Consider the following 53918-nt stretch of genomic DNA (forward strand, 5'->3'; position numbering starts at 1 on the left):
CGGCTCATCGACAACCTCGAAATCGACACCCCGCTCGCGACATGACCTACAGCGTCAAGGAAATCTTCTACACGCTGCAGGGCGAAGGCGGACAGGCCGGCATGCCGGCCGTGTTCTGCCGCTTCGCCGGCTGCAACCTCTGGACCGGCCGCGAGGAAGACCGCGACACGGCCGTCTGCCGTTTCTGCGACACCGACTTCGTCGGCACCGACGGCACATTGGGCGGCAAGTTCAAGAACGCCGACCAGCTCGCCGACACCATCGCCGCGCAATGGCCCGCCGGCGACACCGCGCACCGGCTGGTCGTGCTCACGGGCGGCGAGCCGCTGCTGCAGGTCGATGCGGCGCTGGTCGACGCACTGCACGCGCGGCACTTTCGCATCGCGGTCGAGAGCAACGGCACGGTCGCTGCGCCCACGGGCATCGACTGGCTGTGCATCAGCCCCAAGGCCGGCGCGCCCTGGGTGCAGCAGCGCGGCCAGGAGCTGAAGCTGGTGTGGCCGCAGGTCGGCATCGACCTCGATGCGATGGCACGCACGGGCGAATTCACGCACCGCTTCCTGCAGCCGATGGACGGGCCCGACCGCGTGGCGAACACCGAGCTGTGCATCGCCGAATGCATGAAGCAGCCGGTGTGGCGCCTGAGCGTGCAGACCCACAAGATCACGGGCATCCGCTGACGCGCGGCCCCTTTTTTAGTTTCGAGTTTCTTTTTTGACGATGCGCTTCACCATCAGCCAACGCTTCTTCTTCGACGCCGCCCACACGCTCAAACGCGAGATCGAGGTCGAAGGCAGCCGCCGCATTCACGGCCACACCTACCACGCGGAGGTGTGGCTGGCGGGCGAGCGCGACCCGGTGACGGGCATGGTGATCGACCTGGGCCTGCTGCGCCGCCGGCTCGAGGACGTGCGCGAGCAGCTCGACCACCACCTGCTGGACGACGTGCCGGGGCTGCATCCGCCGACGCTGGAGAACCTGTGCGTGTTCATCGCCGACGCGCTGCCCGACCTGCGGCCGTCGCTGGCGCGCGTGCGCGTGTGGCGCGAGGCGCTGGGCGACAGCTGTACGGTGGAGTTCTAAACGCCGGTCAGGCCGCGCCGATGCCGGCCACCAGGCTGCCCGGCGCCTGGCCGTTCTTCAGCCCGGCGGTGAACGCCAGCATGCGGTCGATCGGCACGCGCGCGCGCACGCCCAGCGCCGGATCGACGTGGATCTCGCCCGCGCCGGTCTCCAGCGCGTTCGCCAGTTCCACGAGCCCGTTCATCGCCATCCACGGGCAGTGCGCGCAGCTCTTGCAGGTGCCGCCGTTGCCCGCCGTGGGCGCTTCGATGAAGGTCTTGCCGGGGTTCAGCGTGCGCAGCTTGTGCAGCATGCCGGTGTCGGTTGCGACGATGAACTCGGTCGCGTCGAAGCGCTGCGCCGCGTTCAGGATCGCCGAGGTGGAGCCCACCGCGTGCGCCAGCGCGATCACGTCCGAGGGCGACTCGGGGTGCACCAGCACCTTGGCCTTCGGGTGCTCCTTCATGAGCAGCTCGAGTTCGAGCGCCTTGAATTCGTCGTGCACGATGCAGGCGCCGTTCCAGCTGACCATGTCGGCACCGGTCTGGCGACGGATGTAGTCGCCCAGGTGGCGGTCGGGGCCCCAGAGGATCTTCTGGCCGGCCGCATGCAGCGCGTTCACCACGTCGAGCGCGCAGCTGGAGGTGACGAGCCAGTCGGCGCGCGCCTTCACGGCCGCGCTGGTGTTGGCGTACACGACCACGGTGCGGTCGGGATGCTCGTCGCAGAAGGCGCTGAAGGCGTCGACCGGGCAGCCCAGGTCGAGCGAGCAGTTCGCGTCCAGGTCGGGCATCAGCACGCGCTTCTCGGGCGAGAGGATCTTCGAGGTCTCGCCCATGAAGCGCACGCCCGACACCACCAGCGTGGTGGCGGCATGGTCGCGGCCGAAGCGCGCCATCTCGAGCGAATCGCTCACGATGCCGCCGGTTTCCTCGGCCAAATCTTGCAGGTCGGGATGCACGTAGAAGTGCGACACCATCACCGCGTTGCGCTCGCGCAGCAGGCGGCGGATGCGGTCCTTCAGCGCGACGCGCTCATCGGGCGAAGGCTCGGGGGGCACGCGGGCCCAGGCGTGGCGCGTGTCGCAGACCGCGCCTTGCGCGGGCTGTTCGTAGTCGACATCGATGACGGAAGCGGTCGTCATGGCGGTTCAGTGGGTCAGGAAGCGCATCGAGTAGTCGATGGCCTTCACGTCCTTGGTCAACGCGCCGATCGAGATCCGGTCGACACCGGTCTCGGCCAGGGCGCGCAGGCCGTCGAGCGTGACGCCGCCGGAGATCTCGAGCACGGCCTTGCGGCCCTCACCCACGGCGTCGTTCAGGCGCACGGCCTCGCGCAGCGTGGGCAGGTCCATGTTGTCGAGCAGCACCATGCGGGCGCCGGCGTCCAGCGCTTCCTGCAGCTGGGCCAGGGTCTCGACCTCGACCTCGACAAAGGCGGCCTGCGCGGCCACGGGCGCCACCGCGCGCAGGGCGGCGGCCACGCCACCGGCCGCGGCGATGTGGTTTTCCTTGATGAGTACCGCGTCGTACAGGCCGATGCGGTGGTTCAACCCGCCGCCGGTGCGCACGGCGTACTTCTGCGCCAGGCGCAGGCCCGGCAGGGTCTTGCGGGTGTCGACGATGCGGGCACGGGTGCCCTTCACGGCGTCGGCGTACAGCGCGGTCTTGGTGGCGACCGCACTCAGCAGCTGCAGGAAGTTGAGCGCGGTGCGCTCGGCCGTCAGCAGCGCGCGGGCGCCACCCTGGATTTCGAGCACGGGCTGGTCGGCGGCGCAGCGCTGGCCCTCGCCGCACAGCCAGGTGATGCGCGCCTGCGGATCGAGCCGCCGCACGGTGGCCTCGACCCAGGGCGCGCCGCACACCACGGCGGTTTCGCGCGCGAGCACGCGGGCATGGGCGGGGCGGGAAGCATCGACCAGCGAGGCGGTCAGGTCGCCGTCGGCGACGTCTTCCTGCAGGGCGCGGGCGACGTCGGACTCGGCCAGCGCGGCGACGGCCGACGCCGAGAAATCAAAGCGAGGGCTCATGTCTCTGGAATCTCTAATCTTCTTCAGGAGGAATGGCGCGAGGCCGGGCCGGCGGGCGGCTGCACCGACTCGGGCACCGGATCGCGCCCGGTCAGCGCCGCGACGGCGTCGCGCGGGCTCACCTGGCCGTCGAGCAGCGCGACCACGCCTTCGGCGATGGGCATCTCGATGCCCAGGCCGCGCGCGCGCTGCACCACGGTGCGGGCGCAGTACACGCCCTCGGCCACGTGGCCCAGCGAATCGACGGCCTGCGCCAGCGTGCGGCCCTGGGCCAGCAGCAGCCCGACCTTGCGGTTGCGCGACAGGTCGCCGGTGGCGGTCAGCACGAGGTCGCCCAGGCCCGACAGGCCCATGAAGGTGTCGGCGCGAGCGCCGAGCGCCAGGCCGAAGCGGGTCATTTCAGCCAGGCCGCGGGTGATCAGCGCCGCGCGGGCGTTGAGCCCGAGCGCGAGGCCGTCGCACAGCCCGGTGGCGATGGCGAGCACGTTCTTCACGGCGCCGCCGACTTCGACGCCGACGATGTCGTCGTTGGCGTACACGCGCAGGGCCGGGCCGTGGAAGGCGTCGACCAGCGCATCGCGCACGCCGGCGTGCGGGCTGGCGGCCACCAGCGCGGTCGGGCGCCCTTCGGCGACCTCCTGCGCAAAGCTGGGGCCACTGAGCACGCCCGCCTTCAGTTCGGGAGCGACCTGGGCCCAGATCTCGTGGGCGAGCAGGCCGTAGGCGGTGGGAGAGGCATCGAGCGCGGGTTCGACGCCCTTGCACAGCCACGCCACCTGGGCGGTGGTGCCGCGCAGGGCGATCAGCTGTTCGCGCAGGGCGGCCATGGGCGTGGCCACGATGACGAGGTCGGCCCCGGCCTGCGCCTGGGCGATGTCGCCCGCGCGCACGGCCAGCGAGGCCGGCAGGGCCAGCCCGGGAAGGTAGCGGGTGTTTTCACGCGCGGCCGACATGGCGTCGGCCTGGGCGGCGTCGCGCGCCCAGAGGGTGACCTCGTGGCGGGCCGCCGCGTTGACTGCGACGGCCGTGCCCCAGGCACCGGCGCCATGAACGCAGATCTTCATCGTGCGCTGGCGGCGTCGTGCGGCCGGTTTACTGGGCCAGGGTGGGGGCAGCCTGGCCGGCGGCCTGGGCTTGCTGCTGCTCGTACATGGCCTGGAAGTTGATTTCGGCCAGGTGCACGGGCGGGAAGCCGCCGCGCTGGATCACGTCGGCGACGTTGCCGCGCAGGTACGGGTAGACGATCTGCGGGCAGGCGATGCCCAGGATCGGGCCCATCTGGTCTTCCGGCAGGTTGCGGATCTCGAAGATGCCGGCTTGCTTGGCTTCGACCAGGAACACGGTGCGGTCTTCGATCTTGGTCTGCACGGTGGCCGACACGGTGATCTCGAAGATGCCGTCGGCCACGGGCTGGGCGTCCACGCCGAGCTGGATGTCGACGGTGGGCTGCGTCTGCTCCAGCAGGATCGCGGGCGAGTTGGGTTGTTCGAGCGACAGGTCCTTGAGGTAGACGCGCTGGATCTGGAACACGGGATCTTGGGCTTGCTGGTCGGCCATGGCTGAACTTTCGAGGATCAAAACAATGCCCGCCGGGGAGAGGGTCCCGCAGCGGGCTGCAGATGAGGGAACAAACGATTATCGCCCGACGGCCCGCGCACTTTCGTGACGCCCGGCCGCGCGGGGCTTCAGGCGCCTTGCAGCAGCGGGACCAGGCCGCCGCGGCTGTCCAGGGCCATGAGGTCGTCGCAGCCGCCCACGTGGGTGTCGCCGATGAAGATCTGCGGCACCGTGCGGCGCTGGGTGATCTCCATCATGGTGGTGCGGGCTTGCGGGTCGGTGTCGATGCGGATCTCTTCGATCTGCTCGACGCCCTTGGCCTTGAGGATCTGCTTTGCACGCGTGCAGTACGGGCAGACGGCGGTGGTGTACATCTTGACGGCTTGCATGCGCTCTACCTTGGGAAGAATCAGGCTTTTTCAACCGGCAGGTTAGCCTCTTTCCAGGCCTTGAGCCCGCCAGCGACGGCTTGGGCCTGCTCGTAGCCGAGCTTCTTGGCCGTGGCCACGGCGCGCTGGGCGCGGGCGCCGGTGGCGCACACCAGCAGCAGCGGCACGTTCTTGTTCTTGACCGTGCTGGCCAGCTTCTCGTCCAGCAGGTTCAGGGGCACGTTCTTGGCGCCGATCATGTGGCCGGTCGCAAATTCTTCGGGTTCGCGCACGTCGACCAGCACCGCGCGTTCGCGGTTGATGAGCTGCACGGCGCCCTGGGCCGTCAGGGTGCCACCGCCCGCACCCCGGAGCATCGGCCAGGCCAGCATGCCGCCCGAGGTGAGCGCCATCAGGATCAGCATCCAGTTCGCGGTGACGAATTCGATCAATTTCACGGGGGTTCCTTGGATGGCAAACCCGGGATTTTAGAATGCTGGTTTTCCCACGCGCTGCCAAAGGCCTCCGACATGCACAAACTGGTACTGATCCGCCACGGCGAATCGACCTGGAACCTCGAAAACCGCTTCACCGGCTGGACCGACGTCGACCTGACCGAAACCGGCGTCGAGCAGGCCAAGCAGGCCGGCCGGCTGCTCAAGGCCGAGGGCTACGACTTCGACGTGGCCTACACCAGCGTGCTCAAGCGCGCCACCCGCACCCTCTGGCACACGCTCGACGAGCTCGACCGCACCTGGCTTCCCGTGGTGCACTCCTGGCGCCTCAACGAACGCCACTACGGCGGTCTCCAGGGCCTGAACAAGGCCGAAACCGCCAAGAAGTACGGCGACGAGCAGGTGCTGGTCTGGCGCCGCAGCTACAGCACCCCGCCGCCGCCGCTGGAAGCGGACGACCCGCGCAGCGAGCGCTCCGACGTGCGCTACGCCAAGCTCTCGCCCGAGCAGATCCCGCTGACCGAATGCCTGAAGGACACGGTGGCGCGCGTGCTGCCGTTCTGGAACGAGTCGATGGCCCCGGCCATCCGCACCGGCCGCCGCCTGGTCGTGGCCGCGCACGGCAACTCGATCCGCGCGCTGGTGAAGTACCTGGACGGCATCTCGGACGACGCCATCGTCGGCCTGAACATCCCGAACGGCATCCCGCTCGTGTACGAGCTGGACGACGACCTCAAGCCCCTGCGCCACTACTACCTGGGCGATGCCGCGGCCGCCGAAAAGGCCGCCGCCGCGGTGGCTTCGCAGGGCAAGGGCTGAAGACGTAAGCAAAAGAAGAAAACCCCGCCTGCCGGTTCCTCCGTGGAACCCCGGCAGGCAATTTGCTTCCAAGCTGTGTATATTGGTTCGACAGCCGTCGACATACAGGACATTTCACTCATGATGGGCCAGAAACTGAAGATCACCGGCTGGGTCGCCGCCGGCGCCGTTGCTGGCGTCCTGACCACCGTCTCGCTGCAGACGGTCGCGCGGGGTTCGCTCGCGCCGCTCCCGCTCGAGGAGTTGCAGCAACTCGCGGCCGTCTTCGGGATGGTCAAGAGCGACTATGTCGAAGCGGTCGACGAGAAGAAACTCATCTCGGACGCCATCTCGGGCATGGTCGCCGGGCTCGATCCGCACTCGCAGTACTTCGACAAGAAGTCCTTCAAGGAATTCCGCGAGGGCACCACGGGCCGCTTCGTCGGCGTGGGCATCGAGATCTCGCAGGAAGACGGCCTCATCAAGGTCGTCTCGCCCATCGAGGGCTCGCCGGCCTTCCGTGCCGGCCTCAAACCCAATGACCTGATCACCAAGATCGACGACACGGCCGTGCGCGGCCTGTCGCTGAACGAAGCCGTCAAGCGCATGCGCGGCGAGGCCAACACCAAGGTGCTGCTGACCATCTTCCGCAAGGACGAGAGCCGCACCTTCCCGGTCACGATCACGCGCGAGGAAATCCGTACCCAGTCGGTGCGCGGCAAGATGATCGAGCCGGGCTACGGCTGGATCCGCCTGTCGCAGTTCCAGGAACGCACGGTCGACGACTTCGTCAAGAAGATCGAGGAGCTCTACAAGGAAGACCCGAACCTCAAGGGCCTGGTGCTCGACCTGCGCAACGATCCGGGCGGCCTGCTCGACGCGGCCGTGGCGGTGTCGGCGGCCTTCCTGCCCGAGAACGTCACGGTGGTCACCACCGACGGCCAGCTGGCCGAAAGCAAGTCGATCTACAAGGCGGCGCCCGAGTACTACCAGCGCCGTTCGGGCAGCGACCCGCTGCGCAACCTGCCGGCCGCGCTCAAGAACGTGCCGCTGGTGGTGCTGGTGAACGAAGGCTCGGCCTCGGCCAGCGAGATCGTGGCCGGCGCGCTGCAGGACCACAAGCGCGCCACCATCATGGGCAGCCAGACCTTCGGCAAGGGCTCGGTGCAGACCGTGCGCCCGCTCGGCCCGGACACCGGCCTGAAGATCACCACCGCGCGCTACTACACCCCCAGCGGCACCTCGATCCAGGCCAAGGGCATCGTGCCCAACGTGCTGGTCGACGAAAGCGCCGAGGGCAGCCCCTTCGCCGCCCTGCGCATGCGCGAGGCCGACCTCGAGAAGCACCTGGCCAGCGGCCAGGGCCCCGAGGTCAAGGACCCCGAGCGTGAAAAGGCCCGCGACGAAGCCCGCAAGCGCCTCGAGGAAGAAGCCAAGAAGCCGCCGCAGGACCGCAAGGTGCCCGAGTTCGGCACCGACAAGGACTTCCCGCTGGTGCAGGCGCTCAACCGCCTGAAGGGCCAGCCGGTGCTCGTCAGCAAGACGCAGGTCATCGTCGACAACAAGGACGAGAAGAAGGAAAACTGATCCCGGCGAGCGGGCCGCACGCACCGTGCGGTTCGCGCCACCGGCGTTTTCCCCTCCCCCGCACAGGCCCAGGCAGGCGCGCATGGACGATCACGACCTGCTGCGCTATTCGCGGCACATCCTTCTCGAAGAATTCGGCATCGACGGCCAGGCGCGCGTCAGTGCCGGGCGGGTGCTCGTCATCGGCGCCGGCGGGCTGGGCTCGCCGGTGGCGCTGTACCTCGCAGCAGCGGGGGTCGGCCACATCGTGCTGGTCGACGACGACGAGGTCGATCTCACCAACCTGCAGCGGCAGGTCGCCCACACGCAGGCGCGGGTCGGCCAGCCGAAGGTCGCATCCGCCGCGCAGGCCATGCGCGACATCAACCCCGACATCGCCATCGAGACCCACGCCGTGCGCGCCGACGAGGCGCTGCTGTCGCGGCTCGTGGCTGAGGCCGACGTGGTGGTCGACTGCTGCGACAACTTCGCCACCCGGCAGGCCGTGAACCGCGCCTGCGTGGCGCACGCCAAGCCGCTGGTGGCGGGCGCGGCGATCCGCTTCGACGGCCAGCTGAGCGTGTACGACACGCGCGACGCCGCCTGCCCCTGCTACGCCTGCCTGTTCCCGCCCGAGGCCAGCTTCGAGGAAACGCGCTGCGCGGTGCTCGGCGTGTTCGGCCCGGTGGTCGGCACCATCGGCACGCTGCAGGCCAGCGAGGCGCTCAAGCTGCTGGCCGGCATCGGCCCGTCGCTGGCGGGCAAGCTGCTGATGTTCGACGGTCGCAGCACCGGCTTCGACACGCTGCGCGTCTCGCGCGACCCGCACTGCAGCGTCTGCGCGCAGCGGCCCCAGGCCGGCGCCTGAGCGCCCGCCTGCCCTCTTCTTTCTTTCGTTAAGGCTGGCGAGCCCCCTTGGCCCGCGCGGCACCGCGCGCGGCGGCCCCGGCCGTGGGCCGGTTCGCCAGTGCCAGCACGCCCGTGCAGTCGGCGTTCTCGCCGGGGCCGGTCTCGATGGTCGCGGCCAGCGCCAGCAGCGGGTTGATGGCGCCCAGCGCCAGCGCCGCCAGACCGCGGCCGGCCAGTGGCCCGATCTCGACGCCGCCCTTGGGCGCACCGAAGGTGCCGCTCACGACCAATGGCGTGCGCAGCGACAGGAAGCTCGCGCTCTTGGGCTCGGGCCGGATCACGAAGTCCAGCGTCTCTGTCGCGAGGTTGGCCTGGCCGGTGGCGGTGAAGACGGCGTTGGTGGTGTCCAGCACCAGCGTGCGCCCGTTCATCACGCCCTTGTTCACGTCGAAGGCCAGCGCCGCGCAGCGCAGCTCGACGTCGCGGTCGCCGCGCAGCAGGAACTTCAGGATGTCGCCGCCCACCAGCGTCGCGAACACGGGCATCAGGTTGCCGAACTGGCCGCGGCCCGACAGCACCGCCATGTCGCCCGACGCGCCGCCGAGCCAGCCGGCCACCGAATTGCCCGCGCCCGACAGGTTGATGCGCCCGTCGAGCCGGCCGACGCTGTTGCCCGAGTTCTCCAGCTTGGGAATGAGCCGGGCCAGCCGCAGGCCGCGCACGTCGAGCGAGGCGCGGATGTCGGCCGGCGTCTTGGTGGCGTCGATGCGGATCGCGCCCACGAGCTTGCCGTTGGCCACGCCCAGGTCCAGCGGGTCGAGCGACAGCACGCCGTCGGTCAGCCGGATCTTGACGCTGCCGCGGTCCAGCGGCACCTCGCGCACGTTGCGGATGCGCTCGGCCGTGTAGGCCACGTCGGCGTTCATGGCGTGCAGCCGCCCGAAGTCGAACGGCGTGGTCGGCAGCACCTTGCCGCCGGGCGGGCGCTTGGGCTGGGCCGAGGCGACGGGCGCCACGCCCTCCACCGCGTTGGCCGAACGCGCCGTGGGCGGCAGGCCGATCAGCGGGCCGAGGTCGTCCATGTCCATGACACGCGAGCGCAGCGTGCCCGACAGGCGCGGCACCTTGCCGGCCTGGTCGAAGGCCATATCGCCGCCGATGTCCGACAGGCCCAGCCGGCCGTTGAGCCCCGCCGCCTCCCAGAGCTTGCCGCGCTTGCGCAGCCCGCCGCTCAGCGCATAGGGCGGGGTCTGCGGCAGCACGATGCCCAGCAGCGGGTACAGCGCGCTCAGCGTCTGGCCCTTGATCTGGAACGTGGCGTCGATGCCGTCGAAGCCCGCGAGCTGGGCCACCGTGCCATTGGCCTTGAGCCGGGTCTGGCCGGCGGCGGCGTTGATCTCCAGCGGGAACGGCGGCGCACCCGCGGCGTTGATCTGCAGCACGTTGCCGGTGCGCCCGTCGGCCGTGAGCGGCTGGCCCTTGTAGCGGCCCTTGATGCGGTAGTGCAGCGGCAGCTCGCCGCGGTTGCTGTCGTAGTCCAGATCGGCGTGCACGTCGACGCCCAGGTGCTGGGCCAGAAAGTCGACGGCGCCCTTGTCGACCTGGATCAGGCCGATGGTGGGCACGGTGCCGGCGTCGGAGGTGTCCTTGCCGAAGGCCCAGGTGCGGCGCCCATCGGATTCCATCTGCAGGCCGACGGTGGGCGCGGTCAGCGCCAGGCTCGGAATGACCACCCGCTTGTCGATCAGCGGCCACAGGCGGATCTCGAAGCTCGCGCGCTCGGCCTTCACCAGGTAAGGGTCGCGCGCCCAGTCGGGGTTGGCGAACTCGATGCCGTCGAAGTGGATGGTGGCGGCCTTCCAGCCCAGGTCCACGTCGAGCCGGCGGGTGATCTCGAACTTGCGCCCGGTCTTCTCGCTCACGAAGCGGTTGAGCGGCTCGCGCAGCGTGTCCCACGGAAAGAAGGCCACGAGGAGCGCGAACGCGGTCAGCAGGACGGCGACCAGCAGCACGAAGGCCGCCAGCAGCTTCTGCCAGCGCGGCCGGGTGCGAAGGGATTGGGTTGCCATGGTCGATTCTTACCCGGATGCGCACCCGAAGCGGGTCGGCGGCGGGCCGCAGACCCCGTGCGGCTTGGCCTACGGGCAGGCACGAGGCGGCGTGGAGACAGCCGCCTGCACATGCGTCAGAACCCGCCTACAACGCGCGGCCCTTGAACCCTGCATGATCCGCTGCGGGAAAGCCTCAATGTCCATGGGCAGGCTCTCTCCTCCGCAGGGCGCTTGGACACGAGCACCTGCCCACCTCAGAGGAAGCGCGGTTCGGCATGGATTCCAGATTGCAGACCTACGTTGTCGAAGACAACCCCACGATCCGTGAAAACCTCATCGGCACTCTGGAAGAGCTCACCTGCACCACGGTCGTGGGCTTTGCGGAAACCGAGCAGCACGCGCGCGACTGGCTGCGCGACCATGCCGACGAGTGGCACCTGGCCATCGTCGATCTCTTTCTCAAACAGGGAAGTGGCCTGGGCATCCTGCAGGCCTGCCAGTCGCGCAAGCCCGGCCAGAAGGTGGTGGTGCTCAGCAACTATGCGACGCCCGACATCCGGCGCCGCTGCGCCGAGTTCGGGGTCGACGCGGTGTTCGACAAGTCGAACGAGATCGACGCACTGGTCGACTTCTGCATCCGCCAGGCCGCCGCGCTGCGGTCCGCGCCCGGCGATGCCTAGGCGCAGCTCAATCGATGAGCTTGTTCTTCAGCGCGTAGTAGGTCAGGTCGCTGTTGGAGGACAGGTTCATCTTCTCCATCAGCCGCGTGCGGTAGGTGCTCACCGTCTTCACCGACAGCGACAGCGTCTTGGCGATGTCGCCGGCGGTCTCGCCCTTGGCCAGCTTCAGGAACACCTGGAACTCGCGCTCCGAGAGCTGCTCGTGCGGCGCGGCGTCGTCCTTGCGGTCGAGCTGGCGGGCCAGCAGTTCGGCCACGGCGGGCGTGATGTAGCGCCGGCCCAGCGAAATGGTGCGAATGGCGTTCACGATCTCGATCGGATCGCATTCCTTGTTGAGGTAGCCGCTGGCGCCCTGACGGATCAGGTTCATCGCGTAGTGCTCCTCGGGGTAGCCGCTGAGGATCAGGATGCCCACGTCCGGCGCCTTGGCGCGGATCATGGCAAGGGCATCGATACCACTTTGTCCCGGCATGGAGAGATCCATCACCAGCACGTCCAGTTCGGTGGTGCGTACCAGCTCGATGGCTTCACGGCCGCTCGCTGCCTCGCCCGCCACGCGCAGGTCCACGTGCTCGGAGAAGAACTGCCGGAGGCCCGATCGCACGATGGCGTGGTCGTCCACAATTCCAATTTTGATCATCTGTTACTTTCGTCGTTGTGCCGCAGCTTTGGAAGCCGCAGCATGCCGGTCCCTGATTGTTATCAATTATTCACGAAGTTGCATTGAATGCGACCCTAAGGGTGTCATGCACTGGTTAGCCCCCCAAAAAATGGCCGTGAGCCTGTTGCTCGCGGCGCTGGCCGCACTGGCCCTCGTGGGCATCAACGAGGCAGGATACCGGCAATCGAGCCGCGCCCTGGCGGACATCGACGAGGCGCAGCAGATCCGCGGCACGCTCAACCAGATCCTGCAGAACATGCTGGACGCCGAAACCGGCCAGCGCGGCTTCCTGCTCACGGGTGAAGCCGCCTACCGCCAGCCCTACGACATCGCGGTCAAGCAGGTGGACGGCAACCTGGCCACGCTGCGCCAGCTGTACGCCGAACGCCCGGCCGAGCGCACCCAGCTGTCCGAGCTGTCCAAGCACGTGCTGCGCAAGATCGCCGAGATGGACATGAGCGTGCGGCTGCGCCACGAGGGCAACGAGGACGCCTGGAAGTTCGTCATGACCACCGACGTCGGGCGCGAGGAGATGGAAGCCATCCGCGCCACCGCCAACGAGCTGGTGAAGACCAGCAACGCGACGCTGCAGGCCGGCCAGCTGCAGGTGATGAAGTCGCTGCAGCTGGCACGCGTCGGCACCGGCATCGTGGCGCTCGCGGCGCTGATCGCCTTCTTCCTGTACCTGCGCCAGACGCACGCGCTGCGCTCCGTGGGCGAGCGCCAGCAGGAAGCGCTGCAACGCGAACGCAACGCGCTCGAGGACGAGGTGCGCGAGCGCACCGCCTCGCTGGCCGAGCTCGCCACCCACCTGCAGGACGTGCGCGAGACCGAGCGCGGCTACCTGGCGCGCGAACTGCACGACGAGCTGGGCTCGTTGCTCACGGCCGCCAAGCTCGACGTGGCGCGGCTGAAGTCGCGGCTGGCCGACTCGCCCGACGCCATTCAGCGGCTGCAGCATCTGACCGAGCTGCTCAACAGCGGCATCGCGCTGAAGCGCCGCATCATCGAGGACCTGCGGCCTTCGTCGCTCTCCAACCTCGGGCTGGTCGCCTCGCTGGAAATCCTGGGGCGCGAGTTCGGGGAGCGCTCGGGGCTGGAGATCGAGATGGCGCTGGAACCGGTGACCATGGACGAGTCGCGTCAGCTCACGATCTACCGCATGGTGCAGGAGAGCCTGACCAACATCGGCAAGTACGCCGAGGCCAGCGAAGCCACCATCGTGCTGAAGAACTACGCCAACCACGTGATCGTGGAGGTGGCCGACAACGGCAAGGGCTTCGACGCGCAGCGCATGCGCCCGTCGACGCACGGCCTGGCGGGCATGCGCCACCGGGTCGAGGCGGCGCGCGGCAAGCTCACCATCACCTCGGCGCCCGGCCAGGGTACGCGGCTCACCGCGATGCTGCCGGTGGTGAAGCCGGCACCGCAGGCCGGCACGCCGGCGAGCCCCGACACCCCCGCGTCGCGCGGCGCCTGACGCAGGCGCTGGCATTTCTTCACGCCCCGGGCCTGCGGCGACTCGGTCGCCTCCTACGCACCCCCGCCCCGGTCGCTGACAGGGCCGATGCGGCCCTGCCCTTAAGGTGGGTCCTGTGTCATCCGGCACCGGGCCGCGTCTTCAGCGATGCGCCCGGATGCATGGTTTCAAACCACAAAGAGGGAAGCCTCGAAGGAGTTCCGCATGCTGCACTACGCCGTGGTATTTCTGGTCATCGCACTCATCGCTGCCGTGTTCGGCTTCGGTGGCATTGCCGCCAGCGCGGTGGGGATCGCCAAGGTCCTTTTCATCATCTTTGCCGTGCTCGCCATCGCCAGCTTCCTGGCCGGCTTGCTACGACGCAAGTAGCGTAGTTACGATCCATAGGCTCCCGCATTTCATCTTCCCGGAAAGGACTCTCCCATGAACACGACCAAGACCCCTTCGCAACTCGCCGACGACGTGCGCCAGACCGCCCAGGAAGCGGCCGAAACCACCCGCGCCTACGCTCAGAACGCGGTGAATGCGGCGGGCGAAAAGGTCCGCGAACTGCGCCGCGACGCCGAACCGGGCGTCGAGCAGTTGGCCGCACGCGTGCAGCAAGCTGTGCAACGCGGCCTCGACGCCGCTTCGACCACCAGCGCCCGCGCGCACCGCCGCATCGAACAGGCCGCCGACGTGACGGGCCGCTACATCTCCGACCAGCCCGTGCGCTCGGTGCTGCTGGCCGCCGCGGCCGGCGCCGCCATCACGGCACTGATCGTGCTGGCCAGCCGCCGCAACCGCGACGACTACTGATCCGTTGCATCGCCACTGACTGACCGACCGACCCCGCCCGACCACCCTCGCACATGCTTCATCCGATCTTCTCGACGGTGCTCGGGCACCCGGAACTCATTGCCGATCACATCGCCAACTACGCAGCCCTTGTCCGGCAGGAGAGTGCCGTGGCGGGGCGCGGCCTGGTTGCCCGACTGGTCGCGGGCGTTCTGGCCGTGGCCACCGCCGTGCTCGCCCTCGGGCTGATCGGCGTGGCCGTGCTGCTCGGCGTGCTGCACGGCAGCTTCCACTGGGTGCTGGTGGCCGTGCCTGCCGTGGCGGTGGTCATCGCGGCGATCTGCACCTGGATCGCCACCCGCCCGAGCCCGAACTACGGCTTCGACGATCTGCGTGCCCAGCTGGCCGCGGACCTCGACGCGCTGCATGCCGCCGGAGCCCGCCATGAGCAGCCCTGATCCCCGCCGCCCTGCCGCACCGCAACTCACGCCGCAACAGCGGCTGGCCCTGTCGCGCCGCGCACTCGTGCGGCAACTGAACGGCGGCGAGCCGGACGCACCGGCGCCCCATCGCGCCTTGGCTGCCGGTGACACCGACGACGATCTCGAATACGCACACACCGACGCCGGCGATGCGCCGCCCGCCTCGCCGGGGCGCCGCCACAACGTCTGGAGCGCGATGGCGCGCGGCGTGGTGCAGCGCTGGTGGCGCCGCCATCCCGCGCACGCGGCGGGCCAGCTGGCCCGCCCCCTGCTCGAACACTACGCCCGCACCGAGCCCGTCAAGCTCATGGCCGCCGCGGCCGCCACGGGCTCGCTGCTGGTGCTCGTGCGGCCCTGGCGGCTGCTCTCGGCCACGGCCGTGATCGCGGCGGTGCTCAAGACCTCCGACGTGGCCGACCTGGTCAACACGCTGCTGCAGAAGCCTGCGCGCCCTCCCCGGCAAGACCCGCCCTGACGTCACGCCAACGCGTGGCATGCAGACAAGAAAAAGCCCGGTCGAACCGGGCTTTTTGCTGGGCGCGGCGCAAGGGCCGGTCAGCCCTTCACTTCGAGCTGGTTGTTCACCGACTTCACGCCCTGCACGGCCTTGGCGATCTCCTCGGCGCGCGACTTGGCGGCGGCCGTCGGGGCCGGACCCTTGAGGCTCACGGCGCCGCCCTTGGTGTCGACGTCGATCTTGATCGCGCTCAGGTCCGGGTCCTTGGCCAGGCCGGCCGAGACCGAGGCGGTGATCGCGGCGTCGTCGACCGTGGCGGTCACGGCGGCGGTGGCGTCCTTGGCGGCTTCCTTCACATCGGCGGTGGCGCCGGCCATGCCGGTCTTGGCGTCGGCCGCGGCCTGTTCGGTCTTGGCCTTGGCATCGGAGGCCGCCTGCTCGGTCTTGGCGACGGCGCTGTCGAGCTTCTCACCGGCGGTCTGGTTGCCCGGCTTGTCGCAGGCGGCCAGGGTCAGCGCGGCGCCGGCTGCGAGCACGGCGAGCCAGGTGCGCGAGGTGGCAAAGGGAGCGAGGGAACGGTTCGACGTTGTCATGGGAAATCCTCCTGCGGTCGGAATGGGTGCATGGACCGGCTTGGTCCACGCCAGTCAATCTAGTCCCCACCGCCCGCGCCCGGGTGTCGCCGCAGGCCCGAAGCGCTGTAGGACAAGCAAGCGACGGCAGGCGGCTCAGGCGCTGACGATCCAGCCTTCGAGCGGGTCCATGGCCCCCGGCAATCCATAGCCCGGCCCGGGGCTATCGGCGCGCTGGCGGGCCCAAGCGGCCTGCAGCAGGCACAGCACGGCGTCGAGTTCATCGCCCTTGGCGTCGGCGCACAGCCCGTCGCGCTGCGCGACCGTGAGTTGGAGGCGCAGGCCGAGCCGCGTGCGCCCGGATTCCAGCGCGGCCAGCAGGTCGGCGCGCGCGGCTTCGCGTTCGGGCGACTGGCGCGCGAGGTCGTCGCTCTTGTAGCTGCGCCGGCCGATCAGCTCGCGGGCCAGCAGCCCGGGATACGCCTCCAGCGCGATGCGTTCCTTGTGGGTGCCCGCGTGCAGGCCCGGCAAGGTGGCGCCGGCGGCGAGCAGGCGCGGCACGCCGGCGTGCAGCATGTAGGCGACCGGCGGGTTCACCCACTTCATCGACGGGCTCGAGCCGGCCGGCGCATCGGTCGCACGGTGCGCGAACTTGCCGCCGACCGGACGCGCCGCGCAGAAGGCGGCGAAGGTGTCGCGGATCTCGGCGCGGCTCAGGCCGGCGTAGTGGGCGATCAGCGCGTCCCACGCGGTCGGCCACTGCAGGTGCTCGACCAGTTCGCGCGGCAGGCCGAAGGGAAAGTCGAAACCGCCGACCCAGGCGGGCGTGCTGCTGTCGAGCCACTGGCCCCAGGCGTCGAGCGTGGCGAAGCGGTGCAGGCCGGTCAGCGTGACGACGTCCGGGCCGGCCAGCTCACCGACGGCCACGACGATGGGCTTGCGGGCGGTCGGTGCGCTCGAGAAATCGCAGCCGAAGAGCATCGCCCGCCTTCGGTCAACCCAGTGCGAGCGCGATCACACCGGCCGCGATGAACAGCGCGCCCAGCAGCCGCAGCATGCGATCGCCTTCGCGCAGCAGATGCCCACCGATCAGCGCGGCGAACAGCATCGACACCTCGCGCGCCGGCGCGACGTGCGAGATGGGCGCCTGCTGCACCGCGTACAGCACCAGCACGTACGAGACGGGGCTGATCACCGCCACCAGCAGCGCGTACTTCCACTGCTCACGCCACATGCGCACGGTGGTCGCGCGGTCCTGCAGCGCGGCGGGCAGCAGCAGCACGAGGCGCACGAAGTTGCTCATGTAGTCGAGCAGGATCGGCGACATGGCGAGGAACTTGACGGCGTAGCTGTCGGTGACCGTGTAGGCCGCAATGAAGGCGCCGGTCAGCACGCCGTAGCGCATGCCCTTCTGTACGCGCTCGCGCTGCACCGGGTCATGCTTCTTGTGAAAGAGGCGCGGGCCACCGGCCACCAGGAACACGCCGAGCACCACGCCGAAGATGCCGGCCACGCCGACGAGGCTGATCTTCTCGCCCAGGAACAGGATCGCCACCAGCGACGACAGCAGCGGCCCCGAGCCGCGCGCCAGCGGGTAGACCACCGTGAGGTCCGACTTGCGGTAGCCGCGCAGCAGCACGACGTAATAGAAGACGTGCAGCACGCCGCTCAGCACGATGAAGGCCCACTCCTTCGTGCCCCAGGTCGGCACGACGCTCCAGCCGAGCGTGATGCCCACGGGCGCCCACACCACGGCCATGAACACGCCGCTCTGGAACGCGAAGCGCGAATCGCCGTTCGCCTTCTTGGCGGCGATGTTCCAGCTGGCGTGAATGACCCCGGCGAGCAGGATCAGCGCAAAGGCAGAGAGCGGCACCCCGGCGGAACCGGGATCAGTGGCGGCCGACGATGGCGGCGGTGGCCATCAGTTCTTCGAGCAGCGCGAGCGAGACCTTGCCCGAGACCTTGTACGGGTCGAGTTCGGGCTTCTCGGAGTACTTCAGCAGCGTCGAGGCATTGAGCTTGGAGAGGTTGACCTGCCCCATCGTCCAGCCACCGAAGCGGCGCTCGGAGATTTCCTCGTAGTGCAGCAGCACCACGTCCTTGTGGCGCGGATCGCGCTGGATGTGGCCGTAGAGATCGCTGATGGCGTCGCGACCACCCTCGATCGCCTGCAGGAAGGTGCCGGCGCCGTAGCAGAGGATGCCGGTGATGCCGCAGGCCGGATTGTGCGTGCGCGATTTCGCGAGGATCGCCTCGATGGCCTCGGGGCTGGTATCGACGGCGCGACTGGCATAGAGAAGTCGGACCAGCATGGCTCAGCTCTTTCGTGGCAGGAGGGAGAGGAATTCGCGACGCAGGCTCGGGTCTTTCAGGAACACGCCGCGCATGACGGAGTTGATCATCTTGCTGTCCATTTCCTTCACGCCGCGCCAGGCCATGCAGAAGTGCTCGGCCTCCATGACCAGTGCGAGGCCGTCGGGCTGCGTCTTTTCCTGGATCAGGTCGGCCAGCTGCACCACGGCTTCTTCCTGGATCTGCGGACGGCCCATGACCCATTCGGCCAGGCGCGCGTACTTCGACAGGCCGATCACGTTGGTGTGCTCGTTGGGCATCACGCCGATCCACAGCTTGCCGATGATCGGGCAGAAGTGGTGCGAGCAGGCGCTGCGCACGGTGATCGGGCCGACGATCATCAGCTCGTTCAGGTGCTCGGCATTGGGAAACTCGGTGAGCGGAGGTGCCGGCACATAGCGGCCGCGGAACACCTCGTTGAGGTACATCTTGGCCACGCGGCGCGAGGTGTTGTCGGTGTTGTGGTCGTTCTCGACGTCGATGACCAGGCTCTCGAGCACGCCCTTCATCTTGACCTCGACCTCGTCGAGCAGCGACTCCAGCTCGCCCGGCTGGATGAACTCGGCGATGTTGTCGTTGGCGTTGAAACGCTTGCGCGCTGCATTCAGTCGCTCGCGGATCTTGACGGAGACGGGCGTGCCCTCGTCATCGTCTTTTCGATCGGGAAGCGGTTCGACGTCGGTTTTCCTCAGCATCCGCAGATGGTATCAGTGAACCCTTTTTCAGCACCGCCAGAGGGGAAACACCGCGGAACCGGCTTTGCCGGGCCGCTGGTGTTGCCCCCGGCAGGGGGTTGGAGAAGCGACACGCAGTACGCGAAGCCTGGGGGCGAGCTCAGGCCAGCGCGAAGTCGGCTACCAGCGGAAGGTGGTCGGACATGCGGGCCCAGATGGGACCCCGCGGCACATTGCAGGCCAGCGGTTCGAGCTGGCGGCCGTAGACGAAATCGAGCTGCGTCACGGGCAGGCGCGACGGGTACGTGAGCGTGCGTGGGCCGCGCAGGTCGCTGGTGTCGCGCAGGCCCATGGCGTTCATGGCGTAGCGCATGCGCGCGCCCCAGTCGTTGAAGTCGCCGGCCACCACCACGGCCTCGTCGGCCGGCACCTCGCGCTCGATGAACTCGCGCAGCCGGGCCACCTGCCGCACGCGGCTGCCCTTGATGAGCCCCAGGTGCACCACGATGGCGTGCACCCGGCGCCCTTCGACGTCGATCACGGCATGCAGCAGGCCGCGCTGTTCGAAGCGGTGGTCGGAGATGTCCTGGTGGCCGGTGCGGATCACCGGCCAGCGCGTGAGCAGCGCGTTGCCGTGCTCGCCGTGGCGCGTGACGGCGTTGGTCTCGTAGACGGCCGTGTAGCCCTCGGGCGCCAGAAAGTCGGCCTGCGGCAGTTCGGGCCAGCGCGGAAAACGGGCGGCGGCCTGGCGGTTCATCTTGCGCACTTCCTGCAGGCAGACGATGTCGGCATCGAGCTGCTCGATGGCATGGCCCAGGTTGTGGATTTCGAGCCGACGCGCCGGCCCGATCCCCTGCACCCCCTTGTGGATGTTGTAGGTCGCGACCCGGAGGTTCTGCGTTGCTGCTGCTGCGGCGGCCGGTGGGTTCATCGCGCAAATTCTGGCAGCAACAGAATGGCTTCGGCGTTCGACGGGGAAAAGCAGGCGTCGGCCGCCTCGTGGTACGGCAGCCATTGCCAGTCGGTGTGCTCGCGCGGATCGAGCACGGGGGTCAGGCGTTCGGGCACGCACAGGCCGAACAGGTGCTCGGTGTTGTGGGTGACGCCGGGTTCGTAGCGCGCGCGCCAACCCGGGTAGATCTCGTAGACGTTGCGCAGCTGCCAGTTGACCAGTTGCGACGCCAGCGGCGTGCCTTCACTGCAATCGATGCCGGTCTCCTCGGCCACTTCGCGTGCGGCGGTGAGCGCGAGCGGCTCGTCGACTGCGTCCTTGCTTCCAGTGACCGACTGCCAGAAGTCGGACTCGGCATCCGCACGCCGGATGAGCAGCACATCGAGTGCCGGCGTGTGGATCACGACCAGCACCGACTCCGGGATCTTCCAGGGCCGGGTGCCGGTCGTCATGGCTGCATCAGGCCGCCTGCGGCGTGTTGCGCAGCTTGATGTGCAGTTCGCGCAGCTGCTTCTCGTCGACCGGGCTCGGCGCCTGCGTCAGCAGGTCTTGCGCGCGCTGGGTCTTGGGGAAGGCGATCACGTCGCGGATCGACTCGGCGCCGGTCATGAGCATGACGAGGCGGTCCAGGCCGATGGCGATGCCGCCGTGCGGCGGGGCGCCGTACTGCAGCGCGTCCAGCAGGAAGCCGAACTTGAGCTGCGCGTCCTCGGCGCTGATCTTCAGCGCGCGGAACACCTTGCTCTGCACTTCCTCGCGGTGGATACGCACCGAACCGCCGCCCATCTCGATGCCGTTGAGCACCATGTCGTAGGCCTTGGCGATGCACTTCTCGGGCGCGGTGTCCATGAGGTCTTCATGGCCGTCCTTCGGTGCGGTGAACGGGTGGTGCACGGCGCTCCAGCGCTGGCCTTCCTCGTCGAACTCGAACATCGGGAAGTCGACCACCCACAGCGGGGCCCAGCGGTCGTCGAATAGGCCCGCCTTCTTGCCGAAGGCGCTGTGGCCGATCTTCACGCGCAGCGCGCCGATGGCGTCGTTGACGACCTTTTCCTTGTCGGCGCCGAAGAACAGGATGTCGCCGTTGCGGGCACCTGTGCGGGCGATGATCTCGGCCAGCGTGGCGTCGTCAAGGTTCTTGACGATCGGGCTTTGCAGGCCGTCGCGGCCGGCGGCGGCGTCGTTGACCTTGATGTAGGCCAGGCCCTTGGCGCCGTAGATCTTCACGAACTCCTGGTACGCGTCGATCTCGCCGCGCGACAGGCCGCCCTCGGCACCGCCGCCGGGCACGCGCAGTGCGACGACGCGGCCGCCGGCCATGGTGGCGGCGTTGGAGAACACCTTGAACTCGACGCGCTTCATCAGCTCGGTGAGTTCGGTGAATTCGAGCTTCACGCGCAGGTCGGGCTTGTCCGAGCCGTACTTGAACATCGCGTCGGCGTAGCTCATGGTCGGGAACACCGGCAGGTCGATGTCCGCGGCGTTGCGGAACACGTTGCGGATCATGCCTTCGAACATCTCGCGGATTTCCTCTTCGGCGAGGAACGAGGTCTCGATGTCGATCTGCGTGAATTCAGGCTGGCGGTCGGCGCGCAGGTCTTCGTCGCGGAAGCACTTCACGATCTGGTAGTAGCGGTCGTAGCCGGCCACCATCAACAGCTGCTTGAACAGCTGGGGCGACTGCGGCAGCGCGAAGAAGCTGCCGTCGTGCACGCGGCTGGGCACGAGGTAGTCGCGCGCGCCTTCGGGCGTGGACTTGCCGAGCATCGGCGTCTCGATGTCGATGAAGCCGTTGGCATCGAGGAACTTGCGCGTTTCCATCGTCACCTTGTAGCGCAGCATCATGTTGCGCTGCATGGCCGGGCGGCGCAGGTCGAGCACGCGGTGCGTGAGGCGGGTGGTTTCCGACAGGTTGTCGTCGTCCAGCAGGAACGGGGGCGTGACCGAGGGGTTGAGCACCTTCAGTTCGTGGCACAGCACTTCGATCTTGCCGCTCTTGAGGCTGTCGTTGGTCGTGCCTTCGGGGCGCGCGCGCACCAGGCCCGTGATCTGCACGCAGAACTCGTTGCGCAGGTTTTCGGCCACGGCGAAGGTCGAGGCGCGGTCGGGGTCGCACACCACCTGCACATAACCTTCGCGGTCGCGCACGTCGATGAAGATCACGCCGCCGTGGTCGCGGCGACGGTTGACCCACCCGCACAGGGTGACGGTCTGGCCCAACAGGGCTTCGGTCACAAGACCGCAATAGTGAGTACGCATGGCCATAGAGATGACTTCCGGCGCCGTCGTGGCGCGTTCGTTTTTATGAGTTGGATGGCTTGATCGCCACCGAGGAGGGGCCGCCTGGAACGACCACGCCCATCGAGACGATGTACTTGAGCGCTTCGTCCACGCTCATCTTCAGTTCGACGCAGTCACTGCGCTTGAGCATGACGAAGTAGCCGCCCGTGGGGTTGGGCGTGGTCGGCACGTAGACGCTGAGGAATTCCTCGCTGCCTAGGTACTCGGCCACCTCGTTGCCCGGCGCGCCGGTCACGAAGGCAATGGTCCACACGCTCTCGCGCGGCCACTGGATCAGCACTGCCGTGCGGAATGCGTTGCCGTTCTCGGAGAACAGCGTGTCCGACACCTGCTTGACGCTCGAGTAGATCGAGCGCACGACCGGAATGCGGCGCACCACAGCGTCGCCCCAGCCGAGCAGGCGCTTGCCGACGAAGTTGCTCGCAATGGCACCGACCACCAGCAGGATGGCCAGCGTGAGCAGCACACCGAGCCCGCGGATGTTGTTGTCGTAGAGCCAGCGCTGCCATGCGCCCGGCAGCACCCACAGCGTCTGGTCGAGCGTGTCGATGATCCACTTCAGCACCGCCAGGGTGATGAACAGCGGAACGATCACCAGCAAGCCGGAGAACAACCATTTGCGCAGGGCGGACATGGGAGAGGGTTCCGTCAGTCGCCGCTCTTGGCGGCAGCCGTTGCAGCGGGGGCCGGCGCGGGAGCGGGCGCCGGTGCGGGGCTGGAGGCGGGGGACGAAGAAGAGGCGTCGGCCGATTTGGCTCCGTCGCCGGACGCAGCGGGCGCGGTGGCGGCCTCGGACTTCTTGCCGCCGCCCTCGCGGAAGTCGGTCACGTACCAGCCCGAGCCCTTGAGCTGGAAGCCGGCGGCCGTGACCTGCTTTTCAAATGCGCTCGCACCGCATTCCGGGCACACCGAGAGCGGCGTGTCCGACATCTTCTGCAGAACGTCCTTGGCAAAGCCGCAGGAACTGCACTTGTAGGCGTAAATGGGCATGGGAAATCGGGGTGGGAATGAGCGACGCAGCTGCCGCTCGCAAAGCCCTCGATTATAGGGGCGCCCCCGCCCGCAGGGGCCGTGGGGGCCCGGCCCGGCCCGCCGTCAGGCCGGCTCGGTCGCCAGGAGGCGGTGCGGCGTGTGAGTGTTCGCTATCCATTGCGGCAGCAGCGAGCCGACAACCATGCCCCCGAACGAGGACAGCACGCCCGCCAGCTGGGCCGGGAAGGCGGTCCCCCAGGGCATGGCCATGAACAGCAGCCAGACGCCGATGCCCCCCACGATCGAGGCGATGGCGCCCTGGGTGGTGGCGCGGCGCCAGTACAGGCCGCACACCAGCGGCACGAAGGCCCCCACCAGCGGCACCTGGTAGGCGCCCGAGACCAGTTCGTAGATCGGCGTGCCCTGCATGCGGATCGCGTAGGCCAGCACGGCGGCGCTGAACAGCAGCACCGTGATGCGCATGGTCATCAGGTTCTCGCGGTCGGTGCCGGCGGGACGGAACTGGCGCCAGATGTTCTCGGTGAAGGTGACGCTGGGCGCCAGCAGGGTGGCCGAAGCGGTCGACTTGATGGCCGACAGCAGCGCGCCGAAGAACAGCACCTGCATCACGAAGGGCATCTTCTGCAGCACCAGCGTGGGCAGCACCTTCTGCGGATCTTCCTTCAGCAGCACGGCGACCTCCTCCGGCATGATCAGCAGCGCGCTGGCCACCAGGAACATCGGCACGAAGGCGAACAGGATGTAGGCCACGCCGCCGATCACCGGCCCGCGGGTCGCGGCCTTGACGCTGTTGGCCGACATCACGCGCTGGAACACGTCCTGCTGCGGAATGGAGCCCAGCATCATCGTGATGGCCGCGGCAAAGAAGAACACCATGTCGTGCCAGTTGGGCTCGGGCCAGAACTTGAAGAGGTCCTTGCTGACCGCGAAGGCCACCACCTTGTCGGCGCCGCCGGCCATGTCGCCCGCGAACATCGCGATCACCGCGAGGCCGACGACCAGGATGATCATCTGGATGAAGTCGGTCACGGCCACCGACCACATGCCGCCGAACAGCGTGTAGGCCAGGATCGAAACCACGCCGATCACCATGCCCAGCGGGATGCTGATGGCGCCGGCCGACAGCACGTTGAACACCAGCCCCAGCGCCGTGACCTGCGCCGACACCCAGCCCAGGTAGCTCAGCATGATGATCAGCGAGCAGGCCACTTCCACGCTGCGGCCGTAGCGCTCGCGGTAGTAGTCGCTGATGGTCAAGAGCGTCATGCGGTACAGCTTGCCCGCGAAGAACAGGCCCACCAGGATCAGGCAGGTGCCCGCGCCGAACGGGTCTTCGACCACGCCGCTCAGGCCGCCCTCGATGAACTTGGCCGGGATGCCGAGCACCGTCTCGGACCCGAACCAGGTCGCGAAGGTGGTCGTGATGATCATGAACAGCGGCAGGTGCCGCCCCGCGATCGCGAAGTCGGTGGTGTTCTTCACCCGTTTGGCCGCATACAGGCCGATGGCGATGGTGACCAGCAGATAGACGATGACCAGCGTCAACAACACGGCGAAACTCCTCCAGCCTCTAGAACAAACGCACGCGCACCAGCACTTGCATGGCGAGCAACCCCAGGACGAATCCGATGCCGCCATAGAGGATGGCCTGCAACAGCCGGTTGGTGCGCTTCTGCGCGGCCAGCAGTTCCTGCAACTCGCGGCGGTGATCGGGCGGCCGATTTTCCAGGAAATCGTGCAGCAAACGCGGCAATTGCGGCAGCAATTTCGCGTAGCGCGGCGCCTCGGCCCGCAGTTGCTGGAACAGCTTCTTCGGCCCGATCTGGTCGATCATCCACTTCTCGAGGAAGGGCTTGGCCGTGGCCCAGAGGTCGAGCTCGGGGTCGATGCTGCGGCCCAGGCCCTCGATGTTCAGCAGGGTCTTCTGCAGCAGCACCAGCTGCGGCTGGATCTCGACGTGGAAGCGGCGCGAGGTCTGGAACAGGCGCATCAGCACCATGCCCAGCGAGATTTCCTTCAGCGGCCGGTCGAAGTACGGCTCGCACACGGTGCGGATCGCCGCCTCGAGCTCGTCGATGCGCGTGCCCTGCGGCACCCAGCCGCTTTCCAGGTGCAGCTCGGCCACGCGCTTGTAGTCGCGCCGGAAGAAGGCCGCGAAGTTCTGCGCGAGGTACTCCTTGTCGGACTCGGTGAGCGTGCCGATGATGCCGAAGTCGAGCGAGATGTAGCGCCCGAAGGTCTCGGGCGCCAGGCTCACCTGGATGTTGCCCGGGTGCATGTCGGCGTGGAAGAAGCCGTCGCGGAACACCTGCGTGAAGAAGATCGTCACGCCGTCGCGCGCCAGCTTGGGAATGTCGACGCCGGCGGCCCGCAGCTTGTCGATCTGGGCAATGGGCACGCCGTTCATGCGCTCCATCACGATCACTTCGGGGTGGCAGAAGTCCCAGAACATCTCGGGAATCAGCACCAGGTCGAGCGAGGCCATGTTGCGGCGCAGCTGCGCGGCGTTGGCGGCCTCGCGCACGAGGTCGAGCTCGTCGTGCAGGTACTTGTCGAACTCGCCGACCACCTCGCGCGGCTTCAGGCGCTTGCCGTCGGGCGAGAGCTTCTCGATCCAGCCGGCCATCATGGCCATGAGGGCCAGGTCCTTCTCGATCACGCCGCGCATGTTGGGGCGCAGCACCTTCACCGCCACGTCGCGGATCTCGCCCTGGTTGGTGCGGATGGTCGCGAAGTGCACCTGAGCGATCGAGGCGCTGGCGATGGGCGTTTCGTCGAACTGCACGAACACGTCGCTCACCGGGCGGCGGAAGGCGCGCTCGATGGTCGCGACCGCCACCGCCGAGGGGAACGGCGGCACGCGGTCCTGCAGGAAGGCGAGCTCGTCGGCGATGTCGGGCGGCAGCAGGTCGCGCCGCGTGGACAGCACCTGGCCGAACTTCACGAAGATGGGGCCCAGCCGCTCCAGCGCCTCGCGCAGGCGCTGGCCGCGCGGCGCGTCGAGGTTGCGTCCGATGGAGACGATGCGCGCCACCACGCGCAGCCAGGGCTTCTGGAAGCTCGTGAGCACGAGCTCGTCCAGGCCATAGCGCAGTGCGACCCAGACGATGAACAGGCCGCGATAGAAGCGACTCATTCGGCGTGGCCCGCCGCACCGCCGGCACGGGCCGAGCGGTCGCCGACGAACTGGCGCAGCGCGCCCACCACGCGGCGCACGCCGTTGCCCAGCGTGTGCGCAGGCACGTCGCCGATCACGCGGGCCAGGTCGTCCTCGACGTCCCAGCGCACGTGGTCGACCAGCCAGTTGACCTCGGCCGCGAGCTGCACGTCGCCGACGATCTGCACGGAAGGCTTGTCGCCGCGCAGCGTGGCGCGGGCGATGTCGAAGGGGGAGTCATCGATCACGGTGAGCGTGAGTTCGGGCGTGGCACCGGCAGGTGCCAGGTCGAGCAGGCCGGCCGGCGTGGCCACCAGTTCCATCGTCACGAAGCGCCACTGGAAGCGCACCACCCTGCCCTGCTGGCGCAGCAGCCGCTGCTGCGCTTCGGGCTCCTGCTGCAGCACGTGGTTCAGGAACAGGACCGCGCGGTGCTGGATCTCGTGGACAGCCCAGGCCGGCGGTTGCAGGCGTTCGCCGATGCGGTTGAACAGGTCGCCGAGCAAAGAAAAAGGGGACGATGGTGTAGCCATGGTCCCCATTATCCCGTCAGTGCTACGGCCGGGTGACGGCCGTGGCTCAGGTTTTTGTCACTGCAGCGCTTGCACGCCTGCGACGAGCCAGCCGGCGCTGCCGGTCTTGGTCATGTTCCAGACTTCGCGGAACGGGGCCGGGCCCGCCGAGGCGTCTTCGCGGATCATGCCGGAGAACTCCACGCTCGCCATGTAGGCGTCGGGCAACTCTTCGATGCCCAGCAGCTTCGCGTCGAGCATCACGACCTCGGTCTTGTTGAGCGCACCGCCCGTGTGGCTGGCGCGATCGGCCAGCTGCGTGCGGATCTCTTCGACCATGCTGTCGGTCATCATGGAACGCAGCATCGACACGTCGGCGCGGTCCCAGGCGTCTTGCAGGGTCACGAAGTTGCGCTTGGCGGCGGTGAGGAAACCGTCGGCATCGAAGCCCGCGGGGATGCCCCAGGACTGCGAACCGGCCAGTGCCGAACCGATCATGCTGCCGCCGGCTGCGGCACCCGCGGCCGAGAGGCTGCTGCCGTGCGATGCCGGCGTGGCGTCGAACGCCGCGGCGTTACGCTCCCACGGCCGTGCCGAGGCGTCGTTGCCGACGTTGGCCGGGCTGTACTGTGCCGGTGCGCGTGCATCGGCGGGGCTGCCGGCGCCCTGGAAGGCGAAAGCGCCCTGGCGGTTGGCGCTGCCCGACGACGCAGCCGAGCGCGCCTTGAAGATGCGCCACACCGCGAGCGCGGCAAAGGCCAGCAGCGCGATCAGCAGGATGTTGGCGAAGCCGGCACCCAGGCCCAGCGAATTCGCGAGCCATGCCAGGCCCAGGCCGGCGGCGAGACCGCCGAGCATCGCGCCCCACGGACGCTTCGGTGCAGCGGCGGCGGGCGTTGCGGGCTTAGGCGCCGCATTGGTCGCGTTCTGCTGCGCGGGGGCCGCGGGCTGCGTGGCCTGGCGCTGCGTCACGTTGGACGACTGGCGACCGACAGACTTGCCGCCACCCATGCGAGCAGCTTCCGCCTGAACGCTCACCAGCACCAGTGCTGCTGCCAAGAACAAAGAACCCAAACTCTTCATGCCGTCTCCTCTTGAGCGAAAAATTCGCGTCGTCATCGTGATCAACACTTGATTCCAACATGGAGGGCAGCAATTCCCCCCGTCATGTTGTGATAGTCCACATGTCCGAAACCGCCCTCTTTCATGAGGGTCTTGAGCTCCTCTTGCGAGGGATGCATCCGGATCGATTCGGCCAGGTAGCGGTAGCTCGCGTCGTCCCCGGCCACGAGCTTGCCCAGGCGCGGCAGCACGTTGAACGAATACCAGTCGTAGGCCTTCGTGAGCGGCTTGGCGACCTTCGAGAACTCGAGCACCAGCAGCTTGCCGCGCGGCTTGAGCACGCGGTTCATCTCCTTGAGGGCGACGTCCTTGTGCGTCATGTTGCGCAGACCGAAGGCCACGGTGACCACGTCGAAGTGGTCGTCGGGAAAGGGCAGCTTCTCGGCGTCGCAGACCGTGGTGGGCAGCACCACGCCGGCGTCGAGCAAGCGGTTGCGGCCGGTGCGCAGCATGGCTTCGTTGATGTCGGTGTGGACCACCTGGCCCGTGGCGCCGACCTTCTTCGAGAAGGCGAGCGCGAGGTCGCCGGTGCCGCCCGCGATGTCGAGCACGCGCGAGCCTTCGCCTACGTTCGCGACCATCACGGTGTAGGCCTTCCAGGCCCTGTGCAGGCCGGCCGACATCAGGTCGTTCATGATGTCGTAGCGCGAGGCCACCGAGTCGAAGACGCCGCGAACGCGTTGCGCCTTCTCGCTTTCGTCGACTTTCTCGAAGCCGAAGTGGGTTGTACTCATGCGCTGGATGTTAGGCCGGAAGGCATTCCTTCAAGGCGACGACCCCGCGGGCACGGCGGACATTTGTTGCTTTTTCCTCCAACGGAGGGCCGCCGCAACGCGCGTCTTTGCTGTGTGTAAGGCTATCTTTTCAATAGCAACAGGGTATGTTTACCCTCGGTTCCGGCGACGCTCAATGGCTGCTGCAGGCGTGGCCGCCCTTGTCGGCCATCGGGGCATCGCGGTCCACGCCCGCCGCGGCCAGGCGCCGCTCGTAATCGGCCCACAGTTCGGCCTGCCGCGCGCCCAGGTCGTACAGCAGGCTCCAGGTGTAGATGCCGGAGTTGTGGCCGTCGCTGAAGGCCGGCTGCACGGCGTAGTTGCCCACCGGCTCGAGCCCGACCAGATCGACCTCGCGCTTGCCGGTCTGCAGCACCTCCTGCCCCGGGCCGTGGCCCTGCACCTCGGCCGACGGCGAATAGATGCGCATCAGCTCGAAGGGGATGCGGAAGGTGGCGCCGTCCGAGAAGCCGACCTCGAGCACGCGCGACTGCCCGTGCACGGTGATCGATTGGGGTGTCGGCGCGCCGGCTTGCAAACCTGCCATGGGGAATCCGTTCGGAAGAAGAGAAAAAGAGAAAAGGGGTGGGACTCGCGCAGTATGCCGCGCGCTGCGCGCCAGCGTGCCGGCCGCCTGCGCTTAGCATCGCTGCATGCCGTCACGCACACGCTCTCCCCTCCTCCTGTCGCGTCCGAACCAGGCCGCCCTCGTCCTCTGCGCCGCGCTCGCGGGCACCGCCCTCGCCCCACCGGCCCATGCCTTCTGGGGCCTGATCGGCAAAGCGGCAGGCAAGGCCGCGACCGCCGGCAAGGCGGCCGGTGTGGCGGGCAAGGGCGCAGCAGTCGGCGCCGGTGCGGTGGCAGCCGAAGGTGCCACCGGCGTGGCCGCCAAGGGCGCGATGGCGCTGGGCGACGACGCCGCGCATGCCGCCCAGGCCGGCTCGCGCGGCTTCGGCGGCGCGCATGAACTGAGCACCGTGAACGCCGCGCTGCCACCCGAGGTCGCGGCCTACCTTGCCAAGCCGGCGAAGGAGCTCACGCCCAAGGACACGTCGTTCATGATGGACAGCTACCGGCAGATGGTCGAGCGCGCTGGCAAGAGCGGCGACTTCACCGCCGTCGAGCGCATGCCGACCTCTGCGGGCACCGCGCGCACGCTGCCTGCGGAGCCGGTCAAGGCTGCAGCAACACCGCAGCCGACGACCACTGCAGCAACCGCGTCACCCGGCAGCTCGGGCGCACTGCCCTTCCACGCGGTGCGCCTGCTGGCCCACGCCGCGCATGCGGGCAACAAGAGCGCGCAGGCCGAGCTCGATCGCGTGTGCAGGGATGGCAGCGTGGCCTCGAAGCGCTTCTCGAAGGAAACGCGCGCCACGCCGGAATTCAAACAGGCCTGCGCGGACCGCAAGGCAGGCAGCGCGACGCGCACCGCCGCGGCCAACTAAGAAGAAACGAAGGCCTCAGGCCAGCGTCGCCAGCCGACGGACCATGTCGGCCTCCGCCTGCGGCAGCAGCGCCTGCACGGCGGCCAGCCGCTCGGCTGGCGCGGTCCGCTGCACGGCGGCCCAGACCGAGCCGGGGAAATGGCTGTCCCAGTCGAAGCGCGCGATCACATGCCAGTGCAGGTGCGCCACCATGTTGCCGAGCGCGGCGATGTTGAGCTTGGTGGGCGCCAGCGCGTCGCGCAGGCATTGCTCCACGCGCACCACGGCCTCCATGCACAGCACGCGGTCGGCCGCGTCGAGATCGGAGAACTCCGCCGCATGATCGCGCCACACCACGCGGTAGAAGGCCGGAAAGCCTTCTTCCTGCGCATGGATGACGCGCAGCTTCGCGCCTTCGAACACGACACGCCCGCCGGGCGCGTCGCACAGCGGGCAACCGGCCACCGCCGTCATACGAGCACCCGCTCGATGCCGCCCTGGTTGGCAGCGGCCACGTAGTTCGGCATCCAGTCGTCGCCGAGCAGCTTGTTGGCCATCTCGACCACGATGTAGTCGGCTTCGAGCAGGCCGTTGTTCAGGTCGTTGCCGTAGCGCGAGAGGCCTTGCAGGCAGCTCGGGCAGCTGGTGAGGATCTTCACGTTGTCGGTCGCGCCGACATTGCCGCTCTCGCGCAGCGCGGCCTCGCCCTTCTTCAGCTCCTCTTCCTTGCGGAAGCGGATCTGCGTCGAGATGTCGGGCCGTGACACGCCCAGCGTGCCCGACTCGCCGCAGCAGCGGTCGTTCTTGAGCACGTTGTCGCCGACCAGCGCCTTCACGGTCTTCATCGGGTCCTGCTGCTTCATCGGCGAATGGCAGGGGTCGTGGTACAGGTAGCCGCCACCGCCGGCATCGGCCAGGGTGATGCCCTTTTCGAGCAGGTACTCGTGGATGTCGATGATCCGGCAGCCCGGGAAGATCTTGTCGAACTGGTAGCCCTGCAGTTGGTCGTAGCAGGTGCCGCAGCTCACCACCACCGTCTTGATGTCGAGGTAGTTGAGCGTGTTCGCGACGCGGTGGAAGAGCACGCGGTTGTCCGTGATCATCTTCTCTGCCTTGTCGAACTGGCCGCTGCCGCGCTGCGGATAACCGCAGCACAGGTAGCCCGGCGGCAACACCGTCTGCACGCCCGCATGCCAGAGCATTGCCTGCGTGGCCAGGCCCACCTGCGAGAACAGCCGCTCCGACCCGCAGCCCGGGAAGTAGAAGACCGCCTCGGTTTCCGAGGTGGTCGTCTTCGGGTCGCGGATGATCGGCACGTAGTCGGCATCCTCGATGTCGAGCAGCGCGCGCGCCGTCTTCTTCGGCAGGTTGCCCGGCATCTTCTTGTTGATGAAGTGGATCACCTGCTCCTTGATGGGCGCAGGCCCCAGCGTGGCCGGCGGCGCGCCGGTCTGCTTCTTCGCAAGGCCGCGCAGCAGGTCGTTGGCCATGCGCTGCGCCTTGAAGCCGATGCCCACCATGCCGGCGCGCACCGCCTTGATGGTCTGCGGGTTGGTCGCGTTCAGGAAGAACATGGCGGCCGCGTTGCCGGGTCGGAAGCTCTTCTGGCCCATCTTGCGCAGCAGGTTGCGCATGTTCATCGACACATCGCCGAAGTCGATCTTCACGGGACACGGCGTGAGGCACTTGTGGCACACGGTGCAGTGGTCGGCCACGTCCTCGAACTCTTCCCAGTGCTTGATGCTGATGCCGCGCCGGGTCTGCTCCTCGTAGAGGAAGGCCTCGACCAGCAGCGAGGTCGCGAGGATCTTGTTGCGCGGGCTGTACAGCAGGTTGGCGCGCGGCACGTGGGTGGCGCACACCGGCTTGCACTTGCCGCAGCGCAGGCAGTCCTTGACGCTGTCGGCGATGGCGCCGATGTCGCTCTGCTGCATGATCAGCGACTCGTGCCCCATGAGGCCGAAGCTCGGCGTGTAGGCATTGGTCAGGTCGGCGTGCAGGGTCTGCGCCTGCCCCGCGGGCGCGCGCAGCAGCTTGCCCTTGTTGAAGCGGCCTTCGGGGTCGACCCGGGCCTTGTATTCGGTAAACGGGCGCAGCTCTTCGTCGGTGAGGAACTCGAGCTTGGTGATGCCGATGCCGTGCTCGCCCGAGATCACGCCGTCCAGGCTGCGTGCCAGCGCCATGATGCGCACCACTGCGGCATGCGCGGTCTGCAGCATCTCGTAGTTGTCGCTGTTGACGGGCAGGTTGGTGTGCACGTTGCCGTCGCCCGCGTGCATGTGTAGCGCGACCCACACGCGGCCCTTGAGCACCTGCTTGTGGATGGCGGTGCACTCGGCCAGGATCGGCCCGAACTCGGCGCCCGAAAAAATCTCCTGCAGCGGCTGGCGCAGCTGGGTCTTCCAGCTCGCGCGCAAAGTGTGGTCCTGCAGCTGCGGGAACAGCGTGTCGACGTTCTCGAGCCAGCCGGCCCACAGCGCGCGCACCTCGTGCACCAGCGCCACGGCCTGCGCCACGCGGTCTTCCAGCAGCTCGGCCGCGGGAATCTCGTGCGCGTCGTCGGTCTTGCCCAGCGGCAGGTTGCCGCGCGTGAGGAAGGCTTCGAGCGCGTCGGTGAGCGCCAGCTTGTTCTGCAGCGACAGCTCGATGTTGATGCGCTCGATGCCGTCGCTGTACTCGGCCATGCGCGGCAGCGGGATCACCACGTCTTCGTTGATCTTGAAGGCGTTGGTGTGCTTGCTGATGGCGGCCGTGCGCTTGCGGTCGAGCCAGAATTTCTTGCGCGCCTCGGGGCTGATGGCAATGAAGCCTTCGCCGCTGCGCGAGTTGGCGATGCGCACCACTTCCGAGGTGACACGGGCCACCGCATCGGCGTCGTCGCCGGCGATGTCGCCGAACAGCACCATCTTCGGCAGGCCGCCGTGCTTCTTCGACTTGGTGGCGTAGCCCACGGCCTTCAGGTAGCGGTCGTCCAGGTGCTCCAGGCCGGCCAGCAGCACGCCCGAGCGCTTCTGCTCGGCGAACATGAAGTCCTTGATCTCGACGATGCTGGGCACGGCGTCCTTGGCGTTGCCGAAGAACTCGAGGCACACGGTGCGCGTGTGCGCCGGCATCTTGTGCACCACCCAGCGGCAGCTGGTGATGAGGCCGTCGCAGCCCTCTTTCTGGATGCCCGGCAGGCCGGAGAGGAACTTGTCGGTCACGTCCTTGCCCAGGCCTTCCTTGCGGAAGGTCTTGCCGGGAATGTCCAGGCGCTCGGTGCGCAGTTTCGTCTTGCCGTCGGCGGCGTAGTACTGCAGCTCGAACACGGCGCTCTCGGCGTCGTGGATCTTGCCCAGGTTGTGGCCGATGCGGGTCACTTCGAGCCATTCGGCCTGCGGCGTGACCATGCGCCACGAGGCGAGGTTGTCCAGCGCCGTACCCCACAGCACGGCCTTCTTGCCGCCGGCGTTCATCGCGACGTTGCCGCCGACGCACGAGGCCTCGGCGGAGGTCGGGTCGACCGCGAACACGAAGCCCGCGCGCTCGGCCGCGTCGGCCACGCGCTGCGTGACCACGCCGGCCTCGGTCCAGATGGTGGGCACGGGCGCGGCCAGGCCGGGCAGCGCGACGTGCTCGACCTCGGTCATGGCCTCGAGCTTCTCGGTGTTGATGACCACGCTCTTCCAGGTCAGCGGGATCGCGCCGCCGGTGTAGCCGGTGCCGCCGCCGCGCGGGATGATGGTCAGGCCCAGCTCGATGCAGCCCTTGACCAGCAGGGCCATCTCGGCCTCGGTGTCGGGGCACAGCACGACGAAGGGGTACTCGACGCGCCAGTCGGTGGCGTCGGTCACGTGCGACACGCGCGAGAGGCCGTCGAACTTGATGTTGTCCTTGGCCGTGAGCCGGCCCAGCACGCGGGTGGCCTTGCGGCGCAGCGCGGCGACGTCGCGGAAGGTGTCGTCGAAGGCGGCGACGGCCTGGCTGACCAGGCCGGTGAGCTCGCCCACCAGCTGGTCGCGCGGCAGGTCGCTGTCGGGGGTGCGGCGCTTCTGCACCTCGCCCAGGCGGTGGCGCAGGGCGTCGACCAGCTGGCCGCGGCGGCGCGGGTTGTCGAGCAGGTCGTCGACGAGGTAGGGGTTGCGCTGCACCACCCAGATGTCGCCCAGCACCTCGTAGAGCATGCGCGCCGATCGGCCGGTGCGACGCTCGGCGCGCAGGGTCTGCAGCAGGTCCCAGCCGCGTTCGCCCAGGAGGCGAATCACGATCTCCCGGTCGGAGAAGCTGGTGTAGTTGTAGGGGATCTCGCGCAGTCGTACAGGCTCTGCGGCCTGTGACAACAGCGTATTCAACGCGGTCGGAGCATTCATCGGGTGGGGCCCTTGGCCAGGCGCTGCGCGCCCATGTAGCCGGGGGGTCGATTTTAGGGCAGGCCCCGGGGGCTTTGCCGTGCCCGGCCGCTATTCCCTATCGCGGGGCCCGCACGGGCCCCGGCGGGCTCAGAACAGCACGCGGCTGCGGATCGTTCCGCCTACCTTCGCCAGCTTTTCCAGCGCCAGGTCGGACGAGGCGGCATCGATGTCCATCACGACGTAGCCGATCTTCTCGTTGGTCTGCAGGAACTGGGACGAGATGTTGATGTTGTTGTCCGAGAAGATCTTGTTGATCTCGGACAGCACGCCCGGCACGTTGCGGTGGATGTGCAGCAGGCGGTGCTTGCCCGGGTGCGCCGGCAGCGCCACCTCGGGGAAGTTGACCGACGAGGTCGAGGTGCCGTTGTCGCTGTACTTGACCAGCTTCTCGGCCACTTCGAGCCCGATGTTGGCCTGGGCTTCCATGGTCGAGCCGCCGATGTGCGGCGTGAGGATCACGTTGTCCAGCCCGCGCAGCGGCGACAGGAACTCGTCCTTGTTGGTGCGCGGCTCGACCGGGAATACGTCGATGGCGGCGCCCAGCAGCTTCTTGCTCTTGAGGGCCTCGGCCAGCGGCTCGATCTCGACCACGGTGCCGCGCGAGGCGTTCAGCAGGATGGCGCCCGGCTTCATGGCGGCGATCTCGGCCGCGCCGATCATCCATTGCGTGGCCTGGGTCTCGGGCACGTGCAGGGTCACGATGTCGCTCTGGCCCAGCAGCTGGTGCAGCTCGCGCACCTGGCGGGCGTTGCCCAGCGGCAGCTTGGTGACCACGTCGTAGAAGGCCACGTGCATGCCCAGCGCCTCGGCCAGCACCGACAGCTGCGCGCCGATGGAGCCGTAGCCCACGATGCCCAGCGTCTTGCCGCGGATCTCGAAGGCGTTCTCGGCCGACTTGAGCCAACCGCCGCGGTGCGCCACGGCGCTTTTCTCGGGCACGCCGCGCAGCAGCAGGATGGCTTCGGCCAGCACCAGCTCGGCCACCGAGCGGGTGTTGGAATACGGCGCGTTGAACACGGCCACGCCGTGCTCGCGGGCGGCTTCGAGGTCGACCTGGTTGGTGCCGATGCAGAAGCACCCGGCGGCCACCAGCTTGTGCGCGGCGGCGAACACCTCGGCCGTCAGCTGGGTGCGCGAGCGGATGCCCACGAAGTGCACGTCGGCGATCTTGGCCTTGAGTTCGGCGTCGGGCAGCGCACCCGGCAGCGACTCGATGTTGGTGTAGCCGGCGGCGCGCAGCACCTCCACGGCCGAGGGGTGGATGCCTTCGAGCAAAAGGAACTTGATCCTGCTTTTGTCGAGGGAGGTTTTGCTGCTCATGGCGTACTCAAGGAAGCCCCGGCCATGGCGACAAGCTAGGCCAAAAAAGGGAGGGCGATGCTAGCATGGTGCAGCGCAGCATGAGGCCCGCAACCCGCGCCGGGCTTGACGCCAAAGGGGTTTCCCCGATTGGAGGAACCCTTCGGTCCGTGCCCCAATGTGACGCGGCTGTGTCACGCACATGCCCTAGCATTCGCGCTTTCCATTTTTTCCCTTCAGGAGTCTTCATGCGATTCAAGACGCTCGCGTTGGCATCGGCGCTGGCCGCCACGCTGTTCAATGCAGCCCAGGCCCAGACCGAGATCCAGTGGTGGCATTCCATGACCGCCGTCAACAACGAGTGGGTCAACGACCTGGCCAAGCAGTTCAACGAGAGCCAGAAGGAATACAAGATCGTGCCGACCTTCAAGGGCACGTACGACGAATCGATGACGGCCTCCATCGCGGCCTTCCGCGCCGGCAACGCGCCGCACATCCTGCAGGTGTTCGAAGTGGGCACCGCCACCATGATGGCCAGCAAGGGCGCCGTCATTCCGGTCGGCCAGGTCATGAAGGACGCGGGCGAGAAGTTCGACCCGTCCGCCTACATCCCCGCCGTGGCCGGTTACTACACCGCCCCCAACGGCCAGATGCTGAGCTTCCCGTTCAACAGCTCGACCACGATCTTCTATTTCAACAAGGACGCCTTCAAGGCGGCCGGCCTGCCCACCGACAAGGCGCCCGCCACCTGGCCCGAAGTGGTCGCCGCCGCCGCCAAGCTCAAGGCCAGCGGCCACAAGTGCCCGTTCACCACGGCTTGGCAGAACTGGACGCAGGTCGAGAGCTTCTCGGCCTGGCACAACGTGGAATTCGCCAGCAAGGCCAACGGCCTGCAGGGCCTGGACGCGCGCCTGAAGGTGAATTCGCCGCTGCACCAGCGCCACATCGAGAACCTGGCCAGCATGTCCAAGCAGGGCCTGTTCATCTACAAGGGCCGCGGCAACGTGCCTGAGGCCTCGTTCGTGTCGGGCGAGTGCGCCATGATCAACACGTCGTCGGGCTTCTACGGCAACGTGGCCAAGAACGCCAAGTTCGCCTACGGCCTGGCCCCCCTGCCCTACTACCCGGACGTGCCGGGCGCACCGCAGAACACCGTGATCGGCGGCGCCAGCCTGTGGGTCATGTCGGGCAAGAAGCCGGCCGAGTACAAGGGCGTGGCCAAGTTCTTCAGCTTCATCTCGACGCCTGAAGTGCAGTCCGCCAGCCACAAGCGCACCGGCTACCTGCCGGTGACCACCGCCTCGTACAAGCTCACCGAGGAGTCGGGCTTCTACAAGCAGAACCCCGGCACCGACGTGGCCGTGACGCAGATGATCCGCAAGGTCACCGACAAGAGCCGCGGCATCCGCCTGGGCAACTACGTGCAGATCCGCGCCATCGAGGACGAAGAGCTCGAACAGGTCTGGGGCGGCAAGAAGACCGCCAAGGAAGCCCTCGATTCGATCGTGACCCGCGGCAACGAACAGCTCGAACGCTTCCAAAAGGCGAACAAAAGCTAACGATTGAAGATCCGGGCTCCGTGTCCGGCTAATATCGCCCGCCCCCGCACGCCCTTCTTCCAGGGTGCGCCGGGCGGGATTTTTTATGTAGGGGCTTCATGGAAAAACGCGTTTTCTTTCGCTCGGGCTGGTTGCCCTGGCTGCTGCTGACACCGCAGATGGCGGTGATCCTCGTGTTTTTCTTCTGGCCGGCCGGCCAGGCGCTGTTGCAGTCGCTGCAGCAGCAGGACGCGTTCGGCACGTCGGTCGAGTTCGTCGGGTTCGACAACTTCCGCCACCTGTTCGACGACCCGGCCTATGCCGAGTCGTTCAAGACCACCGCGCTGTTCTCGGTGCTGGTGGCCGGCATCGGCATCAGCCTGTCACTGATGCTGGCCGTGTTCGCCGACCGCATCGTGCGCGGCGGCATGTTCTACAAGACCATGCTGATCCTGCCGTACGCCGTGGCGCCCGCCGTGGCGGCCGTGCTGTGGGTCTTCATGTTCTCGCCCTCGCTGGGCGTGGTGGCCTATGCGCTGGGCAAGATCGGCATCAACTGGAACCACCTGCTCGACTCGGGCCACGCCATGACGCTGATCGTGATGGCCTCGGTGTGGAAGCAGATTTCGTACAACTTCCTGTTCTTCCTGGCCGGCCTGCAGTCGATTCCGAAGTCGCTGATCGAGGCCGCGGCCATCGACGGCGCGCGCCCGTGGCGCCGCTTCTGGACCGTGCAGTTCCCGCTCCTGTCGCCCACCACCTTCTTCCTCTTGGTGATCAACGTGGTGTACGCCTTCTTCGACACCTTCGCGATCGTCGATGCGGCCACGCAGGGCGGCCCGGGCAAGGACACGACCATCCTGGTCTACAAGGTCTACCACGACGGCTTCAAGGGCCTGGACCTCGGCGGCTCGGCCGCGCAGTCGGTGGTGCTGATGGTGATCGTGGTGGCGCTGACCGTCATCCAGTTCCGCTACGTCGAGAAGAAAGTGCAGTACTGATGAAGCAACAAGAACAAATCGAATCCGGCGGAGCGCAGCATGGTTGAGAAACGCGGCACGCAGGGCATCCTGGCCCACGTCATCATGATCCTGGGCGTGTTCATCGTCGCCTTCCCGCTCTACCTGGCGTTCGTGGCCTCCACGCACACGGCGCAGGAGATCGTGCAGGCGCCGATGCCCCTGACACCCGGCTCGAACATCGTCGACAGCTACAAGGGCGCCCTGTTCGGGCGCGAGAGCAGCGCGGGCTCCAACGCCCCGGTGGCGCACATGATGTGGGTGAGCTTCGTGACGGCCATGGTCATCGCCATCGGCAAGATCACCATCTCGCTGCTGTCGGCCTTCGCCATCGTGTACTTCCGCTTCCCGTTCAAGAAGATCTGCTTCTGGGCCATCTTCGTGACGCTGATGCTGCCGGTGGAGGTGCGCATCCTGCCCACCTACAAGGTGCTGTCCGACCTGAACATGCTGAACACCTACGCGGGCCTGACGGTGCCGCTGATCGCGTCGGCCACGGCGACCTTCCTGTTCCGCCAGTTCTTCCTCACCGTACCCGACGAGCTCACCGAAGCGTCGCGCATGGATGGCGCCAGCCCCATGCGCTTTTTCTTCGACGTGCTGCTGCCGCTGTCCAAGACCTCGATCGCGGCGCTGTTCGTGATCCAGTTCATCTACGGCTGGAACCAGTACCTGTGGCCGCTGCTGGCGACCACGAGCGAAGACATGTACCCCGTGGTGGTCGGCATCAAGCGGATGATTGCCGGCGGCGACGGACAGAACGAATGGAACGTCGTGATGGCCACCGCCATCCTGGCGATGCTGCCGCCCGCGCTGGTGGTGATCCTGATGCAAAAGTGGTTCGTCAAGGGCCTTGTAGATACCGAGAAATAAAAAATGGCAGCTCTTTCCCTACGCAACGTCATCAAGCGCTACGGCCACGGGCCGAAAGCCAACCAGGTCATCCACGGCGTGAGCGCCGAGATCGCCGACCACGAATTCATCGTCATCGTCGGCCCTTCGGGCTGCGGCAAGTCGACGCTGCTGCGCATGGTCGCGGGCCTGGAGGAAATCTCGGCCGGCGAAATCTGCATCGGCGGCAAGGTGGTGAACCAGCTCGAGCCCTCCGAGCGCGACATCGCCATGGTGTTCCAGAACTACGCGCTGTACCCGCACATGAGCGTGTTCGCGAACATGGCCTACGGCCTGAAGATCGCCAAGGTGCCGACGGCCGAGATCAAGGTGCGCGTCGACAAGGCGGCCAAGATCCTCGAGCTGGGCCACCTGCTCGAGCGCAAGCCGCGCGAGCTCTCGGGCGGCCAGCGCCAGCGCGTGGCCATGGGCCGCGCCATCGTGCGCCAGCCGCAGGTGTTCCTGTTCGACGAACCGCTGTCGAACCTGGACGCCAAGCTGCGCGCCCAGACCCGCCTCGAAATCCAGAAGCTGCACCGCGAGCTCGGCATCACCTCGCTGTTCGTCACGCACGACCAGGTCGAGGCCATGACGCTGGCGCAGCGCATCATCGTGATGAACGGCGGCGTGATGGACCAGTTCGCGACGCCCGAAGAGGTGTACTCCAGGCCCGCCACCACCTTCGTGGCGAGCTTCATCGGCTCACCGCCGATGAACCTGCTCAAGCACGCACCGGGCGTGCGCCCGGGCCAGATCCTGGGCATCCGCCCCGAGCACATGAAGCTCGACGAAAGCGGCTGGACGGTGCAGGTCGAGCAGGTCGAACTGCTGGGCGCCGAGCGCCTGGTGTACGGCCGCATCGGCGAAGAACAGATCATCATGCGCACCGACGAAGGCGACCACCCGCCGGTGGCCGGCGACACGGTGAAGATCGCCGCGCGCGAAGACAAGCTGCACTGGTTCGACGCCGGATCGGGCAAGCGGGCAGACTGAGCGATGGCCGAACGCAGCCCCTGGCCCTACCCCCGCTGGGTCGCGCACCGCGGCGCCGGCAAGCTGGCGCCCGAGAACACGCTCGCGGCCTTCCGCTTCGGCGCCTCGCACGGCTACCGCATGTTCGAGTGCGACGCCAAGCTCAGCGCCGACGGCGTGGTGTTCCTGATGCACGACGCCACGCTCGATCGCACCACCAACGGCCACGGCATCGGCGGCCAGCAGGCGTGGAGCGCGCTGTCGCAGCTCGACGCCGGCGGCTGGCATTCGCGCGCCTTCGCCGGCGAACCGCTGCCCACGCTGGAAAACCTGGCCCGCTTCTGCGGGGCCAACGACCTGCTGCTGAACATCGAGATCAAGCCCACGCCCGGCACCGAACGCGAGACCGGCGAGGTGGTGGCGCGCGAAGCCGCGCGCCTGTGGCAGGGCGCAGCGGTGCCGCCGCTGCTCACCTCGTTCCAAGTCGATGCGCTGAAGGGCGCGCAGGCCGTGGCGCCCGAACTGCCGCGCGGCCTGCTGCTCGACACGCTCTGGAACGGCTGGCTCGACACGGCATTGAGCCTGGGTTGCCAGGCCATCGTCTGCAACCACGCGCTGTGGGACGCCGCCACCGTGTCGCAGGTGCATGGCGCGGGCCTGCGCTCGCTGAGCTACACGGTGAACGACGACTGGGCGGCGCAGCGGCTCATCGACCTGGGCACCGACGGCATCATCACCGACCGGGTGGACCTGTTCAGCCCCGCGGGCTGACGCTGCATTTCTTACCCGTTCTTACGTCATGGCGGCTTCTATGATGCGGCCATGAATCGGACCTCTCGCCTGGCGGGCCTGTGCCTTCCCGCCCTCCTGGCTCTGTGGGCCCTGCTGACGTGCGGCGGCGCCTTCGCGCAGCCGGACGCCAGCATGAACGCAGGCAACGGCAACCCCAACAACAGCGCCAACACCGCGGCGGCCGCCACCCCGCCCCCCACCATCGCCGAACTGCGCGCGCAGTTCGCCCGCATCGCGCCTTCGGGCAAGGGCAACGCCAGTGTCGTTCCGGGCGCCGAAGACGACGCACGCAAGCAGCTCGCGCAGATCAACGAGATCGGCGTGCAGGCCGACAAGTTCGTCGCCGCCCGTACCAGCGAACTGGCCGACCTGAACGCGCGGCTCGGCGAACTCGGCAACCCGCCCGCGGCCGGCGCCACCGAAGACCCCAACATCACGCGCCAGCGCGCGCAGCTGACCAAGGAGCGCAATGCGCTCGATGCGGACATCCGCCTGGCCAAGCTGCTGGCGATCGACGTGCGCCAGCGCGGCACCGACGTGGTGTCGCAGCGGCGCCAGCAGTTCGAGGCCGAACTCACCAGCCGCGCCGCCTCGCCGCTCAGCGGCGAGTTCTGGGACGACCTGCGCGAGGCCTGGCCCGACGACTTCGAACGGCTGCAGGCGATCGGCGCGGCGCTCGGCGACGGCTTCGACCAGGCGCTGCAGCCCGAAAGCCGCACGCCGGTGATCGCCTCGTTCATCGGCGCGCTGCTGCTCGCCTGGCTCGGCGTCTGGGCCGCCGAGCGCGGGCTGGCGCGCCTGGCCACGCGCGTGCTGCCGGCCGGGCGGCTGCGCCGCTCGCTGCTGGTGATCGCCATCGTCGCGACGCACGTGCTGCTGGTCGCCGTGGCCGCGCACGGCGTCGTCGAAGTGCTCAAGGCCCACGCGATGTGGGACGCGCAGGCGCGCAAGGCGCTGCAATCGGCGGCGCAGACGCTGACCTTCATGGCCTTCATCATCGGCCTGGGACGCGGGCTGCTGGCCACGGGGCGGCCGTCGTGGCGCCTGCCGGCCATTCCCGACCTCACGGCGCAGCGCCTGTCGGCGCTGCCGTGGCTGGTGGCGCTGGTGGCCGCTCTGGCGTGGACGCCGGCCGAGATCAACGCGCTCATCGACGCCAGCTTTGCCGCCGTGGTCACGACGCACGTGGCGACGGCGCTGCTGCTGACCGCGCTGGTCGGCACCGTCGTGTACCGCCTGAAGGCGCTGCGCGCCGACGCGCCCGAGGCCGGCCTGCCGGAACGGCCGATGTGGGTCGGTGTGCTGGTGGCGCTGATCGTGGTGCTGGTGATCGCGATCTGGGTGCTGGTGGCCTTCGGCTACGTGGCGCTGGCGAGCTTCCTGGCCTCTCAGCTCACCTGGAGCGGCATCGTCGCGGCGGCCTTTTACGTGCTGTTCAAGTTTGCCGACGACCTGTTCATGGCCGTGGTGTCCTCGCGCAGCGCCTCCGGCCAGCGGCTGCAGAAGAGCTTCGGCCTGGCGCCGCAGACACTCGACCAGGCGGCCACGGTGCTCTCGGGCCTGAGCCGCGTGGCGCTGTTCTTCTACATGCTGGTGGCGCTGGCCGCGCCGCTGGGCACGGGCCCGGGCGAGGTGTTCCAGCGCGGCGGCAAGCTCGGCACCGGCGTGAAGGTGGGCGAGTTCCAGCTGGTGCCCGGCGCGATCCTCAGCGCCGTGGCCGTGGCCGTGATCGGCTTCATCGTGCTGCGGGTGTTCAAGCGCTGGCTCTCGCGCAGCTACCTGCCGAGCACGCAGTTCGAGCCCGGCATGCAGAGTTCGATCACCACGCTGCTGGGCTACGTGGGCGGCATCCTGGTGGTGGCGTTCTCGCTGTCGGCGTTGGGCATCGGCATCGAGCGCATCGCGTGGGTGGCGAGCGCGCTGTCGGTGGGCATCGGCTTCGGCCTGCAGGCCATCGTGCAGAACTTCATCTCGGGGTTGATCCTGCTGGCCGAGCAGCCGGTGAAGGTGGGCGACTGGGTGGTGCTGGGCACCACCGAGGGCGACGTGCGGCGCATCAACGTGCGCGCCACGGAAATCCAGTTGGGCGACCGCTCGACGCTGATCGTGCCGAACTCGGAGTTCATCACCAAGACCGTGCGCAACATGACGCTGGCCAACGCCGAGGGCCGCGTGCTGATCCGCCTGCCCATGCCGCTGACCACCGACGCGCAGCGCGTGCGCGAGCTGATCCTCGAAGCCTGCCGCGCGCACGAGGGCGTGCTGGAAACGCCGACGCCTTCGCTCACGCTCGAAGGCATCGAGAACGGGCTGCTGATCTTCCAGGCCATCGCCTACGTGCCGAGCCCCCGGCTGGCGGGCGGCGTGCGCAGCGACCTGCTGTTCACGATCCTCGACGCGCTCAAGCAGGCCGACCTGCCGCTGGCCACGCCCACGACGCTGGTCATGGCGGCGCCCGCGCCGGTGCTGCCTGCCGAACCGTCGCCTGCGCCGGCCACGCCGGCCTCTCCTTTGCCGGGCACCGCCAGCACCTGACGCGCCCGCGGCTCTATTCGAGCGGCAGCGCCCCGGTGCACTTGATCTCGTTCAGGCACACGCTGGAGCGCACCGCCGACACGCCCGGCATGTGCATCAGCGTGTGCATGAGGAACTGCGACAGCGCCTCCAGGTCGCGCGCGACCACCTTGAGCACGTAGTCGAAGTCGCCCGTCACCGAGTAGCACTCCAGGATCTGGCGCATGTCGGCGATCAGGTCCTGGAACTTGGGCAGCTCGTCGACATGGCCGCGCGCCATCGTGACGTGGATGAAGGCAATCACGCCCAGCCCGATGTGGCGCGCGTTGAGCCGCGCGGCGTAGCCGCTGATCAGCCCCAGTTCCTCGAGCCGCCGGTGGCGCCGCAGGCACTGCGCGGGCGACAACTGGGCCACCTCGGCCAGGTCCAGGTTGGACGCGCGGCCGTGCGCCTGAAGGTGGTCCAGAATCCGTCGATCGGTCCGGTCGAGTTCGATGATCTGCAATTTCGTCTCCCCATACGCATTAATGATGCAATTATGTTTCCTAAAGCGGGGAAAGCCCGAGGCATTCATGCACCTTAATTGTGCAAAGTACGATCTAGACTTCGACGCGCCCGGACGGCGTTGCGCCACGCCGGGCCGCTGAATTGCGCGCCCTGGTGCTTTGCCGGTGCCTTGCCGGCGGCTTCGAACGCACCCACACCCCTTTCCCCACCCGGAGACCCTTACGTGAAAAACGCTTTGCTTCGCACCCCCTTCAGCGCCGTGGCCCTGGCCCTCGGCGTGCTCGCCGCCGCACCGGCGCTGGCCGCCGACAAGTCGGTCGCCGTGACCGCCATCGTCGAGCACCCGGCGCTGGACGCCGTGCGCGACGGCGTGAAGGAAGAGCTGAAGGCCGCCGGCTACGAAGCGGGCAAGAACCTCAAGTTCACCTACCAGAGCGCCCAGGGCAACGTGGGCACCGCCGCCCAGATCGCCCGCAAGTACGTGGGCGACGCGCCCGACGTGATCGTCGCCATCGCCACGCCGTCGGCGCAGGCGACCGTGGCCGCCACCAAGACCATTCCCGTCGTGTACTCGGCCATCACCGACCCGGTGGCCGCCAAGCTGGTGAAGAACTGGGAGCCCTCGGGCACCAACGTGACCGGCGTGTCCGACCTGTCGCCGCTCGAAAAGCACATCGACCTGATCAAGAAGGTCGTGCCGAACGCCAAGCGCGTCGGCGTGATCTACAGCCCCGGCGAAGCCAACTCGGTGGCCATCGTCGAGTCGCTCAAGAAGGCCGCCTCGGCCGCCGGCATGACGGTGGTCGAAGCCGCCGCCGCGCGCACGGTCGACGTGCCCACCGCCGCCCAGAGCCTGGTCGGCAAGGCCGACGTGATCTACACGCCCACCGACAACAACGTGGTCTCGGCCTTCGAGGGCATCGTGAAGGTGGCCCAGCAGGCCAAGCTGCCCGTGGTGGCCGCCGACACCGCCACCGTCGAGCGCGGCGCCGTGGCCGCGCTGGGCCTGAACTACACCGACATCGGCCGCCAGACCGGCAAGATCGTGGTGCGCATCCTCAAGGGCGAAAAGCCCGGCACCATCGCCTCGCAGACCAGCACCAACTTCGAGCTGGTGGTGAACCCCGGCGCGGCCAAGCTGCAGGGCGTGACCCTGTCGGACGCGCTGCTGAAGTCGGCGAAGGTCGTCAGCACCAAGTAAACGCCGCCCCGGCGGGCCTTCCGCTCCCGGCGCAGGCCGGGCGCCGGGGCCCGCCGACTGCGCTCCCGCCGGAAGCCCCCATGTCCCTCATTGCTTCGCTGGGCGCCATCGAGATCGGTCTGATTTTCGGACTGGTCGCGCTGGGCGTCTTCATGTCGTTTCGCATCATCAACTTTCCAGACCTCACGGTGGACGGCAGCTTTCCGCTGGGCGCCGCCGTGGCCGCGACGCTCATCGTCGCGGGCTGGAACCCCGCCGCCGCCACGGCCGTGGCCTGCGTGGCCGGTGCCGCCTCGGGCTGGCTCACGGCCTGGCTCAACGTCAAGCTGAAGATCATGCAGCTGCTCGCGAGCATCCTGGTGATGATCGCGCTGTACTCCATCAACCTGCGCGTGATGGGCAAGCCCAACGTGGCGCTCATCACCGAACCCACGGTGTTCAGCATGGTCAGCTTCGGCGGCATGCCCGAGCAGTGGGCCAAGCCGCTCTTGCTGCTGATCATCGTGATCGCCGCGAAGATCGTCGTCGACCTGTTCTTTGCCTCCGAAGCGGGCCTGGCGATGCGCGCCACCGGCGGCAACGCGCGCATGGCGCGGGCCCAGGGCATCTCGACCGACTTCCAGACCATGGCGGGCCTGGCGCTCTCCAACGCGCTGGTGGCGCTGGCCGGTGCGCTGTTCGCGCAGAGCCAGGGCACGGCCGACATCTCGATGGGCGTGGGCACGATCGTGATTGGCCTGGCCGCCGTGATCATTGGCGAGACCCTGCTGCCCGCGCGCAGCATGGTCATCACCACGCTGGCCTGCGTGCTGGGTGCGCTGCTGTACCGCTTCTTCATCGCGATGGCGCTGAACACCGACTTCATGGGCCTGCAGGCGCAGGACCTGAACCTGGTCACCGCCGTGCTCGTGGCGTTCGCGCTGCTGGTGCCCGCCTACAAGCGCAAGCTGGGCGGACTCTTCAAGGGGAAGAACTGATGCTGCGCGCCCAACAACTCGAAATCACCTTCAACCCGGGCACGCCGATCGAAAACCGCGTGCTGCGCGGCCTGAGCCTGGACATTCCGACCGGCCAGTTCGTCACCGTGATCGGCTCGAACGGCGCGGGCAAGTCGACCTTCCTCAACGCGATCAGCGGCGACCTGATGGTCGACAAGGGCCGCATCGACATCGACGGCAAGGACGTGACGCGCCTGAACGCCTGGCAGCGCTCGGGCATGGTGGCCCGCGTGTTCCAGGACCCGATGGCCGGCACCTGCGAGGCGCTGACCATCGAGGAGAACATGGCGCTGGCGTGGAAGCGCGGCGAGCGGCGCGGCTTCGGCTTCTCGCTCAACCGCAACCTGCGCGAGCTGTTCCGCGAGAAGCTGTCGATCCTGAAGCTGGGCCTGGAAAACCGCCTGGCCGACCGCATCGGCCTGCTCTCGGGCGGCCAGCGCCAGGCCGTGAGCCTGCTGATGGCCTCGCTGCGGCCCTCGCGCATCCTGCTCCTCGACGAGCACACGGCAGCGCTCGACCCGAAGACCGCCGCCTTCGTGCTGGAGCTGACGGCCAAGATCGTCGAAGGCAGCCAGCTCACCGCGATGATGGTCACGCACAGCATGCGCCAGGCGCTGGACTACGGCACGCGCACCGTGATGCTGCACGAAGGCCAGGTGATCCTCGACGTGGCCGGCGACCAGCGCGCGGGCCTGGACGTGCCCGACCTGCTGCGCATGTTCGAGCAGACGCGCGGCGAGAAGCTGGACGACGACAAGCTGCTGCTGGCCTGATGGACGCGGCGGCTCCTCTTCTCCTCGTGCGCGACATGCGCGCGGACGACCTCGAGGCCGTGCTGGCGATCCAGCTCGCCTGCTACGGCGCGGGGTTCGTGGAGGACGGCGTGCTCATCGCGCGGCGGCTGGCGGCCTCGCCGCACACCGGCTGGGTGGCCGAGCACGGCGGCGCCGTGCGGGCCTACCTGGCGGCCTACCCCTCGCAGCGCGGCAAGCTCACGCCGCTGCACGGCGACTTCGAGGTGGCGCCCGACGCCGACGCGCTGTACCTGCACGACCTGGCCGTGCACCCCGAGGCCTCGGGGCTGGGCCTGGGGCCGCGCCTCGTGCGCCATGCCTGGGCGCACGCGCTGCGCGCGGGCTGGCGGCATTCGACGCTGGTGTCGGTGCAGGCTTCGGTCGGGTTCTGGGAACGCCAGGGCTATGCGGCCACGGTGCCGGCCGATGACGCGCAGCAGGCCCGGCTGGCGACCTACCCCGGGCACTCGGTCTACATGGCCCGCCGGCTGGACTGAGGCCGGCTCAGCGGCCCCAGCCGCGCATCGCGATCCACTGCACCGTGCCGCAGACCACCGCCAGCGCGGCATAGGTGGCCATCGAGCCGTCGCGGCCCGTGAGGATCAGCCCGGCCAGCGAGGTCAGCAGGCCGGCCCCGAAGGTGATCGCCCATTGCTTCCACCAGTGCGGAATGCCGGTGCGCGGGCCGCCGAGGAAGCGCCCGACAGCCACCAGCACCAAGGCGATGAAGGCCGCCGGTGCCGCAAAATTAAGCAGGTGGTTGAAGAGATCCAGCAGGTCCATGAGGGGCTGTGAGTGAGCGCAAGGCCATGTGGCGGCGCATATGGCTGTCATAGGGAAAGCCATTTGCCCCTCGGCAAACCTCGCCCGGCTGCTGATTTTATAATCATGGACATGTCAGTCTGGGCTCTCGGCTTGAACCACACGACCGCGCCGCTCGATCTGCGCGGTCGTTTCGCGTTCGCGCTCGACCAGATCGCCCCGACGCTGCACAGCCTGCGCAGCTCTTTCGCCGGCAACAGCAGCCACCCGCAGGTCGAGGCCGCGATCATCTCGACCTGCAACCGCACCGAGATCTACTGCGCCTCCGAGCACATCGCGCTCGACCACACCTTCGGCTGGCTGGCCCAGAGCGGCGGCGTGGCCCCCGCCCTGCTGCGCTCGCACGCCTACACCCTGCACGACGACGAAGCCGCGCGCCATGCCTTCCGCGTGGCCAGCGGGCTCGACTCCATGGTGCTCGGCGAGGCCCAGATCCTGGGCCAGATGAAAGACGCCGTGCGCGCGGCCGAAACCGCCGGCGCGCTCGGCAGCACGCTCAACCAGCTGTTCCAGCGCTCGTTCGCGGTCGCCAAGGAAGTGCGCACCGCGACCGAGATCGGCGCCCACTCGATCAGCATGGCCGCCGCCGCCGTGCGCCTGGCCGGCCAGCTGTTCGAAGACCTGCGCAAGACCCGCGTGCTGTTCGTCGGCGCGGGCGAAATGATCGACCTCGCGGCCACGCACTTCGCGGCCAAGGAACCCAAGGCCATCGCCATCGCCAACCGCACGCTGGAGCGCGGCGAAAAGCTGGCCTCGCGCTTCGGCGGCGAAGCCATGCGGCTGGCCGACCTGCCGGCGCGGCTGGCCGAGTTCGACATCGTCATCAGCTGCACCGCGAGCACGCTGCCGATCATCGGCCTGGGCGCCGTGGAGCGCGCGCTCAAGGCTCGCAAGCACCGCCCGATGTTCATGGTCGACCTGGCCGTGCCGCGCGACATCGAACCCGAGGTGAAGGCCCTCGAAGACATCTACCTGTACACCGTGGACGACCTCGCCCAGGTCGTGCAGCAGGGCCAGGCCAACCGCCAGGCCGCCGTGGCGCAGGCCGAGGTCATCATCGACGCCGGCGTGCAGAGCTTCATGCACTGGCTGGGCCAGCGCGGCACCGTGCCGCTGATCCAGCAGCTCAACGCGCAGGCCGACGAATGGCGCGCCACCGAGATGGCCCGCGCGCGCAAGCTGCTCGCCAAGGGCGAATCGATCGATGCGGTGCTCGAAGCCATGTCGCGCGGCCTCACGCAGAAGATGATGCACGGCGCCATGGCCGAGCTGCACGCAGGCGATGCCGCCTCGCGCGAACAGACGGCGCAGACGCTCTCGCGCCTGTTCCTGCGCAAAGAGCGTTAGCGACGAAGCTCGCCGATGGCCCGCCCGCCGCGCGGGCCGCGCTTTTCATGCGCCCTGCCGCTGCACTGCGGCGCTCCCCTCCCCATTTTTCGAGCCCCTTCCGTCGTGAAATCCTTTCTGCGCCACCAACTCGAACGCTACGTCCAACGCCTGGGCGAGCTCGACTTCCTGCTCTCGCGCGAAGACATCATGAGCGACATGGCGCAGTACCGCACCATTTCGCGCGAGCACGCCGAGGTCACGCAGATCGCCGGCCGCTATGAGCGCTTCAAGCAGCGGGAAGCCGACATCGCGGGCGCCCAGGAGATGCTCGACGACCCCGACATGGCCGAGATGGCCAGGGAAGAAATCGCCGGTGCCGAGGCCGAGCTGGTGCAGCTCGAAGACGAGCTGCAGCGCCTGCTGCTGCCCAAGGACCCCGACGACGCGCGCAACGCCTTCATGGAAATCCGCGCCGGCACGGGCGGCGACGAATCGGCGCTGTTCGCGGGCGACCTGCTGCGCATGTACACGCGCTACTGCGAGCGCGCCGGCTGGCGCTGCGAAGTGGTGAGCGAAAGCGAGAGCGAGCTCGGCGGCTACAAGGAAGTGGTGATCCGCATCGTCGGCGACGACGTCTTCGGCCACCTGCGCTTCGAGTCGGGCGGCCACCGCGTGCAGCGCGTGCCGGCCACCGAGACGCAAGGGCGCATCCACACCAGCGCCTGCACCGTCGCCGTGCTGGCCGAGCCCGACGAGACCGTGGCGGTGCAGATCAACCCGGCCGACCTGCGCATCGACACCTACCGCGCCAGCGGCGCCGGCGGCCAGCACATCAACAAGACCGACTCGGCCGTGCGCATCACGCACATCCCGACCGGCATCGTGGCCGAGTGCCAGGACGACCGCAGCCAGCACCGCAACAAGGCCAAGGCGCTGCAGGTGCTGTCGGCGCGCATCCAGGAAAAGGAGCGCAGCGAGCGCGCCGCCAAGGACGCCGCCATGCGCAAGGGCCTGATCGGCAGCGGCGACCGCTCGGACCGCATCCGCACCTACAACTTCCCGCAAGGCCGGCTCACCGACCACCGCATCAACCTCACGCTCTACAAGCTGCTGGCCATCATGGAAGGCGACTTGGGCGACGTGCTCGAGGCGCTGCGCGCCGCACGCGAGGCCGAGCAGCTGGCCGAGCTGGAATCGAGCCTGCCCGCGTGATGACCGACGCCGCCGCACCCTCCACCGTGGCGCAGGCGCTGGCCGCGGCCATGGCCCTGGGCATCGACCGCCTCGACGCCCAGCTGCTGCTGCTGCACGCGCTGGGCCGCCCGGTGAACGATCGCGCCTGGCTGCTCGCGCACGACACCGACCCGTTTCCCGGCGAAGCCTGGCCCACGTTCGCGCGCCAGCTGTCGCGCCGCACGGCGGGCGAGCCGGTCGCCTACCTGCTGGGCGAGAAGGAATTCCATGGCCTGCAGCTGCAGGTCGATGCCCGCGTGCTGGTGCCGCGCCCCGACACCGAGACGCTGGTCGAGTGGGCCCTGGCCTGCCTCGACGGCCGCCCCGCCCCGCGCGTGCTCGACCTCGGCACGGGCAGCGGCGCGATCGCGCTGGCGCTGCAGCATGCGCGCCCCGACGCGCAGGTCGACGCGGTCGATGCCAGCGCCGACGCGCTCGCGGTGGCCCGGGCCAATGCGCAGCGCCTGGGCCTGCCGGTGCGCTTCACCGAATCGAGCTGGCTCGACGGCGCCGCCGACGGCTACGCGGTCATCGCCAGCAACCCGCCGTACATCGCCGCCGGCGACCTACACCTGCCCGCGCTGCGCCACGAGCCGACCCGCGCGCTGGTCGCCGGCGCCGACGGCCTGGACGACATCCGCCAGATCGTGCGCGACGCGCCCGCCCACCTGGCCGACGGCGGCTGGCTGCTGCTGGAGCACGGCCACGACCAGGCCGAGGCGGTGCGCCAGCTGCTGGCCGAACGCGGTTTTGCCGAGGTGCAAAGCCGTGACGACCTCGCCGGCATCGCGCGCTGCTCCGGCGGCATCTGGCGCACGGTGAAATAATCCCCCCAGCCCACTTTTCTTCAGGAGTCCCCATGTCCGACGCTCAACAACGCATCGACGACCTCGTCAAGTCCAACGAACTCGTGCTCTTCATGAAGGGCAACGCCAGCTTCCCGATGTGCGGTTTCTCGGGCCGCGCCATCCAGATCCTCAAGGCCGTGGGCGTCGACACCAAGACGCTCAAGACCGTCAACGTGCTCGAAGACGACGGCATCCGCCAGGGCATCAAGGAATACAGCAACTGGCCCACCATCCCCCAGCTCTACGTGAAGGGCGAATTCGTGGGCGGCTCCGACATCATGATGGAGATGTACGAGTCGGGCGAACTGCAGCAGGTGATCGGCGGCGGCGCGTCCGCCTGAGCCCTGCGCTCCCTGCTTGACGGGCGCCGCGCCCCGCGCGCGCCCGGACCCGGTGCCAGTCATGGCACCATGGCGGTCTACGACGTGCCGCCATGACCCTCACCCAAAGCCTGCTCATCATCGCGCTGCTGATCGCGATGAGCGCCTTCTTCTCCCTCGCTGAAATCTGCCTGGCCGCCTCGCGCCGCCTGCGTCTGCGCCAGATGGCCGACGAGGGCGATCCGCGCGCGGAAAAGGTGCTGCGCGTGCAGGAGCAGCCGGGCCACTACTTCACCGTGGTGCAGATCGGCCTGAACGCGGTGGCGATCCTCGGCGGCGTGGTGGGCGAAGGCTCGCTGAGCCCGTATTTCGCCCGCTTCTTCGAGAACTGGCTCAGCGTGGAGGTGGCGGCCAACATCGCTTTCCTGTGCTCGTTCGTGATCGTGATCGCGGTGTTCCTGGTGTTCGCCGACCTGTTCCCCAAGCGCCTGGGCATGAGCGCACCCGAGCGGCTCGCGGTGCGCATCGTCGGGCCGATGCTGCTGCTGATCACCGCCTTCAAGCCGCTGGTGTGGTTCTTCACGCGCGCGACCGACCTGCTGTTCAAGGTGCTGGGCATGCCGATGGCACGCGACGACAAGATCACCTCGGCCGACATCCTGGCCATGACCGAGGCCGGTGCGCAGGCCGGCGTGCTGGCGGCGCGCGAGCAGCAGGTGATCGCCAACGTGTTCGAGCTCGACACGCGCCTCGTCAGCAGCGTGATGACCGCGCGCGAGAGCATCGCCTGGTTTTTGCACGACGACCCCGAGTCGGTGCTGCGCGCGCGCATCGTGGCCGAGCCCTATTCCGCCTACCCGGTGTGCGACGGCGACATCGACCACGTGCTGGGCTACGTGGATGCCAAGGACATGTTCCAGCGCGTGCTCAGCGGCCAGCCGCTGGCCTTCGACCAGGGCCTGACGCTGCACAAGGCGCTGGTGATTCCCGACCGGCTCTCGCTCACCGAGGTGCTCGAGCAGTTCCAGCAGGCGCGCGAAGACTTCGCGATCATCGTCAACGAGTACAGCCTGGTGGTCGGCGTGATCACGCTCAACGACGTGATGAGCACGGTGATGGGCGACCTGGTGTCGACCTCGACGCCCGAAGAAGAGCAGATCGTGAAGCGCGACGAGAACTCATGGCTCATCGACGGCATCACGCCCATCCAGGACGTGCAGCGCGCGCTGCACATCGACGAGCTGCCGCACGCCGAGGAATACGAGACGCTGGCCGGCTTCCTGATGGTGATGCTGCGCCGCGTGCCCAAGCGCACGGACAGCGTGACCTGGGGCGGCTACACCTTCGAGGTGATGGACGTCGACAGCTACCGCATCGACCAGGTGATGGTGACCAAGGGCTCGGCGACCGCCAAGGCGGTGGTCGCCGACTGAGCGACGACCTTCAGGCCGCCGAGCGGTCCCTGTCGACGTAAGCCCACAGCCGCTGGTTCGCGAACACCGCGTTCGGGTACGGCGCGCGGCCCCGGCTGCCGTTGTAGCGGCCCAGCGTCATGAACAGGTCGCCCTTCTCGCGGTCGAGGTAGTGGCGCAGGATCACGCAGCCGAAACGCAGGTTGGTCTGCATGTGGAACAGCTTGGCCGAATCGCTGTCGCCGATCACGCGGGTCCAGAACGGCATCACCTGCATGTAGCCGCGCGCACCGGCGCTGGAGACCGCGAACTTGCGGAAGTTGCTCTCGACCTGGATCAGCCCGAGCACCAGGCTCACGTCGAGCCCCGAGCGCTTGGCCTCGTACCAGACGGTCTGCAGGAACTCGATGCGCGTGGCCGGGTCGGCGACCTTCTTGCGCAGGCGCTCGCTCATCTCGCCGAGCCACCGCAGGTACGCGAGGCGGGCCTCGGTGTCGGCGAACTGCGGCACCGGCGGCGCCTTGTTGTGGATGGCCGAGCTCAGCGCGGTGCGCACCGAGTCGATCAGCGGCTCTTCGATCTGCGCGCCGGCCCAGGCCACCTGAGGCAGTGCCAGCGTCGTCAGGGCGCCTGCCGCAACGCTGCCCAACAGACAGCTGCGTCGCGAAAGGCCCCCCGCCACGCTCATGCCGCGAGCTTGCCGGCGATGAAGTCGGCGATGCCGGCCGCGGGCACCTTGGTGGCGGCGGTGTCGCGCCGGCCCTGGTACTCGAGCTGGCCTTCCTTGAGGCCGCGGTCCGAGATGACCACGCGGTGCGGCACGCCGATCAGCTCCCAGTCGGCGAACATCGCGCCGGGGCGCTCGCCGCGGTCGTCGAGCAGCACGTCGACGCCCTTGGCCAGCAGTTCTTCGTAGAGCGCTTCGGCCGCG

General features: G+C 68.3%; 59 protein-coding genes (2 of these 59 running past the window's edge). 28 read left to right on the forward strand and 31 right to left on the reverse strand.

The genetic code is table 11. From position 1 onward, the window contains the following. The 3 genes in view from panC to VHAB30_RS19125 are tightly spaced (at most 40 nt apart) and all read left to right on the forward strand, a layout consistent with a single transcriptional unit that may run on beyond the window. Positions 1–45 carry the 3' end of a pantoate--beta-alanine ligase gene (gene panC / locus VHAB30_RS19115; RefSeq protein ID WP_159278153.1) on the forward strand. Its footprint begins 798 nt before the window's first position, so 45 of the gene's 843 nt are visible here — the last part of the coding sequence; its start codon lies off the left edge, out of view; the stop codon is at positions 43–45. Continuing rightward, a complete protein-coding gene (queE, locus tag VHAB30_RS19120) occupies positions 42–680 on the forward strand; it encodes a 7-carboxy-7-deazaguanine synthase (protein WP_159278154.1) in 639 nt (212 codons plus the stop codon). The genes panC and queE overlap by 4 nt, the downstream gene beginning before the upstream one ends. A 40-nt stretch (positions 681–720) precedes the next feature. Next, on the forward strand, positions 721–1083 hold the full coding sequence (locus VHAB30_RS19125; RefSeq protein WP_062477101.1) for a 6-carboxytetrahydropterin synthase: 363 nt from the start codon (positions 721–723) through the stop codon (positions 1081–1083). A gap of 7 nt (positions 1084–1090) precedes the next feature. Here VHAB30_RS19125 and nadA read toward each other — a convergent pair whose 3' ends face one another. From nadA to VHAB30_RS19155, 6 genes are all read right to left on the reverse strand, one after another. Then, entirely contained in the window at positions 1091–2206 is a 1116-nt protein-coding gene (gene nadA, locus VHAB30_RS19130; protein ID WP_159274944.1) for a quinolinate synthase NadA, read from the reverse strand. 6 nt (positions 2207–2212) lie between these two features. Further along, positions 2213–3091, reverse strand: coding sequence for a carboxylating nicotinate-nucleotide diphosphorylase (gene nadC, locus VHAB30_RS19135; protein ID WP_159278155.1), 879 nt, complete (start codon positions 3089–3091; stop codon positions 2213–2215). Positions 3092–3114: 23 nt separating this feature from the next. Further along, a complete protein-coding gene (locus VHAB30_RS19140) occupies positions 3115–4155 on the reverse strand; it encodes an NAD(P)H-dependent glycerol-3-phosphate dehydrogenase (protein ID WP_159278156.1) in 1041 nt (346 codons plus the stop codon). A gap of 28 nt (positions 4156–4183) precedes the next feature. Beyond that, a complete protein-coding gene (gene secB / locus VHAB30_RS19145; protein WP_056578332.1) occupies positions 4184–4648 on the reverse strand; it encodes a protein-export chaperone SecB in 465 nt (154 codons plus the stop codon). Between the two features lie 128 nt (positions 4649–4776). Continuing rightward, entirely contained in the window at positions 4777–5037 is a 261-nt protein-coding gene (gene grxC / locus VHAB30_RS19150; protein WP_062477087.1) for a glutaredoxin 3, read from the reverse strand. Between the two features lie 20 nt (positions 5038–5057). Next, the gene (locus VHAB30_RS19155) at positions 5058–5441 is read right to left on the reverse strand and encodes a rhodanese-like domain-containing protein (RefSeq protein WP_370681259.1); all 384 of its coding nucleotides are present in this window, start codon (positions 5439–5441) and stop codon (positions 5058–5060) included. Positions 5442–5546: 105 nt separating this feature from the next. Here VHAB30_RS19155 and gpmA point away from each other — a divergent pair, with 105 nt between their 5' ends. The 3 genes from gpmA to VHAB30_RS19170 all read left to right on the forward strand — a co-directional run bounded on the left by gpmA (position 5547) and on the right by VHAB30_RS19170 (position 8703). Then, positions 5547–6290 carry a 2,3-diphosphoglycerate-dependent phosphoglycerate mutase gene (gene gpmA, locus VHAB30_RS19160; protein WP_013543140.1) on the forward strand — a complete coding sequence of 248 codons (744 nt, stop codon included), beginning with the start codon at positions 5547–5549 and terminating at the stop codon, positions 6288–6290. Between the two features lie 123 nt (positions 6291–6413). Then, positions 6414–7856, forward strand: a complete 1443-nt coding sequence (locus tag VHAB30_RS19165; RefSeq protein WP_062477129.1) for a S41 family peptidase — start codon at positions 6414–6416, stop codon at positions 7854–7856. 82 nt (positions 7857–7938) lie between these two features. After that, positions 7939–8703, forward strand: a complete 765-nt coding sequence (locus tag VHAB30_RS19170) for a HesA/MoeB/ThiF family protein (RefSeq protein WP_159278157.1) — start codon at positions 7939–7941, stop codon at positions 8701–8703. Between the two features lie 28 nt (positions 8704–8731). Here the strand turns inward: VHAB30_RS19170 and VHAB30_RS19175 are convergent, their stop codons facing one another. Continuing rightward, a complete protein-coding gene (locus VHAB30_RS19175; protein WP_159278158.1) occupies positions 8732–10753 on the reverse strand; it encodes an AsmA family protein in 2022 nt (673 codons plus the stop codon). A 257-nt stretch (positions 10754–11010) separates the two neighbouring features. Between VHAB30_RS19175 and VHAB30_RS19180 the strand changes: the two genes are divergently transcribed. Beyond that, positions 11011–11415, forward strand: a complete 405-nt coding sequence (locus tag VHAB30_RS19180; protein WP_095743933.1) for a response regulator — start codon at positions 11011–11013, stop codon at positions 11413–11415. 7 nt (positions 11416–11422) lie between these two features. Here the strand turns inward: VHAB30_RS19180 and VHAB30_RS19185 are convergent, their stop codons facing one another. After that, the gene (locus VHAB30_RS19185) at positions 11423–12055 is read right to left on the reverse strand and encodes a response regulator (RefSeq protein WP_007837167.1); all 633 of its coding nucleotides are present in this window, start codon (positions 12053–12055) and stop codon (positions 11423–11425) included. Positions 12056–12185: 130 nt separating this feature from the next. Between VHAB30_RS19185 and VHAB30_RS19190 the strand changes: the two genes are divergently transcribed. The 5 genes from VHAB30_RS19190 (at position 12186) to VHAB30_RS19210 (ending at position 15290) form a co-directional block, all read left to right on the forward strand. After that, on the forward strand, positions 12186–13556 hold the full coding sequence (locus tag VHAB30_RS19190) for a CHASE3 domain-containing protein (protein ID WP_062477077.1): 1371 nt from the start codon (positions 12186–12188) through the stop codon (positions 13554–13556). A 204-nt stretch (positions 13557–13760) separates the two neighbouring features. Continuing rightward, positions 13761–13925, forward strand: a complete 165-nt coding sequence (locus tag VHAB30_RS19195; RefSeq protein ID WP_070063586.1) for a DUF1328 domain-containing protein — start codon at positions 13761–13763, stop codon at positions 13923–13925. Positions 13926–13979: 54 nt separating this feature from the next. Continuing rightward, complete coding sequence (locus VHAB30_RS19200) at positions 13980–14354, forward strand: hypothetical protein (protein ID WP_062477074.1); 375 nt, start codon at positions 13980–13982, stop codon at positions 14352–14354. Positions 14355–14407: 53 nt separating this feature from the next. Next, a complete protein-coding gene (locus tag VHAB30_RS19205) occupies positions 14408–14791 on the forward strand; it encodes a hypothetical protein (RefSeq protein WP_062477071.1) in 384 nt (127 codons plus the stop codon). Beyond that, positions 14778–15290: a hypothetical protein gene (locus VHAB30_RS19210; protein ID WP_159278159.1), complete on the forward strand. Its 513-nt coding sequence runs from the start codon at positions 14778–14780 to the stop codon at positions 15288–15290. Before VHAB30_RS19205 ends, VHAB30_RS19210 begins: the two co-directional genes overlap by 14 nt. 80 nt (positions 15291–15370) lie before the next feature. Here VHAB30_RS19210 and VHAB30_RS19215 read toward each other — a convergent pair whose 3' ends face one another. The 16 genes from VHAB30_RS19215 to VHAB30_RS19290 form a co-directional block, all read right to left on the reverse strand. Continuing rightward, positions 15371–15865, reverse strand: a complete 495-nt coding sequence (locus VHAB30_RS19215; protein WP_062477068.1) for a BON domain-containing protein — start codon at positions 15863–15865, stop codon at positions 15371–15373. Between the two features lie 135 nt (positions 15866–16000). Next, the gene (locus tag VHAB30_RS19220; RefSeq protein WP_159278160.1) at positions 16001–16825 is read right to left on the reverse strand and encodes a DUF429 domain-containing protein; all 825 of its coding nucleotides are present in this window, start codon (positions 16823–16825) and stop codon (positions 16001–16003) included. A gap of 13 nt (positions 16826–16838) precedes the next feature. Continuing rightward, the gene (locus tag VHAB30_RS19225) at positions 16839–17720 is read right to left on the reverse strand and encodes a DMT family transporter (RefSeq protein ID WP_159278161.1); all 882 of its coding nucleotides are present in this window, start codon (positions 17718–17720) and stop codon (positions 16839–16841) included. A 16-nt stretch (positions 17721–17736) separates the two neighbouring features. Then, a complete protein-coding gene (locus VHAB30_RS19230) occupies positions 17737–18159 on the reverse strand; it encodes a BLUF domain-containing protein (RefSeq protein ID WP_062477059.1) in 423 nt (140 codons plus the stop codon). Positions 18160–18162: 3 nt separating this feature from the next. Next, positions 18163–18894 (reverse strand): GTP cyclohydrolase I, encoded by a 732-nt coding sequence (gene folE / locus VHAB30_RS19235; RefSeq protein ID WP_159278162.1) that lies wholly within the window; start codon positions 18892–18894, stop codon positions 18163–18165. A gap of 139 nt (positions 18895–19033) precedes the next feature. Next, positions 19034–19804 (reverse strand): endonuclease/exonuclease/phosphatase family protein, encoded by a 771-nt coding sequence (locus VHAB30_RS19240; RefSeq protein ID WP_159278163.1) that lies wholly within the window; start codon positions 19802–19804, stop codon positions 19034–19036. After that, entirely contained in the window at positions 19801–20277 is a 477-nt protein-coding gene (nudB, locus tag VHAB30_RS19245; protein WP_159278164.1) for a dihydroneopterin triphosphate diphosphatase, read from the reverse strand. Before nudB ends, VHAB30_RS19240 begins: the two co-directional genes overlap by 4 nt. Positions 20278–20284: 7 nt before the next feature. Next, positions 20285–22090, reverse strand: coding sequence for an aspartate--tRNA ligase (aspS, locus tag VHAB30_RS19250; protein ID WP_062477047.1), 1806 nt, complete (start codon positions 22088–22090; stop codon positions 20285–20287). 37 nt (positions 22091–22127) lie between these two features. After that, on the reverse strand, positions 22128–22760 hold the full coding sequence (locus VHAB30_RS19255) for a DUF502 domain-containing protein (RefSeq protein WP_062477045.1): 633 nt from the start codon (positions 22758–22760) through the stop codon (positions 22128–22130). Between the two features lie 14 nt (positions 22761–22774). Continuing rightward, on the reverse strand, positions 22775–23116 hold the full coding sequence (locus VHAB30_RS19260; protein WP_062477042.1) for an FmdB family zinc ribbon protein: 342 nt from the start codon (positions 23114–23116) through the stop codon (positions 22775–22777). A 105-nt stretch (positions 23117–23221) separates the two neighbouring features. After that, a complete protein-coding gene (locus VHAB30_RS19265; RefSeq protein ID WP_159278165.1) occupies positions 23222–24670 on the reverse strand; it encodes a sodium:solute symporter family protein in 1449 nt (482 codons plus the stop codon). A gap of 19 nt (positions 24671–24689) precedes the next feature. Next, positions 24690–26255, reverse strand: a complete 1566-nt coding sequence (ubiB, locus tag VHAB30_RS19270) for a ubiquinone biosynthesis regulatory protein kinase UbiB (protein ID WP_062477035.1) — start codon at positions 26253–26255, stop codon at positions 24690–24692. After that, positions 26252–26809 carry a ubiquinone biosynthesis accessory factor UbiJ gene (locus VHAB30_RS19275; RefSeq protein ID WP_159278166.1) on the reverse strand — a complete coding sequence of 186 codons (558 nt, stop codon included), beginning with the start codon at positions 26807–26809 and terminating at the stop codon, positions 26252–26254. Before VHAB30_RS19275 ends, ubiB begins: the two co-directional genes overlap by 4 nt. Before the next feature lie 57 nt (positions 26810–26866). Further along, the gene (locus VHAB30_RS19280; RefSeq protein WP_159274952.1) at positions 26867–27871 is read right to left on the reverse strand and encodes a Tim44 domain-containing protein; all 1005 of its coding nucleotides are present in this window, start codon (positions 27869–27871) and stop codon (positions 26867–26869) included. A gap of 41 nt (positions 27872–27912) precedes the next feature. Continuing rightward, positions 27913–28644 carry a bifunctional demethylmenaquinone methyltransferase/2-methoxy-6-polyprenyl-1,4-benzoquinol methylase UbiE gene (gene ubiE, locus VHAB30_RS19285; RefSeq protein WP_056578284.1) on the reverse strand — a complete coding sequence of 244 codons (732 nt, stop codon included), beginning with the start codon at positions 28642–28644 and terminating at the stop codon, positions 27913–27915. A gap of 172 nt (positions 28645–28816) precedes the next feature. Next, positions 28817–29230 carry a gamma-butyrobetaine hydroxylase-like domain-containing protein gene (locus VHAB30_RS19290; RefSeq protein ID WP_159278167.1) on the reverse strand — a complete coding sequence of 138 codons (414 nt, stop codon included), beginning with the start codon at positions 29228–29230 and terminating at the stop codon, positions 28817–28819. A gap of 106 nt (positions 29231–29336) precedes the next feature. Between VHAB30_RS19290 and VHAB30_RS19295 the strand changes: the two genes are divergently transcribed. Then, complete coding sequence (locus VHAB30_RS19295; protein WP_159278168.1) at positions 29337–30128, forward strand: hypothetical protein; 792 nt, start codon at positions 29337–29339, stop codon at positions 30126–30128. 15 nt (positions 30129–30143) lie between these two features. Here the strand turns inward: VHAB30_RS19295 and VHAB30_RS19300 are convergent, their stop codons facing one another. From VHAB30_RS19300 to serA, 3 genes are all read right to left on the reverse strand, one after another. Beyond that, a complete protein-coding gene (locus VHAB30_RS19300) occupies positions 30144–30581 on the reverse strand; it encodes an HIT family protein (protein WP_159278169.1) in 438 nt (145 codons plus the stop codon). Continuing rightward, positions 30578–34456 carry a DUF3683 domain-containing protein gene (locus tag VHAB30_RS19305; RefSeq protein WP_159278170.1) on the reverse strand — a complete coding sequence of 1293 codons (3879 nt, stop codon included), beginning with the start codon at positions 34454–34456 and terminating at the stop codon, positions 30578–30580. The genes VHAB30_RS19300 and VHAB30_RS19305 overlap by 4 nt, the downstream gene beginning before the upstream one ends. A 129-nt stretch (positions 34457–34585) precedes the next feature. Continuing rightward, positions 34586–35818: a phosphoglycerate dehydrogenase gene (gene serA, locus VHAB30_RS19310; protein WP_095743921.1), complete on the reverse strand. Its 1233-nt coding sequence runs from the start codon at positions 35816–35818 to the stop codon at positions 34586–34588. A gap of 227 nt (positions 35819–36045) precedes the next feature. Between serA and ugpB the strand changes: the two genes are divergently transcribed. The 6 genes from ugpB to VHAB30_RS19340 all read left to right on the forward strand — a co-directional run bounded on the left by ugpB (position 36046) and on the right by VHAB30_RS19340 (position 43544). Beyond that, complete coding sequence (gene ugpB / locus VHAB30_RS19315) at positions 36046–37356, forward strand: sn-glycerol-3-phosphate ABC transporter substrate-binding protein UgpB (protein ID WP_159278171.1); 1311 nt, start codon at positions 36046–36048, stop codon at positions 37354–37356. Between the two features lie 98 nt (positions 37357–37454). Further along, positions 37455–38336, forward strand: coding sequence for a sn-glycerol-3-phosphate ABC transporter permease UgpA (ugpA, locus tag VHAB30_RS19320; protein WP_062474481.1), 882 nt, complete (start codon positions 37455–37457; stop codon positions 38334–38336). Positions 38337–38375: 39 nt separating this feature from the next. Next, positions 38376–39227, forward strand: a complete 852-nt coding sequence (gene ugpE / locus VHAB30_RS19325) for a sn-glycerol-3-phosphate ABC transporter permease UgpE (RefSeq protein WP_062474482.1) — start codon at positions 38376–38378, stop codon at positions 39225–39227. Between the two features lie 3 nt (positions 39228–39230). Next, positions 39231–40238, forward strand: coding sequence for a sn-glycerol-3-phosphate ABC transporter ATP-binding protein UgpC (gene ugpC, locus VHAB30_RS19330; RefSeq protein ID WP_062474484.1), 1008 nt, complete (start codon positions 39231–39233; stop codon positions 40236–40238). A gap of 3 nt (positions 40239–40241) precedes the next feature. Continuing rightward, entirely contained in the window at positions 40242–40988 is a 747-nt protein-coding gene (ugpQ, locus tag VHAB30_RS19335) for a glycerophosphodiester phosphodiesterase (RefSeq protein ID WP_159278172.1), read from the forward strand. 51 nt (positions 40989–41039) lie between these two features. Next, a complete protein-coding gene (locus VHAB30_RS19340) occupies positions 41040–43544 on the forward strand; it encodes a DUF3772 domain-containing protein (protein WP_159278173.1) in 2505 nt (834 codons plus the stop codon). A gap of 13 nt (positions 43545–43557) precedes the next feature. Here the strand turns inward: VHAB30_RS19340 and VHAB30_RS19345 are convergent, their stop codons facing one another. Then, complete coding sequence (locus VHAB30_RS19345) at positions 43558–44028, reverse strand: Lrp/AsnC family transcriptional regulator (protein ID WP_056578260.1); 471 nt, start codon at positions 44026–44028, stop codon at positions 43558–43560. A 225-nt stretch (positions 44029–44253) separates the two neighbouring features. Between VHAB30_RS19345 and VHAB30_RS19350 the strand changes: the two genes are divergently transcribed. The 4 genes from VHAB30_RS19350 (at position 44254) to VHAB30_RS19365 (ending at position 47520) form a co-directional block, all read left to right on the forward strand. Then, entirely contained in the window at positions 44254–45231 is a 978-nt protein-coding gene (locus VHAB30_RS19350) for an ABC transporter substrate-binding protein (RefSeq protein ID WP_174250233.1), read from the forward strand. A gap of 80 nt (positions 45232–45311) precedes the next feature. Next, positions 45312–46208, forward strand: coding sequence for an ABC transporter permease (locus VHAB30_RS19355; RefSeq protein ID WP_062474491.1), 897 nt, complete (start codon positions 45312–45314; stop codon positions 46206–46208). Beyond that, positions 46208–47002 carry an ABC transporter ATP-binding protein gene (locus tag VHAB30_RS19360; protein ID WP_062474493.1) on the forward strand — a complete coding sequence of 265 codons (795 nt, stop codon included), beginning with the start codon at positions 46208–46210 and terminating at the stop codon, positions 47000–47002. The genes VHAB30_RS19355 and VHAB30_RS19360 overlap by 1 nt, the downstream gene beginning before the upstream one ends. Continuing rightward, positions 47002–47520, forward strand: a complete 519-nt coding sequence (locus tag VHAB30_RS19365; protein ID WP_159278174.1) for a GNAT family N-acetyltransferase — start codon at positions 47002–47004, stop codon at positions 47518–47520. The genes VHAB30_RS19360 and VHAB30_RS19365 overlap by 1 nt, the downstream gene beginning before the upstream one ends. Before the next feature lie 7 nt (positions 47521–47527). Here the strand turns inward: VHAB30_RS19365 and VHAB30_RS19370 are convergent, their stop codons facing one another. Beyond that, the gene (locus VHAB30_RS19370) at positions 47528–47806 is read right to left on the reverse strand and encodes a hypothetical protein (RefSeq protein WP_159278175.1); all 279 of its coding nucleotides are present in this window, start codon (positions 47804–47806) and stop codon (positions 47528–47530) included. Between the two features lie 111 nt (positions 47807–47917). On the opposite strand from VHAB30_RS19370, the gene hemA reads away from it, so the two are divergent. From hemA to VHAB30_RS19395, 5 genes are all read left to right on the forward strand, one after another. Next, a complete protein-coding gene (gene hemA / locus VHAB30_RS19375; RefSeq protein ID WP_062474496.1) occupies positions 47918–49192 on the forward strand; it encodes a glutamyl-tRNA reductase in 1275 nt (424 codons plus the stop codon). Positions 49193–49297: 105 nt separating this feature from the next. Next, complete coding sequence (prfA, locus tag VHAB30_RS19380) at positions 49298–50386, forward strand: peptide chain release factor 1 (RefSeq protein ID WP_159278176.1); 1089 nt, start codon at positions 49298–49300, stop codon at positions 50384–50386. Then, positions 50386–51234 (forward strand): peptide chain release factor N(5)-glutamine methyltransferase, encoded by an 849-nt coding sequence (prmC, locus tag VHAB30_RS19385; RefSeq protein WP_159278177.1) that lies wholly within the window; start codon positions 50386–50388, stop codon positions 51232–51234. The genes prfA and prmC overlap by 1 nt, the downstream gene beginning before the upstream one ends. 32 nt (positions 51235–51266) lie before the next feature. Beyond that, the gene (grxD, locus tag VHAB30_RS19390; protein WP_062474501.1) at positions 51267–51596 is read left to right on the forward strand and encodes a Grx4 family monothiol glutaredoxin; all 330 of its coding nucleotides are present in this window, start codon (positions 51267–51269) and stop codon (positions 51594–51596) included. Between the two features lie 92 nt (positions 51597–51688). Next, positions 51689–53008, forward strand: a complete 1320-nt coding sequence (locus tag VHAB30_RS19395; RefSeq protein ID WP_159278178.1) for a hemolysin family protein — start codon at positions 51689–51691, stop codon at positions 53006–53008. Positions 53009–53018: 10 nt separating this feature from the next. Here the strand turns inward: VHAB30_RS19395 and VHAB30_RS19400 are convergent, their stop codons facing one another. Further along, positions 53019–53675 carry a lytic transglycosylase domain-containing protein gene (locus VHAB30_RS19400; RefSeq protein ID WP_062474504.1) on the reverse strand — a complete coding sequence of 219 codons (657 nt, stop codon included), beginning with the start codon at positions 53673–53675 and terminating at the stop codon, positions 53019–53021. Beyond that, positions 53672–53918, reverse strand: partial view of a proline--tRNA ligase gene (locus VHAB30_RS19405; protein ID WP_159278179.1) — the 3' end only. Its footprint extends 1499 nt past the window's final position; the window shows 247 of its 1746 coding nt (coding positions 1500–1746); its start codon lies beyond the right edge, outside the window; its stop codon occupies positions 53672–53674. The genes VHAB30_RS19400 and VHAB30_RS19405 overlap by 4 nt, the downstream gene beginning before the upstream one ends.

The organism is Variovorax boronicumulans, assembly GCF_009811375.1.
Taxonomy (GTDB): domain Bacteria; phylum Pseudomonadota; class Gammaproteobacteria; order Burkholderiales; family Burkholderiaceae_C; genus Variovorax; species Variovorax boronicumulans.

Excerpts from the sequence above, each read along its gene's own strand:
- queE (WP_159278154.1), top strand. The coding sequence starts at position 42 with ATGACCTACAGCGTCAAGGAAATCTTCTACACGCTGCAGGGCGAAGGC.
- VHAB30_RS19125 (WP_062477101.1), top strand. The coding sequence starts at position 721 with ATGCGCTTCACCATCAGCCAACGCTTCTTCTTCGACGCCGCCCACACG.
- nadA (WP_159274944.1), bottom strand. The coding sequence starts at position 2,206 with ATGACGACCGCTTCCGTCATCGATGTCGACTACGAACAGCCCGCGCAA.
- nadC (WP_159278155.1), bottom strand. The coding sequence starts at position 3,091 with ATGAGCCCTCGCTTTGATTTCTCGGCGTCGGCCGTCGCCGCGCTGGCC.
- VHAB30_RS19140 (WP_159278156.1), bottom strand. The coding sequence starts at position 4,155 with ATGAAGATCTGCGTTCATGGCGCCGGTGCCTGGGGCACGGCCGTCGCA.
- secB (WP_056578332.1), bottom strand. The coding sequence starts at position 4,648 with ATGGCCGACCAGCAAGCCCAAGATCCCGTGTTCCAGATCCAGCGCGTC.
- grxC (WP_062477087.1), bottom strand. The coding sequence starts at position 5,037 with ATGCAAGCCGTCAAGATGTACACCACCGCCGTCTGCCCGTACTGCACG.
- VHAB30_RS19155 (WP_370681259.1), bottom strand. The coding sequence starts at position 5,441 with ATGCTGATCCTGATGGCGCTCACCTCGGGCGGCATGCTGGCCTGGCCG.
- gpmA (WP_013543140.1), top strand. The coding sequence starts at position 5,547 with ATGCACAAACTGGTACTGATCCGCCACGGCGAATCGACCTGGAACCTC.
- VHAB30_RS19165 (WP_062477129.1), top strand. The coding sequence starts at position 6,414 with ATGGGCCAGAAACTGAAGATCACCGGCTGGGTCGCCGCCGGCGCCGTT.
- VHAB30_RS19170 (WP_159278157.1), top strand. The coding sequence starts at position 7,939 with ATGGACGATCACGACCTGCTGCGCTATTCGCGGCACATCCTTCTCGAA.
- VHAB30_RS19175 (WP_159278158.1), bottom strand. The coding sequence starts at position 10,753 with ATGGCAACCCAATCCCTTCGCACCCGGCCGCGCTGGCAGAAGCTGCTG.
- VHAB30_RS19180 (WP_095743933.1), top strand. The coding sequence starts at position 11,011 with ATGGATTCCAGATTGCAGACCTACGTTGTCGAAGACAACCCCACGATC.
- VHAB30_RS19185 (WP_007837167.1), bottom strand. The coding sequence starts at position 12,055 with ATGATCAAAATTGGAATTGTGGACGACCACGCCATCGTGCGATCGGGC.
- VHAB30_RS19190 (WP_062477077.1), top strand. The coding sequence starts at position 12,186 with ATGGCCGTGAGCCTGTTGCTCGCGGCGCTGGCCGCACTGGCCCTCGTG.
- VHAB30_RS19195 (WP_070063586.1), top strand. The coding sequence starts at position 13,761 with ATGCTGCACTACGCCGTGGTATTTCTGGTCATCGCACTCATCGCTGCC.
- VHAB30_RS19200 (WP_062477074.1), top strand. The coding sequence starts at position 13,980 with ATGAACACGACCAAGACCCCTTCGCAACTCGCCGACGACGTGCGCCAG.
- VHAB30_RS19205 (WP_062477071.1), top strand. The coding sequence starts at position 14,408 with ATGCTTCATCCGATCTTCTCGACGGTGCTCGGGCACCCGGAACTCATT.
- VHAB30_RS19210 (WP_159278159.1), top strand. The coding sequence starts at position 14,778 with ATGAGCAGCCCTGATCCCCGCCGCCCTGCCGCACCGCAACTCACGCCG.
- VHAB30_RS19215 (WP_062477068.1), bottom strand. The coding sequence starts at position 15,865 with ATGACAACGTCGAACCGTTCCCTCGCTCCCTTTGCCACCTCGCGCACC.
- VHAB30_RS19220 (WP_159278160.1), bottom strand. The coding sequence starts at position 16,825 with ATGCTCTTCGGCTGCGATTTCTCGAGCGCACCGACCGCCCGCAAGCCC.
- VHAB30_RS19230 (WP_062477059.1), bottom strand. The coding sequence starts at position 18,159 with ATGCTGGTCCGACTTCTCTATGCCAGTCGCGCCGTCGATACCAGCCCC.
- folE (WP_159278162.1), bottom strand. The coding sequence starts at position 18,894 with ATGCTGAGGAAAACCGACGTCGAACCGCTTCCCGATCGAAAAGACGAT.
- VHAB30_RS19240 (WP_159278163.1), bottom strand. The coding sequence starts at position 19,804 with ATGAACCCACCGGCCGCCGCAGCAGCAGCAACGCAGAACCTCCGGGTC.
- nudB (WP_159278164.1), bottom strand. The coding sequence starts at position 20,277 with ATGACGACCGGCACCCGGCCCTGGAAGATCCCGGAGTCGGTGCTGGTC.
- aspS (WP_062477047.1), bottom strand. The coding sequence starts at position 22,090 with ATGGCCATGCGTACTCACTATTGCGGTCTTGTGACCGAAGCCCTGTTG.
- VHAB30_RS19255 (WP_062477045.1), bottom strand. The coding sequence starts at position 22,760 with ATGTCCGCCCTGCGCAAATGGTTGTTCTCCGGCTTGCTGGTGATCGTT.
- VHAB30_RS19260 (WP_062477042.1), bottom strand. The coding sequence starts at position 23,116 with ATGCCCATTTACGCCTACAAGTGCAGTTCCTGCGGCTTTGCCAAGGAC.
- ubiB (WP_062477035.1), bottom strand. The coding sequence starts at position 26,255 with ATGAGTCGCTTCTATCGCGGCCTGTTCATCGTCTGGGTCGCACTGCGC.
- VHAB30_RS19275 (WP_159278166.1), bottom strand. The coding sequence starts at position 26,809 with ATGGCTACACCATCGTCCCCTTTTTCTTTGCTCGGCGACCTGTTCAAC.
- VHAB30_RS19280 (WP_159274952.1), bottom strand. The coding sequence starts at position 27,871 with ATGAAGAGTTTGGGTTCTTTGTTCTTGGCAGCAGCACTGGTGCTGGTG.
- ubiE (WP_056578284.1), bottom strand. The coding sequence starts at position 28,644 with ATGAGTACAACCCACTTCGGCTTCGAGAAAGTCGACGAAAGCGAGAAG.
- VHAB30_RS19290 (WP_159278167.1), bottom strand. The coding sequence starts at position 29,230 with ATGGCAGGTTTGCAAGCCGGCGCGCCGACACCCCAATCGATCACCGTG.
- VHAB30_RS19295 (WP_159278168.1), top strand. The coding sequence starts at position 29,337 with ATGCCGTCACGCACACGCTCTCCCCTCCTCCTGTCGCGTCCGAACCAG.
- VHAB30_RS19300 (WP_159278169.1), bottom strand. The coding sequence starts at position 30,581 with ATGACGGCGGTGGCCGGTTGCCCGCTGTGCGACGCGCCCGGCGGGCGT.
- VHAB30_RS19305 (WP_159278170.1), bottom strand. The coding sequence starts at position 34,456 with ATGAATGCTCCGACCGCGTTGAATACGCTGTTGTCACAGGCCGCAGAG.
- serA (WP_095743921.1), bottom strand. The coding sequence starts at position 35,818 with ATGAGCAGCAAAACCTCCCTCGACAAAAGCAGGATCAAGTTCCTTTTG.
- ugpB (WP_159278171.1), top strand. The coding sequence starts at position 36,046 with ATGCGATTCAAGACGCTCGCGTTGGCATCGGCGCTGGCCGCCACGCTG.
- ugpA (WP_062474481.1), top strand. The coding sequence starts at position 37,455 with ATGGAAAAACGCGTTTTCTTTCGCTCGGGCTGGTTGCCCTGGCTGCTG.
- ugpE (WP_062474482.1), top strand. The coding sequence starts at position 38,376 with ATGGTTGAGAAACGCGGCACGCAGGGCATCCTGGCCCACGTCATCATG.
- ugpC (WP_062474484.1), top strand. The coding sequence starts at position 39,231 with ATGGCAGCTCTTTCCCTACGCAACGTCATCAAGCGCTACGGCCACGGG.
- ugpQ (WP_159278172.1), top strand. The coding sequence starts at position 40,242 with ATGGCCGAACGCAGCCCCTGGCCCTACCCCCGCTGGGTCGCGCACCGC.
- VHAB30_RS19340 (WP_159278173.1), top strand. The coding sequence starts at position 41,040 with ATGAATCGGACCTCTCGCCTGGCGGGCCTGTGCCTTCCCGCCCTCCTG.
- VHAB30_RS19355 (WP_062474491.1), top strand. The coding sequence starts at position 45,312 with ATGTCCCTCATTGCTTCGCTGGGCGCCATCGAGATCGGTCTGATTTTC.
- VHAB30_RS19360 (WP_062474493.1), top strand. The coding sequence starts at position 46,208 with ATGCTGCGCGCCCAACAACTCGAAATCACCTTCAACCCGGGCACGCCG.
- VHAB30_RS19365 (WP_159278174.1), top strand. The coding sequence starts at position 47,002 with ATGGACGCGGCGGCTCCTCTTCTCCTCGTGCGCGACATGCGCGCGGAC.
- VHAB30_RS19370 (WP_159278175.1), bottom strand. The coding sequence starts at position 47,806 with ATGGACCTGCTGGATCTCTTCAACCACCTGCTTAATTTTGCGGCACCG.
- hemA (WP_062474496.1), top strand. The coding sequence starts at position 47,918 with ATGTCAGTCTGGGCTCTCGGCTTGAACCACACGACCGCGCCGCTCGAT.
- prmC (WP_159278177.1), top strand. The coding sequence starts at position 50,386 with ATGACCGACGCCGCCGCACCCTCCACCGTGGCGCAGGCGCTGGCCGCG.
- grxD (WP_062474501.1), top strand. The coding sequence starts at position 51,267 with ATGTCCGACGCTCAACAACGCATCGACGACCTCGTCAAGTCCAACGAA.
- VHAB30_RS19395 (WP_159278178.1), top strand. The coding sequence starts at position 51,689 with ATGACCCTCACCCAAAGCCTGCTCATCATCGCGCTGCTGATCGCGATG.
- VHAB30_RS19400 (WP_062474504.1), bottom strand. The coding sequence starts at position 53,675 with ATGAGCGTGGCGGGGGGCCTTTCGCGACGCAGCTGTCTGTTGGGCAGC.